Source organism: Falsihalocynthiibacter sp. BN13B15 (assembly GCF_041205415.1).
GTDB classification, from domain to species: domain Bacteria; phylum Pseudomonadota; class Alphaproteobacteria; order Rhodobacterales; family Rhodobacteraceae; genus Falsihalocynthiibacter; species Falsihalocynthiibacter arcticus.
This window is the reverse complement of the sequence record NZ_JBGFCE010000010.1, coordinates 114,115-154,862: the sequence shown is the minus strand read 5'-3', so window position 1 is coordinate 154,862 and position 40,748 is coordinate 114,115. Positions and strand designations below refer to the sequence as shown.

Here is a 40,748-nt window from a genome sequence, read left to right as displayed (position 1 = left end):
AACGAGCAAAGACCGGCGTGTGCGTCGTTGGGAAAAAGAAGATGTTCTTGAGCGGGTGCAAGCACGACTGGATGCAAACCCAGCTCAACTGGCGGTCCGCAGCATGACCGTCGAACATCCCCACGGCACGATCAAATCATGGATGGGGGCCACCCACTTCAAAATGCGAACCCTGAAAAACGTGGCAACTGAGATGGCGCTGCATGTGCTGGCCTACAATATGACCCGCGTCATGAACCTGATGGGCATTCCGGCGATGATAGCGGCCATGAAGGCGTAAAAGGTCCCGCTCGCCTTCAAATTAGAACACAAATGCTCGGATAGGCCGAAGACTGTCCTGAGCGCCACCATGATCCATCAGGGTAGCGGAATAACGATATCGTGCCAAAATGGACACGAACGTCAAAAACTCTTAAGGGCACCAAGATCAGCCGGGTTTCCACACAGCCTCTCCGCTGAGCAACGTGTTCTAAGTGAAGCAAACGGCACCTTTCCGCACGTCCTTCCACAGACACTTACGGCCCCTCGCAAACTTTGGCGGCCAGATATGGTTCTGCGATACAGTTTTCCCGAAGCGGGCATTGGGGTGAAACGCGGCGTTTGGACTGAGGTTTGCGACGCTTCGTCGGAGAGAGGTTAACTTCGGTTTGGTTGGTTTAAAGGTACTGTTCAATCCATCGCCAATCCCAGCGGTTATATCGCTAGTAGGCTTTCATTCAGCAACAATTATTTCGAGTATGGCTTTTTCAACCTCGGCCACGGGTGCAACCCATTCTATGTCGGCCATATCAAAATCAGGCCAATAGCTGTCGACAGAAACTCCCGTTCGAATTCTCAGTCTAATTCCAATGCCTTCCGCTTCTGAAAACAAAGCAGATATTTCGCATGCATCTTCGTCTTCTGATTTGCGGGAAGGGGGGCCAGCGAAGCAGGCTACAAATATTGCGTTTCCAAATAGAGTTAGCTTTTTTGATCGGTAGAGAATCGAACCTAGTTCTTTGCTTGACACATATAGAAAACCTGGTTTTTCACTGGGTGTCCCCGCATAGGCCGCATGTAATCCTCCGCCGAGATTAAGTGATAAAAATTGGACATGATATTGTTTTTGTATCCTGAAAGAGCATCTAAAATGGGCGGCTCTTTTTTTGGCCAGCTGAATGAAAACCCCTCAACGCTGTAGGGCGGGTTCCCATCAAATGTTCTGCCGAGATAGCGGCCATGCTGATAGTTTTTTTAGTTTTTGGCGCGAATGGGCCTGATAAACTGAGGTCGTGGGCGACAAAATTGAGCATGGCTGTGCGACTGGAATGCGAGTTTCCCGCAGGAGAAATACTGGATTTCATTCAAATTTCCCCTTAGGGCTGAAACAGCTTTCAATCAGTAATGCGTCAATCCTATGATGGAAACGGGTAACGTTAGAATTTGCGTTCTGGCTTGTGGGGCCAAACCAAACGCGTTTCTCATTTTGGGAAGGCGGACCACATCGAAGGCCGGATGTGCAAGGCAAGCCTTGTTGTATTTTCAATGCGCGGACGCCTCCGCCCGGCAGGTTTCTTTTTCCGCCCTGACGGCTGTGCACCGATAACGTCAGGCTCGCGCCTAATGCCGTCAGTGCGACAGTACCTTAACGCCGAAATAATTAAGCAAGGTCTCGCTCTGGTCGGCACTGATGGTCAGATCATCCAAACTGCGGGCTTGAGAAAAGTCCAACTCGTCAATATCCGCATGCGCCAAATTTGCGCTTGTCAGCGAAGCATTCCTCAGGAGGGTATTGTTCAGGTTTGAACCGGCGAAATTTGCAGAAGACAGGTTGCAGCCGCCGAGGTCTGCGCCGCGAAGGTCGCAGATTTCAAAGGTGCTTCCTTGTAGATATTGCCCCTTCATGCGGGCTTCAAAAAAGCTGGTACGGGAGCATGACATCCCGCCCATGTTGAAGCGCGCGTTGACGCGGCGATGAAGGTCAATGTCAATTTCTGCGGCGGACAGGGTACAATTTTCCAGCCGCAACATGAAACCCTTGCACGCCACCAGTTGATTGCTGGAAAGGTCACAATCCACGAGGTTGGCGTCGGAGAGGTCGCATCGGGACCAGACGCATCGTTGCTCGGTGTCCGCGTCGTAGAACTGGCAGGAAAGCAGCTTTACGTCGCGAAAAGAGCAATCGGTGAACCGACAGTTTTGCAACTTCGACAACCCGATTTTTCCGCCATCAAAAGTACAATCCACAAACGCACAGTCGTAGAATTCGGTCTCGAATATTGAGAAGTCATCAAGGCAATCGTTGCGAAATATTTCACCCGTGACCTGACGCAGGGCCGATGCGTCTTCAAGTGTTATGGCGACCATCTAGTGAACGCTTCGACCAAGTTGACCAAGCCGTTCATCTGCGGGCCTCATGGAAATGACGGCCCCTTTAAAGCGTTGAGCGTCAGTGAGTTTTATCTCGTGCAAATCTACGTTCCCAGCACTGCAGCCGCCTGACAGATCGATGTCCGATAGACCCCAACCGTCAAGATCGTGGTCAAAAACTGGGGAGTTTTGTGAAGCCATGTCCGTCTTTCACAGAGCAGCCCAAAGAACACAAGGTGCGCGCCAACCGATTAGATCTCGGGAATCCGCTCGCTCCGCGGAGCAAGCATCGCCCAATGATTAGCGGCAACGCCGTTAGCGCCCTTCTTTTTGACGCCTGACATTCAAGTTTTCGTGCGCATATTTACGCAGCATCCGTGCGGTTTTGCCTGCCATGCCATCGCTCTGGCTTTCGCTGAAAACAGCATAGGCTGCGTAGGCAAATCGCGGAGCGTCCTCAATTAAATGCAACCAGCCAGCCTGTATTTCTGGCTCGATTGAGCGTCGGGGGAAATATCCAGATGCAGGTACGGTCCGCAAATACTGCAAGCCCAAAGTCCCAATCCCAAGTTGCAGGCTTGGTGTTGTGAACTGTGGAAAGTTCAGCAGGTGATGTGTGCGAAATTCAAATCCCCAATCAATCAACACGTAGTTTTCGCCGAAGGGATCGGTTGACGAGTCGCTATCGCTGCTGACCAAAACGAACTCGTCCTCGAAAAGCTGTTCAACCGCGAGCCCCGACGTGTTTTGCGGCCTGTACATCACGGCGAGGTCGAGCGAGCCATCGTTAAGTTTCGGTCCTAAGATGTCTGAGGTCGCCAAGGATGCCTTAATTGCCATGTTGGGGATTTTGGCTTGAAGGGTAGGGATGGCATCAATCAGGAAGCCGTCCCACAGGCTTGGTGGCGCGCCAATTTCCAAGACCGATTCCAGTGTCGCAGGGAGTGCCGCGTCGAGCTTGGCCTGTGTCCACGTCCGCACAAGTGTTGTGGCATGCCTTTGAAAATTGCGTCCCGCAGCCGTCATCGTCGCACCGGATTTGCTACGTTCAAAGACCGGTTGTCCGAGCTGCTGCTCAAGCGAGCGGATGCGCATGCTGACGGTGGATTGTGTGACATTTACCTTGCCAGCAGCATTGAAAAAGCTGCCAGTTTCGACAACGGCCAGAAAGGTTCGTGCGAGTTCTACATCCATGTTTCACCTATTTGAATATCCGATATCATCATTGTTTTAAATTCACTATTCAAATCTCAACGGACGTGAGAAATAGAGCTACGGATCGAATCATTCGGTCCTTACGAGGAGTTCTCCCATGAAATCGACTTCAAAACCTTCTTCAAAACCAGCATCTCCTAAGCCCACCGGAAAGCCATCCGCACCTAAAGGCGTCTAGCGCCCTTAGCTTTGCGAATTGTACCTGCTGATAATTCTACGGCCCCCATATTTACGAGTAAAAGAGAGACGCGATAGACAAGCATATCTCCTAAAACAGCTCAATCTCGCGTTTCTAATTTCTCGGTAGGTCTAGGAATGGACTCCAATGAACCTCAACACCAACAAAACTTCGGAGAAGATGAAATCCGTCAAAGCCAGCTGTGACAAGGCACCTTTTGGCGAAAAAAGGGCTTCCGCAATGAAGCACTATTACGCCGCTGAGTCCGCGCACACAGCAAAGGACGACGCAAAAGCGAACAAAGAACTTGATGCCGCAAAGCACGCCCTTGCGTAACATCATCTCCCAAAACACCCAAAACGCGGTCCATTATGGAGCGCTTAATTCTGAATGGAAATAACATGAAAAACGTAATTCTCGTAGCTGCTCTCGCGACTTCTTTTGCTTTCTCTGCTAATGCAATGAACGCTGAGGTTGATACCGACGGCGATGGAATGGCATCTCTCGTTGAGCTTCAAGTGTCACAGCCTGATCTCACCGATGTTGTGTTCAACGAAATCGACACAGATGGCGATGGCTTCCTTAATGACGACGAAATGGCTGCTGCAATCGAGGCCGGCACTTTGATGGACCCAGAGGCTGATGCTTAAATCTTAAGTTGAAGAATAAATTCAGCTTTCGAACGGTTTAGATAACCAAGAACGGCACGGGGAGACCTGTGCCGTTTTTGCCGTCGTTTAAGGCATTACCCGTTGGAGAGATCCGTGATTGGCGCGAGGTTTTCGCTACCCTATCATGAAGACGTCATATCGAGTTGTTTTGCCGCGAATTTGGTGTGAACACGCCTGAACGCCTTCAATCGGATCGGCCTTGGCTGGCCATTTAAGAACCACCCGCTTACGCGCATGTTTTATCGCCAGTCGCACCAGATCAGCAGCGTCATCGTCTGTGCCAACGATTTCGCGGACTTGGCGCAAGTCTTGTTTTACAAGCGCTGAATTTTTCCGTTCGGGATGCATTGGATCGATCAAAATTGCTTCGCCGGACAGTTCAGGGATCAAATCCTTTGCGTCGCCTTTCATGAGGGTCATGCGGCCAATAATCTCGCGAAGCTGCCCACCCTCGCTCGCGGCGCGCTCCATGCCATCCGTTAACAACGCATGCATTTTCTCTGAACGCTCGATCATGGTCACTTGCGCACCTAAAGACGCTAAAAGAAATGAGTCCCGCCCCAATCCCGCCGTCGCATCAATAATAATTGGCGTTTTGCCCGCACGCAGCCCCATAGCCTTCGCTAAGTCTTGACCACGTCCGCCACCAAACCGAAGCCGATGCGCCACGGAACCATTGACAAAATCGACGCGCAACTCTGCTGCAACCCGCTTCAAACTCTACTCATTTTCTTTCCCAGATGGGCACCAATGCCCATAATACCCAACCAATACCGCTTTTCTAGATGTACCACAGCCCCATTTTTCAAAGGCGTGAACAAAACGCTTTGCTCCACAGAATTTTATGCTGCGCGGTGGGTGAAATGGTGCCGTTACCCATGAGACTGCTTTTGGACTGCGACAACTTGAGGTTCTTTTCGGAACAGGCAAAGGGTTGACTGCGCGAGTTAATTATCTCAAATCAGTTTCATAGCGAAGGGGCAGCAGATGGCGCTTGAGGTGCAGAATTTGCGTACGCTGAACGGAAGCTGCGTTTCATTTAGGGTTTCGGCGGGCCAATGCGCGGCGCTGACTGGTCCCTCGGGGTCGGGGAAGTCGCTTGTGTTGCGCGCGATTGCCGACCTCGATCAGGCCGAGGGTAGCGTTGTCTTGAACGGGCGGGCGCGCGAGGCATATCAACCGACCGTCTGGCGGCAACTTGTGCGCTACCTGCCGCCAGTGAGTCAGTTTTGGACGCCGCACCTCGCGGGGCATTTTGCTAAGGACATGACCTCCGAAGCTGAAAAACTAGGCCTCAGCGCCCATGACCTCACCGCGCCAATCGAGCGGCTTTCGACGGGGCAACGGCAACGGGGGGCCATAATGAGGGCCATGTCCAATCAACCGAAAGTGCTCCTACTTGATGAGCCAACGTCAGCCCTTGATGCTGTCTCCGTTGATCGTGTTGAAGGGGTGTTGCGAGAATTTATGGGGCAGGGTGGCGCGATAGTTTTGGTGACACATGACCAAGCGCAAGCACAACGCATGTCCGAGTCTATGATCAAATTGGTGGTGAAGGCATGACACCAGATATCGGTTTTGATAAAATCCTCATCGCCGCTTTGTTTCTGCTGATTAATGGCGGGATATCCTTGGCTCTTTCGCTTGGGATTGGCCGCAGCCTCCTGATCGCTGGGGTGCGAATGGTGGTGCAACTCGTTCTGCTGGCCTTCGTGTTGCGCTGGATTTTCGAGGTCGATAGCATTGCAATTACGCTTGTGGCCATGATCGTAATGGGGGGCTTTGCGGGGTATGAGGTCTTGCTTCGGCAAGCGCATCCTGCGGGGCGGCTTTGGACGGCCAGTTTGGGGACGACGGTTATGTTGTCTTGCGGATTTCTCATTACGTTGCCGACATTGGCTGTGATTGTGCAGGCCGAACCGTGGTTTTCCCCGCGCGTCGCCTTGCCAATGTTTGGGATGATCGCCGGAAGCGCCATGGGGAGTGTAGCGCTCACTTTGCATGTTTTAAGCCATGCGTTGATCCGAGATGCGTTGATTATCGAAGCGCGGCTTTCCATGGGAGAAAGCAAGTTTCAGGCGCTCGGACCGACGTTACGAACGGCAATTCGCTCTGGCCTATTGCCGACGGTTACAAATATGGCGTCCATCGGGGTTGTCTCAATACCGGGGATGATGACGGGGCAGATCCTCGCAAATGCCGATCCCTTAACGGCCGCGAAATACCAGATGGTCATCATGTTCCTGATTTCGGCAACCAGTGCGTTAGGGGCCGTGGCTGCCGCTTATGCCTTGGCGTGGCGGGTCACCGACCAGCGCCATCGGCTGCGGCTAGATCGTTTGCGCGGGGTGTAACACCCTTACGAACCTGCACCGCGGTCCACGCCTGCCGTTCCTTAAGGGGGAGGTCATCGCCTAAATCTGAACATGAATCGTGGCTTCTAGAAATCGTCGATTCACAACGCACAAAATATACTCCGTCATGGGTTTTGACGTGAAAATCGCGCGCACTATCCGTCGCCTGTAGGAGATCAATCTCAAGCGCGGGGAATTGCGTATGCCCGCCAATCGCTTGAAGCGCGGCGATCTCGGCCACTTGCGCCTCGGGCGACAGGTGCGATGTTCCGCGCAGACTCGGAAGCCATAGCTGGCCATTGCTTTCCGCCGCGAGTATTGCGGCGGCGTCTGTGGCTCCGATACGGCCATATTTACGCATCGACCGCGTGAATACCGCATTGCCAGAAAAGCGACAGCCGCCCAGATGCGTGCTCTCCCAAACGTCAAAACGGTCGCCATATTCCTGCGCGGCAGCCGCCAAGAGGCGATAGGCGGCGAAACCGAATTTCGCGCAGCAACGATCATGTTGACCGTGCGTGCAACACAAGACCACTTCTGTGGTTGCGTGCGTGGTCCGATATTCTGTGAGGGGATGATCGGCGGCCAAGCTCAAAAGGAAATCCGCCAGTTGATCAGGGGGGATGTCAAAGGATTGCCGTCTGGGCACGACAATCACGCGTCCAATTGGGCCTGCGTCATTTTTGCGATCAACGAGGTTCACCCGCCATCCCGCATTTGTAACGGTTTGGATGGCGTCGCGCAGGGGGCCGCCCATGTCCGCCGCTTCACGCATCGCATACGACCAGCGCGATTTTGGCCAGCGGATCAATATCATACGTTCGGGGTGCGCGCCGGTTCCCGCGAGGGCTTCTCCCGAATGCCGCCCGAAGGTTGCACAGAAATCATATGGCTGTGTCATCGGGGATTTAGGCGGTCGAGAGGGGGGCGAATGGGGCATTTTTTAAGATGTGACTTTCGGCGAGAAAAGTTGCGCGGCGGGGTTTGACAAGCTCGTTTATTATATCTAAGTAAAATAGTCAGCCATTATCATCAAGCCATTTTGATAAGAGCCAGAAATTTAAAATTATTTGGATCTCTTATGAAAATGACGCGTCGCGTTCTTCTTTCCGTCCTTGCGGTCGGCATCGCAACTCCCGTGTTTGCGGGCGAAATCTCTCACGAGCTTGGCACGACCATGGTGCCTGAAAACCCACAGCGGATTGTCGTTTTGGAGTTTAGCTATATTGACGCCTTGGTCTCGGTGGGTGTGGTGCCCGTGGGTATTGCCGACGACAATAAACCCGAGCGCATCATGCCGGTTTATGGCGCTGTGATTGGCGATACATGGACTTCCGTAGGTACACGCAAAACCCCGAGCCTTGAAGTGATTGCGTCGCTGCAACCTGATTTGATCCTCGCAGATAAAACCCGCCACACCGACGCCTATGCCACGCTTTCGCAAATCGCGCCGACGGTTGTGATGGATAGTTTGAGCGGCGATTACACAGCTTCTGTCGAGCAGATGCTCCTGATTGGCGAGGCGATTGGCAAAGCGGATGCAATGAATGCGCGTGTGGCCGACCATAGGGCGAAAATGGCCGACTACGCGGAAAAAATTCGGCCCTATGCCCAAAACGTGCGGGCACAATTTGGCGTCGCGAATGGCGAAGCGCTCTTTTTACATGCGCCGTCCTCCTACAACGGGTCTCTGTTGGCGCGCCTTGGATTTTCACCAGCGATGACCCCAAACGAGGGCAAAGGGTATGAATCCAACTATGTAACGACAACCCTAGAGCAGCTATCGGAAATCAATCCTGACGTGCTTATCATTGGCGAATATGCCGATCCCTCCGTCACCGATAATTGGGAGAATGACGCGTTGTGGAACGCGCTGAAAGCCGTGAAGGATGCGCGCGTCTACAACGTTGAGGCCAACACGTGGTCCCGTTTGCGCGGCATGGTGGCCGCCGAGCAAACCGCCCAAGACCTTTTGACCATTGTGGGCGCAGATGGCAGCGATAGCTGATATTCCGGCAAGCCTAAGAATGAGTAGCCACGTTTGGAAGATAGCGGCAATTGCCGTTGTCCTCCTGCTGGCCACTGTTGGGTCGCTGGTTACGGGGGGGCGCTCTGACGTTGGAGTAACCGATATTTTTACGCTTTTAACGGGGGCGGAGGATATTGCCGCGACAACGATGCGCGATATCCGTATGCCGCGTACGGCTGTGGCCGCGCTTGTGGGGGTGAATCTCGCGCTTGCGGGTGTGGTTCTACAGGCCCTTACGCGCAACCCGCTCGCGTCTCCTGCAATTCTGGGCATCAATCAAGGGGCCGCCCTTGGCCTTGTCGCCGCCCTCGTTTTTCCTAGCGCGACGGGGCTTGCGCTCAATAGCATGGCAGTGGCCGGAGCCTTGGCGGCAGGGGCGGCGACCTTCGCGATTGCGGGGGGATTTGGCGGGCGGATCGACCCGCTACGGCTTGTTCTTGGGGGCGTGGCCGTTGGCGCATTTTCCTTCGCGGCGGTGCGATTTGCCTATACGCTTGAAGATGATCTGGCCCATGCGGTGATCCGATGGACCATCGGCGATATTGGCGACATGCGCTGGCACGACGCGGCACCACTGGCAGTGTTTACCCTTGTTGGAACGCAGGGGGGCGTGGCCCTCGCGCAGCGTTTGAATATGATGGCGTTGGGGGATGCCTCGGCGCGCGGCTTGGGCGCTGATCCGCGCTGGACGTTGTTTCTTGGCGCTGTTCTCGCGGCCATTTTGGCAGGGGCAAGTGTGACTGTGGCAGGGCCGATTGCCTTTGTGGGCTTGGTCGTGCCCCACCTCGCGCGTGTGATGTTCGGGGGCGATCATCGCGTATCGGTTCCTGCCGCCGCCGCCCTTGGCGCAGCCTTGATGCTTGTCGCAGATACTTTGTCCAAACTTATAGCGGCCCCGAGTGAAATCCCTGTCGGATTGGTCGCGGCATTGATCGGCGCGCCGTGGTTTCTCTATCTCACTCTGACATCAGAGGCGCTAGAATGAGTCGTAGAGTATGGGTTCTAGTCGGCTTGTTGGGCGTGGTCGTGCTGGCGGTAATATGGTCGATTTCGGCGGGGGCTGTGCCAATCTCGGCTTCGGTTATCGTGAACACGTTGTTCGGTCTTGAGGGACCACACCAAGATTTTATCATCCTGCAATCGCGCCTCCCGCGCACCGTTTTGGCGCTAATTGCCGGAGCGGCTTTGGCGATCTCTGGAGCGATCATTCAGGCGCTCCTGCGCAACCCATTGGCCAGTCCAAAAGTTATCGGGATCAACTCGGGCGCGGCCCTCGCGGTTTGTCTGGGTGTCCTGTCAGGCGTGAGCCCCCTTTGGTCGCCCGTGTTGGCTGCGGTGGGCGGGTTTGCTGCGGCGTCTCTGGTTTGGATCGGGTCGCTCCGGCGCGGCGCAAGTCCAGCGCGGCTGGCGTTGATCGGCATTGCGGTCGGGTTCTTGGCCGACGCGGGGGTGGATTATATCCTCGTGACGGCGCCCACCTTTGAGTTTTCCGCGCCCCTCGTTTGGTTGACGGGATCGCTCTGGAGTAGGGGGTGGGAAGATGTGGCACGGACCGCTCCGCTGATTTTACCCCTGATCGGCGTGGCGTTGCTCCTTGCATTTAGGCTCGACTTGATCCGACTTGGGGATGCTCATGCGCGGGGTCTTGGGATGAACGTCAAGATCGAGCGTTTCCTTCTGTTGGCCTTGGCAACGGCTTTGGCATCCGTTTCTGTCGCAGCTGTCGCAGCTGTCGGCGCTTTGGGATTTGTTGGCCTCATGGCCCCCCATATGGCGCGGCAATTGGTCGGCGGAAATCATCGGGCGGTGTTGCCCGCATCAATGCTCGTGGGCATGGCCCTTGTTGTGTTGTCCGATGCCGCAGGGCGCACACTGGCTCCCCCCATTGAAATCTCGGCGGGCATTCTGACCGCGCTTTTTGGCGCTCCGTTTTTTGTATTCATCCTTCTGACAAGCCGACGCGAGGGCCTATGACCATAAAGTTGCAAAATCTACGTGCGGGCTATCGCGGCTTCATGTTGAAAGACATCAATCAAGACCTCCCGATGGGGTGTTTGACCGCATTAATTGGGCCCAATGGTTGTGGGAAATCCACACTTTTCGGGGCGATGGCGGGTAATCTCGCGGTGAAATCGGGACGGATTCTGATTGACGGTTTGGATGTGACCAAAACATCGCCGCGCAAAATTTCGCGCCATGTGGCCTTGCTCCCTCAAAGCCCAGTCGTGCCACCCGCAATTCGCGTGGAACAACTCGTGGCCTATGGCCGCGCGCCCTATCAAAATTTATTGGGACAGCGCCGCGCAGGGGATCAGGAAGCGATCGAGTCGGCGATGGTCAAAGCGGGCATTGATACCCTCAGACAAAGCAAGCTTTCCGATCTTTCGGGCGGTCAGCGACAGCGCGCGTTTCTAGCGATGTGTCTGGCACAGGACACCCCCGTGATGCTGTTTGATGAGCCGACGTCGTTTCTCGATATTCGCTATCAATACGAAACATTGGAGGTCCTTGCCGATCTCGCCAATGGGGGACGCACTGTGGTTGTGGTGTTGCATGACATCGGTCAGGCGGCAAGATTTGCGCATCATTTGGTCGTGATGAAAGCAGGAAAAGTGCTCAACAGTGGGCCACCGTCAGAAACCATCACGCCACAGACCTTGCGCGATGCCTATGAGGTCGAGGCGCAAGTTTATGCGGACCCCGTCACCCAAACCCCACAATTGTCGCCCTTGAGCAGCATTAGAGCAAGAAACTAGCGTTTGGTCATGATAAACCGAGCCGTTTTTCGCGCGTTTTGGCCCAAACTGGTACCAAAGCAGGACGGCGTTCCGTCTTGGCTGTATTTGGACAAGCCCGTTTTAAGCCTCAACATCGGACATCAACTCGAAAGTATGGTCCTTGCCAAAGGGCCCACCCAAAACGGTGATAACGGATGCGAGGTTTGGCGAGGACACCTTAAACGCGCCTTATCACTTAGCGGCGCGTTTAAGGCTGTTTCTTGGCGGGGTCGCGCTTTAATCAGCCAACCTGCCCATAATCAGAGCGTCGGCAAAACGGTAATCCTAATTTGCCGAGACATTGGAGGAGTGCCTGCTATTCCGCCACATCCGCGGAATCTGCATTCAACTGGCCATAGTTTTGGACCCCAATTTGATCCAGCAACCCAATCTGCGTTTCCAAGAAATCAACGTGGTTTTGTTCATCAAGGATCAGTTGCTCAAACAAATGCATGGAGGCGTAATCCGACGCGTCAGAACATACTTTGCGCGCTTCGGTGTAAAATTTAACGGCTTCCATCTCCGCTTCAAGATCGCATGTCAGCGTCTCGCGCAAATTCTCGCCGATGCGCAGTGGATCGAGGGTTTGGAGGTTTGGATGGCCCTCAAGAAACAGGATGCGGTCAATCAGCTTATCCGCATGCTCCATCTCTTCGATGCTTTCCTCGCGCATTTTTTTGGCAAGTTTGCCGTAACCCCAATCTTTTTGCAGACGGTAATGAAGTCAAAACTGGCTTACCGCCGTTAGCTCAATCCTCAGAGCCTTGTTCAGGACCTCGATGACTTTTTTATCACCCTTCATGGCGCGTTCTCCTTTTTTTGTCGCTGCGCAGTCCTTGCAACTCCACAGGTACGCCGAACTTAGTGTTGGTCCGCATGGTTGCAATGAAAAGTTTCATACAGCCGCCACATTGCGGAGTTTTGCCAAGAGCGCGATAAATTTTACCTGGGGTTATTATGACTTTATCGTCAGCGGCGCGCATCCACTCAATCGCGGCGTGGATGCTTTTGTCATTTATGGATTGGCAACTACAGATGATCATGTATAACGCCTCGTTTTTCGTGGCCCCAATATCGGATAAATCGAGGAAATGTCAATCCCGACAAAAACGATAAACTAATTGAGGGCGAGCGGTATCAGAGGGTCCTGACGAGAGCGGTTTATGTTCTGCGCTCGCAACATGGCGTTTTTCAACAAAACGGGCTGGAAGTGGCTGTTGGCTAAAATCGGCACTAAAATCTGCTGAGCGGACTTTGCAGATGTTTGCGATTTAGGTGAGCATATCCGCTCTCGGATATGCTCAAACGAATTCCGTCAGTCCAATACGAGTACGATTTTTCCGATATGTCCCTTTTCGCCAAAAGCGCTTTGTGCAGCTGCGATATCGCGAAGCGGATAGGTTTCAGCCACCAAAGGTGCGATCTCTTTGCGTTCGATCCGCCCAACAAGATTACTGAAAACTTGCGGCTCAAGAACCGTGCAGCCAAAGAAGCAGAGGTCTTTGAGATAGAGCGTACGGATATCAAGCTCAACAAGGGGGCCCCCGATGGCCCCAGCAACTGCATAGCGTCCGCCGGGGCGCAACACGTCAAGCAATGACGGCCACTTCGGGCCAGCCACCAAATCAATAACGACATCAACGCTATTCGCACCAAGCGCGGCAACAAGATCATCGCCACGATCAAGTGTTTTCATCGCACCAAGTTCTAAGAGAGTTTTGGCTTTTGAAGCGCTTGTGACAGCAATGACCTTTGCCCCACGCGCTTGCGCCAATTGAACCGTCGCCGAACCGACACCACCAGATGCACCCGTGACCAAAATGGTCTCGCCCTTGCGCACATTGGCGCGTGTCAGCATATTTTCGGCTGTAGAGTAGGAGCACGGAAAGGACGCCAGTTCTATATCTGTCAAATCGCAATTGATTGCGTGAGCGTGGCGTGCTGCAACCCGCGTGTACTGGGCAAATCCACCGTCACACTCAGACCCAAAATACTATGGCGTTTTGAGTGTGTCCCCATTCGCCTCGCGGATACACGGTTCGATCAGGACACGTTGGCCAATTCGATCCGCGTCGATTACCGCGCCGACAGCAACAATTTTGCCGCAAACATCTGCTCCCTGAATGCGTGGAAATGTAAGCGGTGTACCAGACCATGACGCTTCGTCTGCTTCTGCTTCGCCCTTGGAATACCAAGCCGTCCGGGTGTTGATATCCGTGTTGTTTACGCCTGTGGCACTGACCCGTACAAGGACATCGCTTTCCCGCAGCACGGGAACGGGGAGATCATCGCGCCACTCAAGCATTTCCGAACCGCCATGACCATTCAGAACAACTCCGGACATTTGTTCGGGGGGGCTCCTTGTGAAATAAAGCGCACCCTTAGAGAAACAACTGAAAATATCAATCTGGGCGCGGAACGGATATTGGCGGCACTGTGAACGAAAGTCGGCTATGGCCCGACAAAGCGCAACCTTGCTAAGCGCTGCTAGCCGCCGAGTTGCGTGCGCATGGCTTGATAGACGACGGCGGTGGCGACATTTGCCAAGTTAAGGGATCGGACTAGCGGATTGAGCATCGGCAAACTATGCACGCGATCGCCCATGCCGTCCAAAATTTCAGGTGGCAAGCCTTTGGATTCACATCCGAAAACCAAATAAGCGTCCTGTTGATAGTCAGGCGCATAAATGCTCTGTTCGCCATGTTCCTCAAAGAAATACATGCTATCGCGCGGCGGGTTTCGTTGATCCAAAAAGCTTTGCCACGTGTCATATTCGCTCAGATGAACATGTTTCCAGTAATCCGTTCCCGCGCGTCGTACGGCCTTCTCGTCAAGGGAAAACCCGTAGGGTTTGATCAGGATCAGCTCCAGATTTAGCGCCACACAGGTCCGCCCAATCGCGCCGGTATTGTAGGGAATTTCAGGGGTTACTAATACCAATTTCAGGCACGGATCAGACATAGGCTGTGCAGACTTTCTAAGTCACGGGCGCAGGATTGGCGCGTTGCTGGCCCCTGTTACCCCAACCAATGCGTCCTTAACAGCGCCAAATCTGCTGTCATAAGGGCTGGTGGGAGGTGGAGATTGCGGTTCCCTTCCGAAAGCTACGCTGTGCGCGGCTAAGTTACGCTTGCCCAAAAGGAGGCGCTGTGGTCCTTATTGTGGAACATCATGCGTGACGGCAATTGGGTGTGAGCGCAAATCGGAATTAAATCCGTTGGGGGACGTAATATTGAAAAAGTCTAGGGCGCGCGGATTTTGGGTTTGGGCTTCAGTGGTGTCGCTGGCGTTGAGCGCCTGTGTGCCAAGCGAAGACACATCGTCAGAAGAGGCGAAGAAGTTGGCCAATATTGATGCTTACGAATCCAGCACTCAAGAACGACTGAGCCACGATATGCCATATTTTCCATTTGGTATCCAAAAAACCTGCGGAAATACGTACCCACGCCTCAAATTGGCGGATGTTAGGCAGAGCCCTCAGCAGGGGAATATATCTCTATGGGAAACCCCTTCGAAAAAAGCCAACGTAGCCCGCTATGTGCTTTGGAACGAAGCCCGTGCGTGTGGCTTTCTGTTTGAAACGCCTGCCGCCGATGGCGAAGGGCCATTTAGCCGTGGGGCCTATGTCACCCTGTACGGCATGCAGTCTGGCGTAACAGAGTCACCTCGGGACATGATTGTCGATGGAATGGCCTTTCCGTCGGTAGTCTACAGGGATGGGACACGTCAAGATGCTGAAGTATTAAGAGCTACTTATTCAAAGAAATTTCGTGAGTGCCGAGAGCAAACCGGCAGCTCCAAGGAAACATGCCAAGGGGTCATTCGAAAATGGGTGAGCGATAATACCGCGACCCTTGGGATTACATACAGTGGCCAAGAAAAGAATGAAACCGTGGGACTGTTTATGCTCGATGATCGTATGTTGTGGGCTGGCCGCGAAATTAAATAGGGCGAGGGGGGGGCTAGAAATGTACGCCTGTTGCAAAGCCCTCGGCGCATCATCGGTTTAAGGAACGACGAGTTTATCACGGCCATTCGATACGTTGTCTATGGTTGTTGAGCCGCTAGGCACTGCCGCTCCCATTCCGTTAGAAATGCCATTATTTCGAGGGAGTCCGTGAGGCGGGGCGAGGGGCGCTGCGCCTCTTTTTGACCGGCGGCAAGGGAGGCCTCGACCATTTTAACTTGGGTGTAGAATGCATCATGGTCTGCATCGACATAAATGTCTTCGACTTCGCCCTCATAGGGGGTCCAACGAAGGTGATTGCGGCCCGCCACGGGGAGCCACGGATTAGTCACGAACGCAAGCGTGCCCTTGTCGCCCGCAATCGTAAACCCGTGCTCCATGCCGTAGCTGTCGGTTGATTGCAGCGTTGCCAGCACACCATTTGCGAATTTCGCGGTCACGGCGGCGTCACAGATGGTGCCGTCATGCGTCGATACATTCCCCAGTCCCGCGAGTTGACCCGTGGCAAACATGTCTTGGCCACAGAGAGTCTGGACGACCAAATGCAGCAGCGACACGGGGTAGCAACCCAGATTATAGAGCGTGCCGCGCCCAAGGGGGTTGGTGACGTTCCAAATATCCGCCGAATAAAAGCCGGTGATCGCGCGCAGACGGCCCAAGCGACCATCCGACAGAATTTCCATCAAACGAGCGTAGAGCGGGTGGGAAAGATACATAAACCCTTCGACAAAAAAGGTGTCGTGGGTACGGACGGCAGTAGCCAGAGCCTGCGCTTCCTCCATTGTTGTGGTCAGCGATTTCTCGGACAAAACCGCCTTGCCAGCCTTGGCGGCGGCAATGGTCAGCGTGTGATGGACGTGGTTTGGCAAGCCGATATAAACGACGTCAATCTCTGGGTCCGCCAGAATTTCGTCATACCCGTAAGAGACCGTAGGAATGCTGTATTCCTTTTGAAAGGCGTCCACGGCGTCGGAATTGCGTCCTGCAATGGTGCGGATGGTCGAGCCGTTTGAAGCGGCAATCGCCTTTGCAGTTTTGTGAGTGATAAACCCAGTTCCAAGCAATCCCCAGCGCAGCATATGGTTGTCCTTTGAGTGATCCGAAAAAGCGAACCTATGCGGGCCGCGATAGTTTGCGAAGCCTTGAGGCGAAAGGCCGCTTCAATGGATCGACGCCTTGCCTTAGTGCTTTAGTGGCGCGGCAACTTATCTGTTTTCTAGGAAATGATAGGCTTCAAGAATAGTCGTACTTAGCCCGTCAAAAAAGCCCGGAACAGTGACGTCAATAAGGCCTACAGCGGGGAGTGTTTCGTCGGCGACGGTGTCTTCGGCGGGCCGCACGACAATAAGCGTGCTTGGGTCGTTGAGCAACTCGCGATAACTCGCGCCTTTGCCGTGCTTCAGAACGTTGATGGCCAAATAATACAGGTGGAACCGCTCGGCAAGATCCGCTTGCTCCGCCGCGACCAGCATTGTTTTTAATTTACGTGCAAAGGGACCCCGTTTAAAGGTATTCTGCATCCGCGCTTCGAAAACCGAGAAGATATCAACCGAGGTCAATTCGAGCGCCACAGTCGCCGCGCGCAGTTCTTCGACTTGGGCGTCAGACCCGTTCTGGCCGTCCAAAAGTTTCAAAATCTCCGAAATGCGATTTTCGGACGTTTTGGCATTGGTTTGCGCCGCCGCAACCAGTTCAGGTACGCTTGGTAAAGCTCCCATCAATCAATCTCCTTAAGATACCAACTCCCTAATGCTATGCGGAGCGGAATGATAGTGGCGGGATGCGTTAATTCGGATTCTGGGGTGAGGGCGACGGTTTTTGGGCAAGCTGAACCGCGCTCAAATATATGCCCAAGGCCACACGGATGTTGCGAACCTTGCTTGTTTTTAAACGCTAAATGAAGTCAGTCCGTTCGTTTTGGCCGCAATTTCCACCGTCCTATCCGCGACTAATGGGTCATTTCTGGGCGGGACTCAGTGATTCCATGATGAAATTCCGAAGGGTTACAATCCGGTAAATGCGTCTGTTTCCACGGAATTCTTCAGAAAACACAACCACGGCGCGAATAATTCAGCCGCAGAGATGAAGCGCGCGCCCCCATGCAAAAGCTAGAATGGAACATGGCCACCAGAGGGCGGGCCGTTTATTTATCTGGGCACCTTGGGTGCGTAAAATGGAGAGAATACTATGAAAAGAATTTTTGCAAAAACTTGGTCACGTTTTAAGTCCGACGAGCGTGGTGTCACGCTGGTTGAATACGGCATTGCGCTGATTTTGGCTGTGACCCTTGGTGGAGCCGCACTCGCTACTCTGGGTACGGCTGTTGGTGGTAAAATGGGTGCAGCTGAAACCTGTTTAAGCACGACTGGATGTTAATCTAATAATTGAACTCTCCGGCGGCCCAAATGTCGCCGGAAGTATACGCTTTGTGAAGCATTGAGACACAAATTTTCCAAAACGCGCTGCTTCCTTATTTAGTTTGCACATGGGCCAAATGGCCAAAGACAAATAGCTGATTTCTAAAATCAATGAACGACCGTATCGGGGCCCTTGGGCCGCGGAAGGGTCGTCCTGTAAAAGGACCTAATCACATGCGATTGTCATCCCTTCTTCTCGTCGTCACGGGCCTTGGCGTTGCTGCTGGGTCTGTCTATCTTGCACAGGATGTTTTGACGGCACAGATGCTGAGCAAACAGGCCTCGCAAGAAGAAAGCGAGACCGTGGGGGTTTTGGTCGCGGGCCGCGATATCGCCTTTGGCCAAGCCATTGAATCGCAACTCATTACCACGATCTATTGGCCGCGCGATGCGTTGCCAGTGGGCGTCTTGACGGACCGCGACTTCCTCCTTCCGAGTGATGGCGTCGAGCCACGTCGGGCGCGAAAAGCCATGTCACAGGGAGAGTTGTTTTTTGCCAATCGGGTCTCGGGATGGGGCGAAAAAGTGACAATCGTTCAGTCGCTCTCGGCCAACCACCGCGCCATGGCCATCAAAGTGAACGCCGAGACCGCCGTGGGCGGTTTTGTGACGCCTGGGGATTCCGTTGACGTGCTTTTGACCGAGGGACGGAGTTCCGGATTGCGCACGGTCACGATCCTGCAAAATATCAAGGTTATTGGTGTCGATCAGGACTCCGACATCGGCAATGACTCGCCAGAAGTGGCGCGTACCGTGACCGTCGAAGTGACGCCAGATCAAGGGCAGCGTCTTGCGCTCGCCCAGCAAGCGGGCATCCTGAGCCTAACATTGCGCAACAATGTCGGCGCGGAGGACCAACCGCTCGATTCCCTTAAGCTTAGCGACCTGATGCAGGATGTTTCGCCCGTTCCGGAAATGATTTCCACCCCGAGAATTACAGTGCGGCGTGGAGTCGTAATCGCCGACGAAGGTCTGTAGAAACCATGTCAAACCGCAGGTCACATATCGCCACCTTTGGGCAGGACCAGAAGGGCACCATCCTTGTTTTTTGGGGGATGGCCCTTGCTGTGATGCTCGGACTGGTGGCGATGTCGTTTGATTTGGGGCAGGTCTCGATCACACAGACCGATATGCAGAGCTTCACCGACAATGTGGCCCTCGCGGCAGCAGGAGAGTTGGATGGGAGCCCAGATTCCATAACGCGTGCGACAACTGCGGCCGCAAATCTGATCGTCGACAGTCGCAAGTTTGGCAGCGGCGACCATACGCTATCGGGGGCGGATGACTTTACCCTGACGTTTTTCTCGACGTTGCCTGCCAGTGACACGGCGGCCCCTACGGCGATAACGACAAACCCAGCCCTTGCCAGATTTGTCCGCGTGGCCGCCACGGAAGCCGAGGTGCCCGTCGCGTTTTATCGGGCCTTAATGGTTCTGCGCGGCGAGACCCTTCAGGATATTAACGTGCAAGCCCAGTCGATTGCGGGCATGACCCAATTCGCCTGTGACGTGACGCCGATGATGTTTTGCCAGCCAAGTGGGTGGACGTCGGCGGCCAACAAAGGGACGATGGTTAACCTTCGTTCCGGTGGCAATGGCGCGGCTTGGGCACCAGGGAATTTCGGGTTTTTGGACCCGTCCAAGGCGCTGGTCGATTCCGAAGGCCCTTGCGCGGGGGAAAACGGCGTAAAGCTGGATGCGTGTTTACTTGCGGCGGTGGGATCGATCACACAGTGCTACGCGCTCAATGGGGTCGATACGGAACCCGGCCAAAAGAACGGCATCGAAAACGCAATTTTTAACGTGCGGTTTGACATTTTCCAGACGATCCTAAAGAGCGAGAAAAATAACCCGAACTATGCGCCTGCACCGAACGTTATAAAGGGGGTGGTGCCCTCAAACGGCAACGCCTGTCCAAACAACTACGACCCATCCCCCGATACAGTGGGCTTGCCGCGCGACGATTGTTTTAACGCGGGGGGCTGTGCTGGGGGGCGCTTTGGCGATGGGGACTGGTCAGCGGGCTATGCCAATTACATCGCGACCAATTATGGCGGTGCCGACCCGTTTTTCATCAATCCTGCGCTCGACACGCGCTATGATCTTTACAAGGCCGAAATTGCCAACCCACAAGGGACGAGCGGCAATGCGGGTATCCTTCCGAATGGGCTGGCGGAAAGCGGATTGCCGCAATGTAATACCGCAGGCGGTGCTTCAATTGGACCTGAACGCCGCGTCATTGTGGCGGCTGCGATCGACTGTGCCGCCAACAATATTCAGGGTTCCGCCGTAAACGTACCAGTGGCCGAATTCGTCGAAATTTTCCTGACAGAGCCCGTGGCGGCCGTCAGCTCAAACACTGTGGATATTTGGGGCGAAGTGATTGGCCCCGCGGATCAAGGCAGCGGCGCGGGGGCGACCGGAATTTTCCGCGACGTCGTGCAGTTGTACCGGTGAGGGGGGTGGCATGTTGAAACATTGGATCAAACGCGCCTTTGGTGGTTTTCGTTGCGATGAGCGCGGGACGGCCCTCGTTGAACTGGCAATTTCGCTGCCGTTTGCGTTGCTGGTTTTTGGCATGATCATTGAGGGATCGCGGATGCTATGGGCCTATCAGTCGGCAGCGGCGGGGGTGCGGGATGCGACGCGGTATCTGGCGCGGATTGTGCCGCGCGATATTTGCACCTCGGGGGGGTCTGTCGCGGGCTATACCACGCAACTCACCGGAATCGTGCGCAACAGTTCCAGCGGCACCACGCTGTTTCCCAACGGCATTACCGTCAATTCGGTGATCCCCACCTATAGCTGTATCGCGGGGGATTATCGCAAAGGCATCGCGCCTATTGCCCAAGTTTCCGCAGAGATTACGATCACAATGCCTTTCTCGGGCTTCTTTGCCGTCGCGGGCTATACGCTCAACGATGTGACGACCACCGTCACCGATCAAAGCCGGATTTTCGGGTCATGAGGGCGCATCGCACATATTTGGCGCGGACCGTTGAATTTTGGCGCAATGAGCGCGGGGCAACTCTTGTGGAATTCGCCATCGCCTTGGCTCTTTTCCTATTGTTGTTGTTCGGGATGATCGATTTTGGCCGTCTTGCCTTTCACCGGATTGCCGCCGAAAAGGCGATGCATATTGCGGCCCGTTTGGCGGCGGTGCGCCCTGCGGCCTGTGCGGGTTTGCCCAGTATCAACGCGCGCGGATCAACATCCGTTGTGCCCAAGCCGCGGTTTGGAACCAGTTGCGGCGCGGGGGCGAATATTTGTGCCACGCAAGCGGCGCTCGTCTGCACAGGGTCAGCGACGAACGCGACCGCCAGTGAAATATGGGCGCGTATCAACGCGATCCTTCCGCCCGGTGTGGCGATCGACGATTTGCAAATTTCCTACACGTTCGACCCCAATCTTGGGTTTCTGGGGGGCCCCTATGTTCCTTTGGTCACGGCGGAACTTGTGGGGGCCACGTTTACCTTCATTTCCCCGCTCGGACAGCTTGCCAGCCTTGCTGGGGGATCGGCCCCAAGTGGCCTTGGTGGAACAATAAATTTTCCTTCAATGAGTGTCTCCCTTCCGGGAGAGGACTTGGCGAGTGGGACGAATGGATAACATTAGGAGGTTAAGTCAATGACAGAGCCAGTTCAGAAAATCACGGTTTTTGCCGCAAATGGCCCAGACTCAGACGCGATTTCCGCAGTTGTCTGTACGCTTGACAACGTCAAGTTGAACCGCCGCGATATGACCCTTTCAAAAGCCAACGGCACCGCGCATGCACTGGCGGCCTCGGGCGAGATGATCCTGTTTCGAACCTCGGGGGAGAGCGAACAGGACGAGGTGGCGGTGCGGGAATTGTGCCGCACTGCAGGGCCGGATGTGCGGGTGGTTGCCATCAGCGACCCCGACTTGCAATTGGCGGCGGCGCGTAAACTTTTGCAAGCTGGCGTGGCAGATGTCTTGCCGATGCCGGTGACCAAAAAGGACCTGACGGAGTGTTTGGAGCGCTTGAGGGCACCGATTGCCGCCGTTGCGCCGCTTGCTTTACAGCGTGGCAAAATCATCACCGTCGCCCAAGCGCGCGGCGGGATTGGCGGCACCACGGTCGCCGTCAACCTAGCGGATGCCTTGCGCGGCGAGGCGGGACTTCTGCGCCGAAATGTCGTCAAAAAGGTTGCTTTGGTCGATCTGGATTTGCAGTTTGGCGGGATCGCAAGCTTTTTGGATATCGAGGCCAACGACTCGCTGTGTCGGATGGCCAAAGACGAAATTATCCCCGACGCTACGTTTTTGTCGCAAGCCATGTTGACCACCAAAGGCGGGTTGTCGGTGATCACAGCGCCAACTGAATTTGTGCCCATGGAGTCGCTCACTGGCGAGCAGGTTGAAGCGCTTTTGGAGCAGTTGACGCTTCAATTTGATTACGTGGTGGTGGACCTGCCGCGCACCTTGGTGCAGTGGGTGCAATCGGTGCTGAACATGAGTGATCGGCTGTATTTGATTACCGATAGTTCGGTACCTGCGATCCGCCAGTCAAAACGTCTGATTGATGCCTATTCCGAAGAAAGTCCGAGACTACCGATTGATATTATTGTGAATTTTGAGGCCAAGCCGATTTTTAAGGGCCGTCACCATGTGCAGGCTGCGAAGCTGTTGGAGCGGGAGTTGCGACATTGGCTTCCCCTTGATCCAAAAGCCACACGCGAGGCCCTTGATCGCGGGGTGCCGCTGTCCGTGGCGGCAAGCCGATCCGCGTTGACCAAAGCGATTAAGAAGCTTGCTGTCGAGGTCATTGGCGAGAAAACGACCGCAAAGACAGACCCGATGAAGCGCGAAGCCACCCAGGGTTCCGATGCCATTTTTAAATCAATTCAGTCGAGCTAAGGAGAGCCAAAATGTTCAAGAATTTTACACGAAACGGTAAAGAAAATTCAGCCAAAAGCATCGACCTCCCCGGAGCGGTGGTTGTTAAAGCGCTGAAGACCCCGTTGCAACTCGTCGATCCTCAACAAAGTGCCACGGAACACACGTTGATTAAGCGGCTGGAACTCAAAAGCCGCCTGCATGACGCTTTGCTGGATCGGTTGAATTTCTCGGTGATCGACAAGGTGGAAGATGAAGCACTGCGCAAGGAAGTAACCTCCTTGGTGAGCGAAGTCTTGAGCAAGGAAGGCACGCCGTTACGCGGCGAAGAATTCAAGAAGATCGTGGACGAGTTGATGGATGAGGTGCTTGGATTAGGGCCGCTTGAGCCGCTCCTCGCCGATCCCACCATCAACGACATTCTGGTGAATGGCCATAAAAGCGTGTTCGTGGAACGCTTTGGTGTGCTGGAGCGCACCAACGCCCGCTTTCGCGACGAGAAGCATCTTTTGCGGGTGATCGACAAGATCGTCACACGGATTGGACGCCGTGTGGACGAAAGCCAGCCTTGGGTGGATGCGCGCCTTGAGGACGGCAGCCGCGTGAATGCGATCATCCGGCCCTGTGCCATCGATGGCCCTTCGATTTCGATCCGTAAGTTTTCGCGCCAACCCTATAGTCTGGCGCGACTGGTCGCGAGTGGCGCCCTTACGGGGCCAGCCGCGAAGTTTCTGGAAGGGCTGGTGGATGCGCGGATGAATGTGTTGATTTCCGGCGGCACGGGCTCGGGTAAGACCACCATGCTCAATGCTATGTCGGCATTTATTTCTGAAAAAGAGCGGATTGTGACCATCGAAGATGCCGCCGAATTGCAACTACAGCAAGGCCATGTTGTGCGCCTTGAAACACGGCCCTCCAACCCGTCGGGGGGCGGGGCGGTGGCGCAGCGGGACCTGTTGCGCAACGCGCTTCGGATGCGGCCTGATCGGATCATCGTGGGCGAGGTGCGGGGTGCTGAGACCTTCGATATGTTGCAGGCGATGAACACGGGCCACGACGGATCGATGACCACGGTGCACGCCAATACCGCGCGCGACGCGCTGTCGCGGTTGGAGCAAATGGTGACGATGATGGGCGTAGATTTTCCGATGGCGGCCATCCGTGGCCAAATCGCCAGCGGATTGCAATTCGTGCTGCAACTGTCCCGCCTAAGCGACGGTCGCCGCCGCGTGATGTCGATTTCCGAAATTACTGGCATGGAGGGCGATGTGATTACGATGCAGGACATCTTTGTGTTCCGCAAAACGGGTCGCAGCGAAAATGGCGATATTCTAGGGGAATTCATTCCGACGGGCATCCGCCCCAAGGCCGCCGAGGCGCTGATTGCTGCGGGGATTAGCATCGATGCGTCTATGTTTATACGGGAGAAAGCGCAATGAAACAGCTTATGTCCCACCCCTATGCTTTGTATTTTGTCTATACGTTTTTGGCGGTGGGCGTGTTTTTCCTTCTCTCTGGCGTTTGGCAACTTCTGCGCCGCTCCGAGAACAAACATGAAGCACGCAATCGTCGGATGAAAATGATCGCGGGCGGGGCGACGGCGGCGGAAATACTTGCTGTCCTCAAACCGGTGGAACGCGGGGGGTGGATAACGCGCCTGCCGTTTGTTGGCGACCTTCCAAAGGCGATGCGGCAAGCGGGGATGACCAGCTCGCCAACGCTGCTCATCCTGATTTGTCTGAGCATTTCGGCCGTTATTTCTGCAATGGCAGCTATGAAGGTGACGCTTTGGATGGCCATTGCGATAGGTGTTACGGTTGGCTTTCTCCTGCCTATCGGGATTATTCGCCGCCGTCGGGCGGCGCGCATTGAGGCGATAACCAAACTCTTGCCTGAGGCGCTGGATTTAATGTCGCGCGGCTTGCGTGTGGGGCATCCGTTGAACACCTCGATTGCCTCGGTCGCGGAGCAAATGCCGGATCCGATTGGCTCCGAATTTGGTCTGATCGCAGACCAAGTAAGTTTTGGCGACGATTTGGTCGACGCTTTTGCGGAATTTGCAGATCGTATCGACATTGAGGACGTCCACTATCTCTCGGCCAGTTTGGGCATTCAACACGGGACGGGGGGCGACTTGGCGCGGGTGCTCGATGTCTTGTCCAAAGTGGTTAAAAACCGGATCGCCATGCGGCGACGGATTCAGGCGATTTCAGCGGAGGGCCGTTTGTCGTCGTATTTCCTCTCGGCGATCCCCGTGTTTATTTTCGTTACCACGTCAATTTTCAATCCGCGATACTATCAGGATGTCTATGACGATCCGCTTTTCATTCCCATGGCCATCGCGGTTGTGACGTTCACGGTGGTGAACGCCGTTATTCTCGCCAAACTCGTTAGATTTAGAATATGAAAGGTTGCGACCATGTTTGAAACACTCACAACACTGACGAGTGCGTGGAATATCACGCCGCAAATGGTCCTTATCATTGGGATGGGATTGGGCGCGTTGACCATCCTTGGGGGCGTCGCGGTTTTGGTCGGGGAGCGCAACCCCGCCGCAGATCGCATCGCGGCTGGCTCCACAAAACGCCGTGAACAGCGGCGGGATTTCGGGCTTTTGCAAGCACCCAATCACGACCCCAAAGGCATTTGGAAAGCGTTTCTACCGGGGGATATGAAAGAGCGCAGCGATCTTGCCCGCAAATTGTCACAAGCTGGATATAACGGCCCCCACAACCTGCGAAATTTCACCTTGGTCCGTGTTGTTTTGGGCCTCGGCTTGCCCGGGGTTCTGTTGGCGGTTTTGCTCATTAGTCGCGTGCCGGATATTCAATTGCCGTTTGATATTTCCAGCCGTCTCTCAGGGTTGTCAAATGGCACCATTGTGCGCACGCTTTCAGTCTTGATATTTCTGGGGTATTTTGTGCCGATCAAATGGCTCAATGATCGCGCTGAAGAACGGCGGATGCGGATCGAGGAATCTTTTCCCAACGCCTTGGACCTCATGCAAATTTCTGTTGAAGCGGGGCTTGGGTTTGACGCCGCGATGACGCGGGTTGGAAATGAATTGGCCGAAATTGCCCCCGAGATGGCCTATGAGTTCCTCACGGTTCAGCGGCAAATTCAAGCCGGTCGTGATCGGGACGCCGCAATGCAAGACATGGCCCAGCGAACAAATGTGGATGTCATCCGCTCGTTTTCCGCTGTGGTCAGCCAATCGGTTCAATTCGGGACATCCATGTCAGAGGCTCTGACGGCCTACGCCAAAGAGATGCGAGAGTTCCGGGAAATTAAGGCCCAAGAAATGGCCAATAAACTGCCCGTGAAAATGTCCGTCGCGCTCGCGTCCCTCATGCTTCCCGCGCTGATTTTAATTTCCATTGGCCCGGTTGTTATTCGCTATACACGGTTTTTTGCCGAGTAAGAGGGCAGGGTTTTTGCCCTAATTTGGACACAATTCATCTAAAAATACATGCTAGGATTGAAAATGCAGTGAAAAAGCCGCCAAATGTGGCAATTTGTTGACAGAATTAAGAATTCAGGCCTAAAATTAAGACATAGGCTGGAAGAACCAGCATTGAGATTTTTTGAGGCACCCGAGTATGATTTAAAGGGGTGCATAAAGTGGGTACTAAGGGACATTATGGGGATAATACCCTAGGGAATACTTTGAGCGTTGTAAGTCTGGTCGAAGGCATTGCTGGCTGGTGCCAAGCGGTGCAGGGCGTCGCGTCCTTTCGGCAAGGCCTTAAGGCGATCTCAATGGGATTTGGGGCAAAAGCCGCGACGCTGGTGAAGGCCGCGAAAACGCAAGACGGGAAAATTCGATCTATTTCCGTGGACTTACAGCGAGAGGCGCAGTGCGGCGCGTTGGATCGCTCGTTTGCTGACCTTATTTTAGGATCCTATATAGCGCACGCCAAAGTTGGCTCGGTTTGGTACGCCAGCATGGCCGCCTATGGGGATGCGCCAGAATTGTTGGAGTTGAGAAATCAACGCGCTCTGGCCGAAACTGTGGTGATCGTTTTGGGGCAGGACGGGAAGTGGGTTTACCTTCTGGAACTGCATTTCGCCAACCGCCTGTCATCAGGGGCCGGCGCGATGCTGACGTCCCTGTGCGACACGCTGTGTCAAACGTGGTCGTGCCGCTCGCCGGGGGTGTTTTCAGAATCCCTCTTGGATCGTCAGCCAGAAACCTTGAATGTAACCCTCGCAGCACCGCTTTTGTCGGACCTTAATCCGGCGGGGTTAAGTCGCGCAGAATTTCGCGTGTGTTTGCTGTTGAGCCATGGGTTAAACCGCGACGTTTTGGCCAAGGAGTTGAAAATTTCGTCCTCCACCCTGCGCAGTCACCTCAGACAGATTTATGACAAGGCCGAATGCCGAAATCTGAGCGACTTATTACGTCGGTTACTTCTGGTTGGGCCAAGCCCCGCGCAGGAAACCCCCTTGGTCACAGCGATCGAGCGAAGGGCGATATCCCATCAATCTGTGGCTTGACGGCCCTGAAATGATGCTTTTGCCGCTTTTGCTTTTTACGCCGGTTCTGCTTTATGTCGCGCAAAGCGATCTGCGGTGGATGCGGATTCCAAATACGGCCTCGCTCCTTGGGATTGGCTTGTTTGTGGTCACCATTCCATTGATTGGACTTGAGGAGGCCATTTCGCGCATCCTCCCCGCCTTGATCGTGTTTTGTATCGGGTTTGCCCTGTTTCTCCTGCGGATTTTTGCGGGTGGGGATGTGAAAATTCTTGCGGTGCTCATGCTTTTTATTCCGTCGGGAACGCTCTCGCTCTTTGCGCTGGTTTTCTCGGGGGCGATGCTTTTGGGAATTGTCGCCGTAACCGCCACCCGTGCGTTGGCCCTCCCGCAATTGCGCGGCTGGGTTTCGATGCGTGCCCGTGGCATGATGCCGATGGGACTATCCATCAGCCTCGCTGGCATTGGCCATTTAGCGGTGCTTTATGCGCTTCAAACGTCTTCCCTGATGCCCTGATCCGTGTCCGTCGCAAACGCGGTTTAGGTTCCGATGATTTGGTGCGTTTCAAACACGGTTGGTTCTATGGGAGCCCCATCCTGCGTGGTCGCGTGTTCAATGAAGGTGTTCACATGGGGCGGAATGCACGTGCCGCGTTGTGCCACACCTAGGAAAATTTGCTTTGAGTTTTCCGGTGTCAGATCGAACCAATTCGGATCATCAAACGTTCCGCCATAGACCCCGACAATGTTGGCGAAACGCTCAAAGGTCAGGAACAACTTTGTGCCGCATGTGTCGCAGAAATGAACGAAAACCTCTTTTCCGCTGCCCGCCGACGTATGCACGTATTTTTTCGGTGTTCCTTTGAGGAGGCGAAAATCCTGCGCGTCAAAGATCGGTTCGACCATATAGGCGCCGCCCGTGGCGCGTTGGCAAAACTTGCAATGGCATATCGTCACGCGGCTGGGTTGATTTTCCACAGCGTAGCGAAGGTTTCCGCACAGGCATCCGCCTTGGGCATTTTCCATCATCGTGCCTTCCTCGATTTTTTGTGAACCTCTCGTTTTATAGCATGATTTGGGGCGCAAGTCGCACAACAATCCTCGGGGAAGGGCGATCTTCGCGGGCGGTTTTCCTCAAAAAGAAGCTGGATATTGCCGCTCGTGGCCTTTGTGTGCCGATGACGGTGCGATTGCGGCCTTTCTCCTTGCATCATGGCGCTCATCCCCATAGAAGAACCGAGATTTAACTCATTGCCGCGTCCGCGCGGCCATTTTGCTATAAGGACCCCCCATGCAGGTTACTGAGACCCTGAACGAAGGCCTAAAACGCGGTTACACGCTTGTTATTCCCGCTGCCGATTTGGACGCAAAAGTTAACGAAAAGCTTAAAGAAGCGCAGCCAGATGTTGAAATGAAGGGCTTCCGTAAAGGCAAAGTGCCTATGGCGTTGCTCAAAAAGCAATTCGGCCAGAAAGTTATCGGCGAAGCCATTCAAGAGACCATCGATGGCGGCCTTGGCAAGCATTTTGAAGATTCCGGCGACCGCCCTGCGTTGCAGCCAGACATTCAAATGACCAACCAAGACTGGAAAGAGGGCGATGACGTTGAAGTTACCGTCGCTTATGAAGCTCTTCCCGAGATCCCAGAAGTTGACCTAAAAGCTCTGGCACTTGAAAAACTCATCGCAAAAGCGGATGACGCTTCTGTGGACGAAGCTTTGACCAACCTTGCTGGAACCGTCAAAAATTACGAAGATCGTAAAGCTGGCAGCAAAGCCAAAAAAGACGATCAAATCACCATCGATTTCGCAGGCAAAGTTGATGGCGAATTGTTTGATGGCGGCACAGCCGAAGATTTCCCATTGGTTCTCGGTTCCGGTTCGTTCATCCCCGGTTTTGAAGACCAATTGATTGGTGCTAAAGTTGGCGACGATGTTGCCGTTACAGTGACGTTCCCTGCGGAATATCAAGCGGCAAACCTTGCGGGCAAAGAAGCTATTTTTGATTGCACAGTGAAAGCTGTAAAATCGGAAATCGCCGCTGTGGTTGACGATGAATTGGCGAAAAAATTTGGCGCCGAGGACCTTGCTGGTCTTAAAGGTCAAATCGCTGAACGTCTTGAAGCGGAATATGCGGGCGCTGCTCGTGCGGTTCAAAAACGCGCATTGCTTGATGCGCTTGACGGTTTGGTAAGCTTCGAGCTTCCCCCATCGTTGCTTGAAGCCGAAGCTGGTCAAATCGCGCATCAACTATGGCACGAAGACAACCCAGATGTTGAAGGCCATGATCACCCCGAAATCGAAACAACAGACGAGCACAAGAAGCTTGCGGAACGCCGCGTGCGTTTGGGTCTGTTGTTGGCAGATATCGGTCAGAAAGCGAAACTCGAAGTTTCCGATGCTGAAATGACCCAAGCGATCATGACGCAAGCGCGCCAGTATCCAGGTCAAGAGCGTCAGTTCTTTGAATTTGTTCAACAAAACCAACAAATGCAACAGCAACTTCGCGCTCCATTGTTCGAAGATAAAGTTGTAGACTATGTTTTTGAATTGGCCACGGTCAGCGAAAAAACAGTCACCAAAGAAGACCTTGAGAAAGCTGTGGAAGCTCTCGAAGAAATGTAAGGCCTAACCCGCTTTAAAGATCGAGGGCCGTCGTGGGGGATAAACCAGCGGCGGCCCTTTTTTTGTTATTAAAATTGATAGATCAGCGTCGAGGAGTTTGAAATATGGATTGGTCAGTCGTCCTTAGAGATTTCTTAACGATATTTGCTGTCATCGATCCGATTGGGTCGGTTCCCGTTTTCCTCTTTGCGACGGCCAAAGTGCCCCCCCATTTGCACAAACGATTTGCGCTTCGAGCGGTTCTGATTGCAACGTTGGTGTTGTTTGGATTTTTGGTCGGAGGTCAATTCGTTTTGGAAGGCCTTGGTGTTCGGCTGGGTGCCTTTCAGGTCGCTGGGGGGATTATCCTTTTCCTCTTTGCCCTGACGATGATTTTTGGGGAATCTAAACCCGAAGCAGAAATTCACGAAGCGGAAAAAGACTATCTGTCGGGCGCGGTTTTCCCACTGGCGATGCCGTCAATTGCCTCCCCAGGGGCGATGTTAGGGGTGGTTATCTTGACGGATAATCATCGCTTTTCCGTTGCTGAACAATCGGTTACCGCAGTGCTTTTGCTGGCTGTCCTCGCTGTGACGCTTGTTTTTCTCCTCATGGCGCAGAAAATTCATCGGGTTATTGGCACGACAGGGGCGAGTGTGATCAGCCGTGTAATGGGCATCATTCTTGCGACAATCGCGATTGATTCCATCCTGCAAGGCCTTGAGGTTGTCGGCGCTATAAGCCTCAATCCATAGATATTCTCTTAAGGAGCGCGACATACAAAAGTGGTCGTTTCAAGGGGGATCGTAATGGGACTAGGGCCGAAAACGCTGTGGAAGGCCTCCAAGATTGCTTCCGCAACCACAGTCGGTTCCACCTCGCCGCGTTGCCGGATTTCGTCGATAATCGGATTGCCGAAAACCAACGCCGTTGCAAAAGCTTCTAGATTTGTAATGGTCTTTTGCAGTTGAATGGTCTCGTGCTCAACATCGTGCCAGCCCGCTTGGGCAAGGTCGGCGCGTACTTGGACGGGATCACCATAGTGGAAGGGGACCCTATAAAACGCGGGAGGATCGTTGGGAAAGAATTTTGCGGCGGCGTCATAGGCGATTTGCGCGAACGGGTTCTTGGACATCGCGCTCCACACATTGAAAAGATAGTACCCGTTTTTTTTGAGAACCCGCGCAGCTTCCCGATAGGACGCGGGCTTGTCAGGAAAAAACATCACCCCAAATTGACAAACCATCATGTCGAACTCGGAATCCTCAAAGGGTAAATCCATGGCGTTGGCGACGGTAAAATCGACTACGTCTTTGTTTGTAAACTTGTTTTTGGCCACCTGAAGCATGGGAAGGTTTAGATCCGTAACCTCAAGGCGCGTTTCTGGGGACAAGCGGTCGCGTAGGCGGCGACTTAGAATACCGGTCCCTGCTGCAAGTTCGACGACATTGGTGGCCGGTAAGCTGGCGCAACGCGTTGCGAGCAAATCGGCATAGTCAAAAAAGATATTGGGGCCAAGACCGCTGTCATAGTAGCTTGGAATGTCCCCGACGAAATTGGCTGAGGTATTAGACATAGTCATAACTCCCAATAATTTCTGAACAGTGCTTAGGTGTAAGCATTATAGAGCAAAACGGGTGGAAAAACGAGGTTGAAAATGTCGAGACCCTCGGCTCAAGCCGCTGCATGTTTGGGGCATGGAAAAGGGGGCGAGCATGGCTCTTTTGACGGAGCATGTAAGCGCGTCCCCCTCCTATTTTAGTCCAAATCGAACGTATAATTTGGTTGGCATTTTTTTGCGTTAGGCTTCTTGATACAGGCCTCTACCAGAGCTGCATATTTGGTGAGGCGTGGATCACCGGGTGTTTTGTATTTTGCCGCCGCATCAAGCAACTCTTGTGCTGTCTCGGGCTCCCCGCTGCGAATGCGTGCGAAAGCAGCGGTCAAATAGATGTACCGTTTTTCCTCATTCGTTGCGACTTTTCGGAAGGCGTTGGCGGCTTCGCGATATGCGGCGTAATATTTGGCATTGCCATAGGAACGGGCGGAATCATACATGTGGCCTTGCTGTAGGAGCGTGAACATTTCTGCTTCGGATAGAGTGCCAAGCTCCTTTTCTACAAGGTAGGCCCGTAAATACCGAGAGTCCTTTTGCGATTTTTTGTACCAATCGGTTTTAACCATTGCCTTGAGCTTCGGTATTTCCGAGAGAAGAAAATCTTTATAGATCGGGAAGTCAGCAGTTTTGCAAACAGGCAGATGGGTGATGAAATCGCATGTCGATAATTGAGACAAACTCATCGTAAACTCTTGCTCATAGGAACAAGAAAATGTGCTGACGATTTCGGTCTTAATGCCGCCAATTGGGCAATCTACTCTTTCTTCAAATGCCGTACCCGCCCAAGCTGTTTGGCTTGATACGAGGGCGGCGAAAAGGGCGATGGCCGTAAATTTATGTCTCATAAGGGCTCCTAGAAAATTGCGCGTTTTCAATATGATCTAGGGGAAGTCTGGGGGGGGGGAGCGTTTATTTTCAAGAAAAAAATAATTTAAACTGGGCGCATGAAAAAAAGGCCGCGCAGAATGAACTGCGCGGCCTTTAAATTGCTGGGGAAGGGAAGCTTAAGCTTCGTCTTCGTCCGCAACTGCTTCTTCTTTAGCAGCAGGTGTATAGTCGTCGTCGCCAAATTCATCCGCAGCAGCGCCGATTTCGTCGAAGAGCTCGGCGATTTCGAATTCAGCTTCAGCTTCAGCTTGCGCTGCGAGCTCTTGGATGGATTTACCAGAGGCCTGTAGTTCAGCTTCTTCGTTGGAGCGTGCAACGTTCAATTCGATCGTCACAATAACTTCAGGGTGAAGTTTAACAGACATGTTGTGCAAGCCGAGTTCTTTGATCGGGGAGACCACAGAAATTTGCTTACGGTCGATTTCGAATCCACCAGCGGAAGCAACTTCGGAAGCGTCACGTGGTGTGACGGAACCGTAGAGCGAACCGGAGTCGGACGCGGAACGAATCACAACGAACTGTTGACCGTCAAGCTTGGCGCCGAGCGCTTCTGCTTCAGTTTTGGTCTCAAGGTTTGTGGCTTCGAGCTGGATTTTGCGCGCTTCAAAGGACTCGATGTTCGCTTTGGAAGCGGACAGTGCTTTGTGCTGTGGCAACAAATAGTTGCGCGCATAACCGGATTTTACATCTACAACATCGCCCATTTGGCCGAGTTTTGTAATGCGTTCAAGAAGGATAACTTTCATGATGTGCGCTCCTTACTTAACAGCGTAAGGAAGCAGAGCGAGAAAGCGTGCGCGTTTGATTGCACGGGCCAACTCACGCTGTTTCTTAGCCGAAACTGCGGTGATACGGGAAGGAACGATTTTGCCACGCTCAGAGATGTAGCGCTGCAGAAGACGTGTGTCTTTGTAATCGATCTTCGGAGCATCGTCGCCAGAGAATGGGCAAACTTTGCGGCGGCGGAAAAATGGTTTAGTAGCCATGGTTTAGCCTTCCTTACGTGCGCTCGCGACGACGGTCGCTGCGCTCTTCACGTTTTTGCATTTGAACCGAAGGACCTTCGGCGTGCTCGTCGACTTTGATAGTCAAAACGCGCATTACATCTTCGTGTAGACGCATCAGACGTTCCATCTCTTGGACGGCTGGGGAAGGGGCATCAGAGCGCAAAAAGGCATAGTGGCCTTTGCGGTTCTTGTTCACTTTGTATGCCATGGTTTTAACACCCCAATACTCGTGCTCAACGACTTTGCCGCCGTTGTCCGAGAGGATGGTGCTGAAATGTTCGATAAGGCCTTCGGCCTGCGTGTTGGACAAGTCCTGACGCGCAATAAAGACATGCTCGTATAGTGGCATGCGATCTCCGTTCATATGGGGCGCACTTCAAAGATCGGTCATTCCTTCTGCACCCGATCACGAGAGGTTGCGCTGTTAAAAATGCCGCAGAAGAAGGTGGCCTTATAGCAGGGTAATGAGGGGATGCAAGCCTGCAGGGTAAAGAGGAGCGCTATACAACTATCGCGGTATTAACCAACTGCTGACACAGTTCTGCCGTGTTTGGATTCGAGAATATTAAGCAAGCCTTAATACAAGACAGGAATGTACAATGATCAATCACATGTCAGACAAGAGCAAGTTAATTGCCGCTGCGGCGCGGTCCAAGAAATTTGCGATCCAAGCGACCTCGTGGGGATATGCCGTGCGGATGCCGGGCAATACCGGATTTTGGGCGCGGTTTGCGCAGGCATTGGCGGGGGGCGTCGCCCTTGTTTCCATCGGAATCGCCGTTGGAATGTGGGTTATGCCGGGGTCCGAAATGGGGGCCGATATCGCGTTGTTTAAAGCGGCGCTCTCTGGGGTGCTTGTGCTGACGGGTCTCTTGGCGCTTTGGTTTGCGGTGCAAGGCACCACCTACGAGTTACAGGTGGACAGTGTGAAGCGCGAGTTGCGCGAAGTTTTGCGCAACAAAAAGGGGCAAAACCTCGTTTTGCGGCGGATGCCTTTTAACGATATTCGCAGCGTGATCCTGTCGCGCGATCCACAGCGCAATTTGCCCGGTTATGCGCGCCTTATGTTGCGCCACAAAACGCAGGGGCATTGCATTGATCTGGTGACAGATAAGGACGACCGCCTTGAAGCGCTGCGCGAGGTTTTGGCGCGCGATATCCTCATGGGCGAGGCTGAAATGGCGAAAGCATCGGTCGTTACGCCGCGACGTGGTGCGATAGTGCGTCATGAACGCGAAATGCCGATCCCAGCACAATAGGGGCGCGTCAAACTCTGTGCAATCGGTTTTCCGCCGCAAAACTGTGCGCAAGTGCACAGACCCTGTGGAGGGAACGTGGGTTGAGAAATATGCCATCAATGAACATCTAAGCTCCATCAGACATTCAATCTTTTGGAGCTTTAATAATGTTTACCACTACCCTGAAGTCCGCCGTCGTTGCCCTTGCTTTTGCAGGCGTTTCCTCCGCAGCAGTTGCCGCACCTGTTGCTTATAAATTCGACCCTAGCCACAGCCAGATCGTTTTCAAAATCAACCATCTCGGCCTTTCTACAACCACGGCCATGTTCTCGGGTTTTGACGGAAACATCCAGTTCGACCAAGAAGACCCCGCAGCAAGTTCGGTTGAGGTGTCCTTCCCTGTAACGACTTTGTTGACAGGCTGGGAAGCGCGCTATGACCATTTCATGTCGCCAGATATGTTCAACGCATCGGAAAATTCGGATGTGACGTTTGTGTCCACAAACATTGAAGTTACAGACGACACCAACGCGAAAATTTCGGGTGACTTGACGATCAATGGCATTACCAAACCCGTCGTTTTGGATGCGGTTTTGAACGCGGCAATGGAAGAGCACCCTATGGCTAAAACGCCTTGGGCTGGATTTGATGCGACAGCAACGGTTCTGCGCAGCGAATTCGGACTTGGCGCCTTTGTTCCCTTCGTGGGCGACGAAGTTGAAATCGCGATCTCTGTTGAGGCGATGCAAGCCGAATAAGTTTTCTACACCTCACAGAAAAGGGGCCTCGCAGCGATGCGAGGCCCCTTTTTTGTTGTTGCTTTTGTTGTCGCTACTTGAAGGCGACCAAATCTACCTTGAGGTCGACGTCAAAGCCGAGGCTGCTTTCGTCGGGCATGGCCGCTCCGATGCTATAATCCAGACGCGCCAGCGAGGCCGCACCCGCCATTGTCGCAACATCATCCTCGATGCTGAGGGTGAACGGCAGGGTTAATGGCAAGGTTGTGCCTTTAAGAGTGAGGGTCCCGCGCGCCTCATACGTGTCGCCCGTTGCGAATATATCGGCGGCGTAAACGGCGGTCGGGTGGGTGGATACGTCAAAGAAGTCTGGCCCCATGGCTTGATCTGTGACGGAGCCAAGGGTGAAGGAGGCGATGGCGACGGTTACTTCGACGTGGCCCTTCTTGTCGCCCTCCAAAGTGGGATCGAAGGCAATATCGGCAGTCCAATCGGCGAAGCTGCCAGTGACGGCGCTGCCCAATTGTTGCACGGTGACGGCCATGGTGCCGCTTTCCACGGTCCAGTCGCTTTGCACGTCTGCGAGGTTGGTTTGCGCGGCGGCAGGGGTTTGCAGACCCAAAAATGTGCCCACCCCTATGGCGACACCATAGAGAGCCACTGCAATCACCAGCGGGGTTTTGCTGTGGCGTTGCTGTGGCAGGGTCGGGGTGCTCATTTTTCCGGGAAGCATGCGTTTGAGCGTGGAGTCGCGATCAATAAAGGCGTGTTTCAGGGCTCCTGCGACGTGCAGAATAAGGGAGGCGAGAAGTAGCTTAGTGAACACTCCGTGCCAGCCAGACGTAATATGCGAGAACAATTCAGATTTGGGGAGTTCGGGGAGGATCGCGCTAAAGGGCCACAGGATCGGCGCGCTAAAGGCCGCGGTGGAGTGGTGAAGCCAGCCCGACAGGGGCACAAGAACGAGGGAGAAATACAGCAGCCAATGCACGGCCTCAGCGGCCGTGGCCTCGGCGGGTTTGTCGGTATTCAGCAGGCCGGGTTTGGGTTGGGTCGTTGCCCAAAGAATGCGCAGGACGGCCACAAAAAACAGAGTGATGCCGACGGTTTTATGCACACTAAAGAGCCACGCTTTTTGCGCGACCTCGTCGCTCGTTGCCATTGGGAAGTCGTTTGCGATCATGCCAAGGGGGAACGCGGTGAAAATAAGAAGGGCGGTGAGCCAGTGAAAGGTTTTGGTGACGCTGCCATAAAGGGCGGGCGAATTGGTGAGGGCCATGTTTTGCTCCGAAATTGGTTGCGCAAACTATAGGTGCGTGGGGGTGGCAAGCAAAGGCGTGAATACGTGCAGGTACACACAAGTATTGCGCGCGGTTGCAAAGGCGAACATTGCGAAAAGCTGCGCAGCGTTGTATTTGAAAAGAAAACTATAAAAAGGAAGCGGTATCATGCGCGCATTTGTATTTCCGGGGCAGGGCGCCCAAACAATTGGCATGGGGAAGGCTCTTGCAGAAGCTTATCCTGCGTCCAAGGCAGTATTTGACGAGGTCAACGAGGCGCTTGGCGAGAATTTGAGCGGGATGATTTGGGACGGTGATATTGCCGATCTGACCCTGACGCAAAACGCACAGCCCGCGTTGATGGCCACCTCGATTGCCGCGTTGCGCGCGCTTGAGGCCGAAGGTGTTTTGGTGACGGATGCGGCATTTGTCGCGGGGCACAGCCTTGGCGAATATTCAGCACTGACGGCGGTGGGTGCGTTGTCACTCGCGGACACTGCGCGCCTTTTGCGTATCCGTGGTGCGGCCATGCAAAAGGCGGTTCCGGTAGGTATTGGCGCGATGGCGGCCTTGTTGGGGCTTGATTTTGCTACTGCAAAAGAGGTTGCCGAGGAGGCTGCACAGGGGCAGATTTGTCAGGCGGCCAATGATAATGATCCTTCGCAAGTTGTGGTTTCAGGCAACAAAGAGGCCGTTGAACGCGCGATTGAGATTGCGAAAGCCCGTGGCGCAAAACGTGCGATTTTGCTCCCTGTAAGTGCGCCGTTCCATTGCGCGTTGATGGAGCCTGCCGCGCAAATCATGGCGCAGGCTTTGGCAGATGTGGAGATCAAGGCGCCGTCTGTTGCACTGATTTCCAATGTGCGCGCCGAAGCGACAACGTCGCCGAGTGAGATCCGCGACTTGCTGGTTGCTCAGGTCACGGGCTCAGTGCGGTGGCGCGAATCTGTGGAGTATATGGCAGGCCAAGGGGTGACTGAGGTCTGGGAAATTGGCGCGGGAAAAGCCCTCGCGGGGATGATCCGCCGAATTAACAAAGACGTGGTTTGTCGCGCTGTGGGCACGCCCGAGGACGTCCTTGCGGCAGTTGAAAGCACGAAATAAGGAATGCAAATGTTTGATCTTACAGGGAAATGCGCGCTGATTACGGGTGCGTCTGGTGGTATTGGCGGCGAAATTGCGCGGGCCTTGCATGGTGCGGGCGCAACGGTGGCCCTTTCGGGAACACGGGTTGAGCCGCTTGAGGCACTGGCGGCAGAATTGGGCGAGCGGACGCATGTTTTGCCTTGTAACTTGAGTGACGCGGCGGCCGTGGATGCGCTTCCTAAAGAAGCGATTGCCGCTATGGGCACCGTTGATATTTTGGTGAACAATGCAGGGATCACCCGCGATCAGCTGTTTATGCGGATGTCGGATGAGGAATGGTCCTCGGTGATTGACGTGAACCTGACGTCAACAATGCGCCTGTGTCGTGGCGTGATGCGCCCGATGATGAAGGCGCGTTGGGGGCGGATTATTAATATATCAAGCATCGTTGGCGCGACGGGCAATCCCGGCCAAGCCAATTATGCCGCGTCCAAAGCAGGGATGGTCGGGATGACCAAATCGATTGCCTATGAAGTTGCGTCGCGCGGAATCACCGCCAATGCTGTGGCTCCCGGTTTTATTGCGACGCCGATGACGGACAAGCTAACGGATGATCAAAAAGATAAGATCAACGTGCAGATTCCTGCCGGTCGGATGGGAACACCCGCCGAAATCGCCGCAGCCGTTGTATATCTGGCCAGCCCAGAGGCCGCATATGTGACGGGAACCACGTTACATGTGAATGGCGGCATGGCGATGCTCTAGGGCTTAAAAGTGTGGGCATGCCTTAATTTAGGGGATGCCCCGCAACTATTTTTAGAATAGGGTCCGAGTGAGAAAATAATTTGCGCTCTTGATCCTTAAGAATGTATATCTATCTTCTGGAAAGCGTTTGCCTTGGCGGATTGATATGCTAAAGGAAGCGCAGAAGAACCGACAGCGGAATAAGCGTTTGCCGGATTTCCTGCGTTAGCAGGGCTTAAGTCGCCCACTCTGGGCAGGAAAGAAACGGGTGGTAGCACCCTACACTAGAATGAGGAAATAATATGAGCGACATCGCAAATCGCGTTAAAAAGATCGTCGTAGAGCACCTTGGTGTAGAAGAAGAGAAAGTCGTTGAAAACGCTTCCTTCATCGACGATTTGGGCGCAGACAGCCTTGATACAGTTGAATTGGTTATGGCGTTTGAAGAAGAGTTCGGCATCGAGATCCCTGACGACGCTGCAGAAACTATTCAAACTTTCGGCGACGCGACGAAGTTCATCACAGAAGCTTCCTAAGCCTCTCACAGAATTTTTAGCTATAACGGCGCTCCCTTAATGGGGGGCGCCGTTTTTCGTTATTATGCTTTCTCAGCAGTCGGTTGGGGGTTTTTCCCCTTGGTTTGAGCCAGCCAGACGGCCCAGAGGGTTATAATCGCGCCGCCGATTTGGAGGGGGGAGAGCGTCTCACCTGCAAAGGTCCAGCCAACAAGTACCGCAGTGATAGGGCTAAGGAGGCCGAGGGCCGAGATGATTTCCGTGTCCTGTGTTGCAAGCCCGCGAAACCAAAGGAAGACCGCGCCTGCCGTGCCGAATCCGGCTAGATAGGCGAGGGCGAGCCAGTTTTGCGCGGTAAAACTGGGCATTGGTGGCTCGAAAACAGCAGCGAGAGCCGCGATCATGAGGCCTCCGGCGATAAGTTGCCAACTGACGAACCCCACAAGCGAGACTGGCGGCGTCCAGCGGCGGGTGAGGACATTGCCCAAAGCCATGGAAGCGGCGGCTACGATCCCCGCCAGAATGCCGAGGGGATCAAGCGTTGCGGCGGGGGTGAGAACCAAGACCGCGATGCCGAACGCGCCAAGGCTGGCAGCAAAAAAGGAACGCGGGCGAATGCGGCGATGCAGGACGATTCTGACGAGGAAGACGACCATAAGAGGCTGAAGCGCACCCAATGTTGCGGCGACACCGCCGGGGAGGGCATAGGCGGCATAGAATAAAAACGTCCAGAAAATGGCGAAATTTAGCGCACCTAGAATGGTCGCGCGCAGCCACCAGATGCCGTGGGGGATTTCGCGCGAAAAGAGCCATAGCACAAGGCCCGCAGGTAGGGCCCGCCACGCCGCCATACCCATCGGATGGTCGGGCGGCAGAAAATCTTTGAGCACGATATAGGTCGTGCCCCATAGGATGGGCGCAAGGGCGGCGAGATAGAGGGTCGATTTGGAAGACATGGGGTTTGTCCTTTCGTCTTGACGTCAAGATAAATGGTTGACCAGTTATTGCAAGGTGTATTTCCTTTATTCTTGACGTGAAGATAAAAACCAGCATCCTGTGTGTATGGATCATGTTGACAAAATTGTTGCGCAGTGGACGCAGGAGCGGCCCGAACTTGATGTCGGGCCGATGGAGGTTATTGGCCGCATTGTGCGTTTGGCCAATGTGTTGAACCAAGAGATGGAACGGGTTTTTGAACGTCATGATTTAACGGCTGCGAGCTTTGATGTACTCGCCACGTTGCGCCGCTCGGGCGCGCCGTTTTCGCTCTCGCCGGGGGCGTTGATTGGCAGCACGATGGTGACGTCTGGCACGATGACCAATCGGATTGATCGGTTGGTGACGGCGGGGCTGGTGGAACGGCGGGGCAATCCAAAGGACAAGCGTGGTTTTTTGATTTGCCTGACGGCGGCGGGGCACGCGCTGATTGATCGCGTGGTGGAGGATCATGTGGCGCGTCAGGCCGAGTTGGTTGGGGCACTGAGCGAAGAGGAACGCGAGGTTTTGGTCAAAATTACGCGAAATCTGACGGACGCGATTGCCGCTTTGCCTTAATAAATATTGACGCGAAAATAGGGGGTAAGCCGGTTTGGAGGACGAAAACGGGGGGATTTTATCCCCTAGGGTTGTTTCTTTACCTTGCTCCTTAGGGGGAGAGCACGATATCAAGCAAGGAACAAAAGTTTAAGGCGGGAGAAACGCTATGCGTCGAGTAGTTGTCACAGGTTTGGGAATGGTCACACCA

52 protein-coding genes and 1 pseudogene (1 of these 53 running past the window's edge) are annotated in these 40,748 nt (G+C 54.0%); 31 read left to right on the top strand and 22 right to left on the bottom strand.

Annotation, left to right across the window (positions count from 1 at the left end; translation table 11 throughout):
* The coding region (locus AB9F26_RS16305) for a transposase (RefSeq protein WP_369768496.1) at positions 1-280 on the top strand (280 nt) is incomplete at its 5' end.
* A 432-nt stretch (positions 281-712) separates the two neighbouring features.
* Here AB9F26_RS16305 and AB9F26_RS16300 read toward each other — a convergent pair.
* The 5 genes from AB9F26_RS16300 to AB9F26_RS16280 all read right to left on the bottom strand — a co-directional run bounded on the left by AB9F26_RS16300 (position 713) and on the right by AB9F26_RS16280 (position 3,543).
* Positions 713-1,009: a hypothetical protein gene (locus AB9F26_RS16300; protein ID WP_369768495.1), complete on the bottom strand. Its 297-nt coding sequence runs from the start codon at positions 1,007-1,009 to the stop codon at positions 713-715.
* 115 nt (positions 1,010-1,124) lie between these two features.
* Positions 1,125-1,343 (bottom strand): hypothetical protein, encoded by a 219-nt coding sequence (locus tag AB9F26_RS16295; protein ID WP_369757891.1) that lies wholly within the window; start codon positions 1,341-1,343, stop codon positions 1,125-1,127.
* A 265-nt stretch (positions 1,344-1,608) separates the two neighbouring features.
* Complete coding sequence (locus tag AB9F26_RS16290; RefSeq protein WP_369768494.1) at positions 1,609-2,346, bottom strand: pentapeptide repeat-containing protein; 738 nt, start codon at positions 2,344-2,346, stop codon at positions 1,609-1,611.
* Positions 2,347-2,550 carry a hypothetical protein gene (locus tag AB9F26_RS16285; RefSeq protein ID WP_335584306.1) on the bottom strand — a complete coding sequence of 68 codons (204 nt, stop codon included), beginning with the start codon at positions 2,548-2,550 and terminating at the stop codon, positions 2,347-2,349. It lies immediately after the preceding gene.
* Positions 2,551-2,664: 114 nt separating this feature from the next.
* Positions 2,665-3,543: a LysR family transcriptional regulator gene (locus tag AB9F26_RS16280; protein WP_335584305.1), complete on the bottom strand. Its 879-nt coding sequence runs from the start codon at positions 3,541-3,543 to the stop codon at positions 2,665-2,667.
* A 346-nt stretch (positions 3,544-3,889) separates the two neighbouring features.
* Between AB9F26_RS16280 and AB9F26_RS16275 the strand changes: the two genes are divergently transcribed.
* On the top strand, positions 3,890-4,078 hold the full coding sequence (locus AB9F26_RS16275; protein WP_038999862.1) for a hypothetical protein: 189 nt from the start codon (positions 3,890-3,892) through the stop codon (positions 4,076-4,078).
* 65 nt (positions 4,079-4,143) lie between these two features.
* Positions 4,144-4,392, top strand: a complete 249-nt coding sequence (locus tag AB9F26_RS16270; protein ID WP_038999863.1) for a hypothetical protein — start codon at positions 4,144-4,146, stop codon at positions 4,390-4,392.
* A 135-nt stretch (positions 4,393-4,527) separates the two neighbouring features.
* Here AB9F26_RS16270 and AB9F26_RS16265 read toward each other — a convergent pair whose 3' ends face one another.
* Positions 4,528-5,130 (bottom strand): class I SAM-dependent methyltransferase, encoded by a 603-nt coding sequence (locus tag AB9F26_RS16265; RefSeq protein ID WP_369768493.1) that lies wholly within the window; start codon positions 5,128-5,130, stop codon positions 4,528-4,530.
* Positions 5,131-5,400: 270 nt separating this feature from the next.
* Between AB9F26_RS16265 and AB9F26_RS16260 the strand changes: the two genes are divergently transcribed.
* A complete protein-coding gene (locus AB9F26_RS16260; protein ID WP_369768492.1) occupies positions 5,401-5,976 on the top strand; it encodes an ATP-binding cassette domain-containing protein in 576 nt (191 codons plus the stop codon).
* Positions 5,973-6,767 carry an ABC transporter permease gene (locus AB9F26_RS16255; protein WP_369768491.1) on the top strand — a complete coding sequence of 265 codons (795 nt, stop codon included), beginning with the start codon at positions 5,973-5,975 and terminating at the stop codon, positions 6,765-6,767. Before AB9F26_RS16260 ends, AB9F26_RS16255 begins: the two co-directional genes overlap by 4 nt.
* Here AB9F26_RS16255 and AB9F26_RS16250 read toward each other — a convergent pair.
* A complete protein-coding gene (locus tag AB9F26_RS16250; protein WP_369768490.1) occupies positions 6,718-7,668 on the bottom strand; it encodes a sucrase ferredoxin in 951 nt (316 codons plus the stop codon). The two genes, AB9F26_RS16255 and AB9F26_RS16250, sit on opposite strands and share 50 nt — an antisense overlap.
* A gap of 180 nt (positions 7,669-7,848) precedes the next feature.
* On the opposite strand from AB9F26_RS16250, the gene AB9F26_RS16245 reads away from it, so the two are divergent.
* The 4 genes from AB9F26_RS16245 to AB9F26_RS16230 are packed head-to-tail and all read left to right on the top strand — an operon-like array spanning position 7,849 to position 11,552.
* Positions 7,849-8,775, top strand: coding sequence for a Fe(3+) dicitrate ABC transporter substrate-binding protein (locus AB9F26_RS16245; RefSeq protein WP_369768489.1), 927 nt, complete (start codon positions 7,849-7,851; stop codon positions 8,773-8,775).
* A 19-nt stretch (positions 8,776-8,794) separates the two neighbouring features.
* A complete protein-coding gene (locus AB9F26_RS16240; protein ID WP_369768488.1) occupies positions 8,795-9,781 on the top strand; it encodes a FecCD family ABC transporter permease in 987 nt (328 codons plus the stop codon).
* Entirely contained in the window at positions 9,778-10,770 is a 993-nt protein-coding gene (locus AB9F26_RS16235; RefSeq protein WP_369768487.1) for a FecCD family ABC transporter permease, read from the top strand. The genes AB9F26_RS16240 and AB9F26_RS16235 overlap by 4 nt, the downstream gene beginning before the upstream one ends.
* Positions 10,767-11,552 carry an ABC transporter ATP-binding protein gene (locus AB9F26_RS16230; protein WP_369768486.1) on the top strand — a complete coding sequence of 262 codons (786 nt, stop codon included), beginning with the start codon at positions 10,767-10,769 and terminating at the stop codon, positions 11,550-11,552. Before AB9F26_RS16235 ends, AB9F26_RS16230 begins: the two co-directional genes overlap by 4 nt.
* A 337-nt stretch (positions 11,553-11,889) precedes the next feature.
* Here AB9F26_RS16230 and bfr read toward each other — a convergent pair.
* Positions 11,890-12,375, bottom strand: a pseudogene (gene bfr / locus AB9F26_RS16225) (bacterioferritin).
* Between bfr and AB9F26_RS16220 the strand changes: the two are divergent.
* Positions 12,353-12,622, top strand: a complete 270-nt coding sequence (locus tag AB9F26_RS16220; RefSeq protein WP_369768485.1) for a hypothetical protein — start codon at positions 12,353-12,355, stop codon at positions 12,620-12,622. The pseudogene bfr and the gene AB9F26_RS16220 sit on opposite strands and share 23 nt — an antisense overlap.
* A 266-nt stretch (positions 12,623-12,888) precedes the next feature.
* On the opposite strand, the gene AB9F26_RS16215 is transcribed toward AB9F26_RS16220, so the two are convergent.
* The 4 genes from AB9F26_RS16215 to AB9F26_RS16200 form a co-directional block, all read right to left on the bottom strand.
* Complete coding sequence (locus tag AB9F26_RS16215; protein WP_369768484.1) at positions 12,889-13,431, bottom strand: zinc-binding dehydrogenase; 543 nt, start codon at positions 13,429-13,431, stop codon at positions 12,889-12,891.
* A gap of 135 nt (positions 13,432-13,566) precedes the next feature.
* Positions 13,567-13,917, bottom strand: a complete 351-nt coding sequence (locus AB9F26_RS16210; RefSeq protein WP_369768483.1) for an alcohol dehydrogenase catalytic domain-containing protein — start codon at positions 13,915-13,917, stop codon at positions 13,567-13,569.
* A 143-nt stretch (positions 13,918-14,060) separates the two neighbouring features.
* On the bottom strand, positions 14,061-14,534 hold the full coding sequence (locus AB9F26_RS16205; RefSeq protein WP_335584294.1) for a tRNA (cytidine(34)-2'-O)-methyltransferase: 474 nt from the start codon (positions 14,532-14,534) through the stop codon (positions 14,061-14,063).
* Positions 14,535-14,729: 195 nt separating this feature from the next.
* Positions 14,730-14,921, bottom strand: a complete 192-nt coding sequence (locus AB9F26_RS16200; RefSeq protein WP_369768482.1) for a hypothetical protein — start codon at positions 14,919-14,921, stop codon at positions 14,730-14,732.
* On the opposite strand from AB9F26_RS16200, the gene AB9F26_RS16195 reads away from it, so the two are divergent.
* On the top strand, positions 14,914-15,522 hold the full coding sequence (locus AB9F26_RS16195; RefSeq protein WP_369768481.1) for a hypothetical protein: 609 nt from the start codon (positions 14,914-14,916) through the stop codon (positions 15,520-15,522). The genes AB9F26_RS16200 and AB9F26_RS16195 overlap by 8 nt on opposite strands.
* A gap of 98 nt (positions 15,523-15,620) precedes the next feature.
* Here the strand turns inward: AB9F26_RS16195 and AB9F26_RS16190 are convergent, their stop codons facing one another.
* Both AB9F26_RS16190 and AB9F26_RS16185 read right to left on the bottom strand, forming a co-directional pair.
* A complete protein-coding gene (locus tag AB9F26_RS16190) occupies positions 15,621-16,619 on the bottom strand; it encodes a Gfo/Idh/MocA family protein (RefSeq protein WP_369768480.1) in 999 nt (332 codons plus the stop codon).
* Positions 16,620-16,745: 126 nt separating this feature from the next.
* Complete coding sequence (locus AB9F26_RS16185) at positions 16,746-17,258, bottom strand: hypothetical protein (protein ID WP_369768479.1); 513 nt, start codon at positions 17,256-17,258, stop codon at positions 16,746-16,748.
* Positions 17,259-17,727: 469 nt separating this feature from the next.
* Here AB9F26_RS16185 and AB9F26_RS16180 point away from each other — a divergent pair, with 469 nt between their 5' ends.
* The 11 genes from AB9F26_RS16180 to AB9F26_RS16130 all read left to right on the top strand — a co-directional run bounded on the left by AB9F26_RS16180 (position 17,728) and on the right by AB9F26_RS16130 (position 27,806).
* Positions 17,728-17,916, top strand: coding sequence for a Flp family type IVb pilin (locus tag AB9F26_RS16180; protein WP_369768478.1), 189 nt, complete (start codon positions 17,728-17,730; stop codon positions 17,914-17,916).
* Positions 17,917-18,131: 215 nt separating this feature from the next.
* The gene (gene cpaB / locus AB9F26_RS16175; protein ID WP_369768477.1) at positions 18,132-18,935 is read left to right on the top strand and encodes a Flp pilus assembly protein CpaB; all 804 of its coding nucleotides are present in this window, start codon (positions 18,132-18,134) and stop codon (positions 18,933-18,935) included.
* Positions 18,936-18,940: 5 nt separating this feature from the next.
* Positions 18,941-20,413 (top strand): pilus assembly protein TadG-related protein, encoded by a 1,473-nt coding sequence (locus AB9F26_RS16170; protein ID WP_369757894.1) that lies wholly within the window; start codon positions 18,941-18,943, stop codon positions 20,411-20,413.
* A gap of 10 nt (positions 20,414-20,423) precedes the next feature.
* Positions 20,424-20,924, top strand: a complete 501-nt coding sequence (locus AB9F26_RS16165) for a TadE/TadG family type IV pilus assembly protein (protein ID WP_369768476.1) — start codon at positions 20,424-20,426, stop codon at positions 20,922-20,924.
* On the top strand, positions 20,921-21,565 hold the full coding sequence (locus AB9F26_RS16160) for a TadE/TadG family type IV pilus assembly protein (protein ID WP_369768475.1): 645 nt from the start codon (positions 20,921-20,923) through the stop codon (positions 21,563-21,565). The genes AB9F26_RS16165 and AB9F26_RS16160 overlap by 4 nt, the downstream gene beginning before the upstream one ends.
* Before the next feature lie 18 nt (positions 21,566-21,583).
* On the top strand, positions 21,584-22,834 hold the full coding sequence (locus tag AB9F26_RS16155) for an AAA family ATPase (protein ID WP_335584284.1): 1,251 nt from the start codon (positions 21,584-21,586) through the stop codon (positions 22,832-22,834).
* An 11-nt stretch (positions 22,835-22,845) separates the two neighbouring features.
* Positions 22,846-24,252, top strand: a complete 1,407-nt coding sequence (locus AB9F26_RS16150) for a CpaF family protein (protein WP_335584283.1) — start codon at positions 22,846-22,848, stop codon at positions 24,250-24,252.
* The gene (locus AB9F26_RS16145; protein ID WP_335584282.1) at positions 24,249-25,220 is read left to right on the top strand and encodes a type II secretion system F family protein; all 972 of its coding nucleotides are present in this window, start codon (positions 24,249-24,251) and stop codon (positions 25,218-25,220) included. Before AB9F26_RS16150 ends, AB9F26_RS16145 begins: the two co-directional genes overlap by 4 nt.
* Before the next feature lie 12 nt (positions 25,221-25,232).
* On the top strand, positions 25,233-26,234 hold the full coding sequence (locus AB9F26_RS16140) for a type II secretion system F family protein (RefSeq protein ID WP_335584281.1): 1,002 nt from the start codon (positions 25,233-25,235) through the stop codon (positions 26,232-26,234).
* A gap of 245 nt (positions 26,235-26,479) precedes the next feature.
* Positions 26,480-27,310 carry a helix-turn-helix transcriptional regulator gene (locus tag AB9F26_RS16135; protein WP_369768474.1) on the top strand — a complete coding sequence of 277 codons (831 nt, stop codon included), beginning with the start codon at positions 26,480-26,482 and terminating at the stop codon, positions 27,308-27,310.
* 10 nt (positions 27,311-27,320) lie between these two features.
* A complete protein-coding gene (locus AB9F26_RS16130; RefSeq protein ID WP_335584279.1) occupies positions 27,321-27,806 on the top strand; it encodes a prepilin peptidase in 486 nt (161 codons plus the stop codon).
* Positions 27,807-27,829: 23 nt separating this feature from the next.
* On the opposite strand, the gene AB9F26_RS16125 is transcribed toward AB9F26_RS16130, so the two are convergent.
* Complete coding sequence (locus AB9F26_RS16125; protein ID WP_369757896.1) at positions 27,830-28,318, bottom strand: GFA family protein; 489 nt, start codon at positions 28,316-28,318, stop codon at positions 27,830-27,832.
* Between the two features lie 262 nt (positions 28,319-28,580).
* Here AB9F26_RS16125 and tig point away from each other — a divergent pair, with 262 nt between their 5' ends.
* Entirely contained in the window at positions 28,581-29,912 is a 1,332-nt protein-coding gene (gene tig / locus AB9F26_RS16120; RefSeq protein WP_335584277.1) for a trigger factor, read from the top strand.
* A gap of 104 nt (positions 29,913-30,016) precedes the next feature.
* Complete coding sequence (locus AB9F26_RS16115) at positions 30,017-30,646, top strand: MarC family protein (protein WP_335584276.1); 630 nt, start codon at positions 30,017-30,019, stop codon at positions 30,644-30,646.
* 8 nt (positions 30,647-30,654) lie between these two features.
* Here the strand turns inward: AB9F26_RS16115 and AB9F26_RS16110 are convergent, their stop codons facing one another.
* The 5 genes from AB9F26_RS16110 to rpsF form a co-directional block, all read right to left on the bottom strand.
* Complete coding sequence (locus AB9F26_RS16110; protein WP_369768473.1) at positions 30,655-31,467, bottom strand: class I SAM-dependent methyltransferase; 813 nt, start codon at positions 31,465-31,467, stop codon at positions 30,655-30,657.
* A gap of 182 nt (positions 31,468-31,649) precedes the next feature.
* The gene (locus AB9F26_RS16105) at positions 31,650-32,354 is read right to left on the bottom strand and encodes a hypothetical protein (protein WP_369768472.1); all 705 of its coding nucleotides are present in this window, start codon (positions 32,352-32,354) and stop codon (positions 31,650-31,652) included.
* Positions 32,355-32,513: 159 nt separating this feature from the next.
* A complete protein-coding gene (rplI, locus tag AB9F26_RS16100; protein WP_335584273.1) occupies positions 32,514-33,143 on the bottom strand; it encodes a 50S ribosomal protein L9 in 630 nt (209 codons plus the stop codon).
* Between the two features lie 12 nt (positions 33,144-33,155).
* Positions 33,156-33,383, bottom strand: a complete 228-nt coding sequence (rpsR, locus tag AB9F26_RS16095; protein ID WP_039002053.1) for a 30S ribosomal protein S18 — start codon at positions 33,381-33,383, stop codon at positions 33,156-33,158.
* A 13-nt stretch (positions 33,384-33,396) separates the two neighbouring features.
* Positions 33,397-33,753: a 30S ribosomal protein S6 gene (gene rpsF / locus AB9F26_RS16090; protein ID WP_039002054.1), complete on the bottom strand. Its 357-nt coding sequence runs from the start codon at positions 33,751-33,753 to the stop codon at positions 33,397-33,399.
* A 250-nt stretch (positions 33,754-34,003) separates the two neighbouring features.
* On the opposite strand from rpsF, the gene AB9F26_RS16085 reads away from it, so the two are divergent.
* Together AB9F26_RS16085 and AB9F26_RS16080 are read left to right on the top strand one after the other, a co-directional pair.
* Positions 34,004-34,663 (top strand): hypothetical protein, encoded by a 660-nt coding sequence (locus AB9F26_RS16085; RefSeq protein WP_369768471.1) that lies wholly within the window; start codon positions 34,004-34,006, stop codon positions 34,661-34,663.
* Positions 34,664-34,809: 146 nt separating this feature from the next.
* Positions 34,810-35,400: a YceI family protein gene (locus tag AB9F26_RS16080; RefSeq protein WP_369768470.1), complete on the top strand. Its 591-nt coding sequence runs from the start codon at positions 34,810-34,812 to the stop codon at positions 35,398-35,400.
* Positions 35,401-35,473: 73 nt separating this feature from the next.
* Here the strand turns inward: AB9F26_RS16080 and AB9F26_RS16075 are convergent, their stop codons facing one another.
* On the bottom strand, positions 35,474-36,658 hold the full coding sequence (locus tag AB9F26_RS16075; protein WP_369768469.1) for a cytochrome b/b6 domain-containing protein: 1,185 nt from the start codon (positions 36,656-36,658) through the stop codon (positions 35,474-35,476).
* Between the two features lie 166 nt (positions 36,659-36,824).
* Here AB9F26_RS16075 and fabD point away from each other — a divergent pair, with 166 nt between their 5' ends.
* The 3 genes from fabD (at position 36,825) to AB9F26_RS16060 (ending at position 39,025) form a co-directional block, all read left to right on the top strand.
* Positions 36,825-37,763 (top strand): ACP S-malonyltransferase, encoded by a 939-nt coding sequence (gene fabD, locus AB9F26_RS16070; protein WP_369768498.1) that lies wholly within the window; start codon positions 36,825-36,827, stop codon positions 37,761-37,763.
* 9 nt (positions 37,764-37,772) lie between these two features.
* The gene (fabG, locus tag AB9F26_RS16065) at positions 37,773-38,510 is read left to right on the top strand and encodes a 3-oxoacyl-[acyl-carrier-protein] reductase (protein WP_369768468.1); all 738 of its coding nucleotides are present in this window, start codon (positions 37,773-37,775) and stop codon (positions 38,508-38,510) included.
* A gap of 281 nt (positions 38,511-38,791) precedes the next feature.
* Entirely contained in the window at positions 38,792-39,025 is a 234-nt protein-coding gene (locus AB9F26_RS16060; protein WP_039002057.1) for an acyl carrier protein, read from the top strand.
* Positions 39,026-39,087: 62 nt separating this feature from the next.
* Here the strand turns inward: AB9F26_RS16060 and AB9F26_RS16055 are convergent, their stop codons facing one another.
* Positions 39,088-39,960, bottom strand: coding sequence for an EamA family transporter (locus tag AB9F26_RS16055; protein WP_369768467.1), 873 nt, complete (start codon positions 39,958-39,960; stop codon positions 39,088-39,090).
* A gap of 106 nt (positions 39,961-40,066) precedes the next feature.
* On the opposite strand from AB9F26_RS16055, the gene AB9F26_RS16050 reads away from it, so the two are divergent.
* Together AB9F26_RS16050 and fabF are read left to right on the top strand one after the other, a co-directional pair.
* Positions 40,067-40,558: a MarR family winged helix-turn-helix transcriptional regulator gene (locus AB9F26_RS16050; RefSeq protein ID WP_369768466.1), complete on the top strand. Its 492-nt coding sequence runs from the start codon at positions 40,067-40,069 to the stop codon at positions 40,556-40,558.
* A 148-nt stretch (positions 40,559-40,706) separates the two neighbouring features.
* On the top strand, positions 40,707-40,748 hold the 5' portion of the coding sequence (fabF, locus tag AB9F26_RS16045; protein ID WP_369768465.1) for a beta-ketoacyl-ACP synthase II. 1,221 nt of this gene lie beyond the right edge of the window; 42 of the gene's 1,263 nt are visible here — the first part of the coding sequence; its start codon is at positions 40,707-40,709; its stop codon lies off the right edge, out of view.

Bases quoted from the DNA above. Each gene is read 5' to 3' on its own strand.
- AB9F26_RS16085 (WP_369768471.1), top strand. From the start codon at position 34,004: ATGATCAATCACATGTCAGACAAGAGCAAGTTAATTGCCGCTGCGGCG.
- AB9F26_RS16275 (WP_038999862.1), top strand. From the start codon at position 3,890: ATGAACCTCAACACCAACAAAACTTCGGAGAAGATGAAATCCGTCAAA.
- AB9F26_RS16255 (WP_369768491.1), top strand. From the start codon at position 5,973: ATGACACCAGATATCGGTTTTGATAAAATCCTCATCGCCGCTTTGTTT.
- AB9F26_RS16220 (WP_369768485.1), top strand. From the start codon at position 12,353: ATGACTTTTTTATCACCCTTCATGGCGCGTTCTCCTTTTTTTGTCGCT.
- AB9F26_RS16190 (WP_369768480.1), bottom strand. From the start codon at position 16,619: ATGCTGCGCTGGGGATTGCTTGGAACTGGGTTTATCACTCACAAAACT.
- AB9F26_RS16155 (WP_335584284.1), top strand. From the start codon at position 21,584: ATGACAGAGCCAGTTCAGAAAATCACGGTTTTTGCCGCAAATGGCCCA.
- rpsF (WP_039002054.1), bottom strand. From the start codon at position 33,753: ATGCCACTATACGAGCATGTCTTTATTGCGCGTCAGGACTTGTCCAAC.
- AB9F26_RS16250 (WP_369768490.1), bottom strand. From the start codon at position 7,668: ATGACACAGCCATATGATTTCTGTGCAACCTTCGGGCGGCATTCGGGA.
- AB9F26_RS16165 (WP_369768476.1), top strand. From the start codon at position 20,424: ATGTTGAAACATTGGATCAAACGCGCCTTTGGTGGTTTTCGTTGCGAT.
- AB9F26_RS16290 (WP_369768494.1), bottom strand. From the start codon at position 2,346: ATGGTCGCCATAACACTTGAAGACGCATCGGCCCTGCGTCAGGTCACG.
- AB9F26_RS16185 (WP_369768479.1), bottom strand. From the start codon at position 17,258: ATGGGAGCTTTACCAAGCGTACCTGAACTGGTTGCGGCGGCGCAAACC.
- AB9F26_RS16270 (WP_038999863.1), top strand. From the start codon at position 4,144: ATGAAAAACGTAATTCTCGTAGCTGCTCTCGCGACTTCTTTTGCTTTC.
- AB9F26_RS16145 (WP_335584282.1), top strand. From the start codon at position 24,249: ATGAAACAGCTTATGTCCCACCCCTATGCTTTGTATTTTGTCTATACG.
- tig (WP_335584277.1), top strand. From the start codon at position 28,581: ATGCAGGTTACTGAGACCCTGAACGAAGGCCTAAAACGCGGTTACACG.
- AB9F26_RS16110 (WP_369768473.1), bottom strand. From the start codon at position 31,467: ATGTCTAATACCTCAGCCAATTTCGTCGGGGACATTCCAAGCTACTAT.
- AB9F26_RS16260 (WP_369768492.1), top strand. From the start codon at position 5,401: ATGGCGCTTGAGGTGCAGAATTTGCGTACGCTGAACGGAAGCTGCGTT.
- AB9F26_RS16125 (WP_369757896.1), bottom strand. From the start codon at position 28,318: ATGATGGAAAATGCCCAAGGCGGATGCCTGTGCGGAAACCTTCGCTAC.
- AB9F26_RS16235 (WP_369768487.1), top strand. From the start codon at position 9,778: ATGAGTCGTAGAGTATGGGTTCTAGTCGGCTTGTTGGGCGTGGTCGTG.
- AB9F26_RS16105 (WP_369768472.1), bottom strand. From the start codon at position 32,354: ATGAGACATAAATTTACGGCCATCGCCCTTTTCGCCGCCCTCGTATCA.
- AB9F26_RS16130 (WP_335584279.1), top strand. From the start codon at position 27,321: ATGATGCTTTTGCCGCTTTTGCTTTTTACGCCGGTTCTGCTTTATGTC.
- rplI (WP_335584273.1), bottom strand. From the start codon at position 33,143: ATGAAAGTTATCCTTCTTGAACGCATTACAAAACTCGGCCAAATGGGC.
- AB9F26_RS16285 (WP_335584306.1), bottom strand. From the start codon at position 2,550: ATGGCTTCACAAAACTCCCCAGTTTTTGACCACGATCTTGACGGTTGG.
- AB9F26_RS16080 (WP_369768470.1), top strand. From the start codon at position 34,810: ATGTTTACCACTACCCTGAAGTCCGCCGTCGTTGCCCTTGCTTTTGCA.
- AB9F26_RS16215 (WP_369768484.1), bottom strand. From the start codon at position 13,431: ATGCTGACACGCGCCAATGTGCGCAAGGGCGAGACCATTTTGGTCACG.
- AB9F26_RS16180 (WP_369768478.1), top strand. From the start codon at position 17,728: ATGAAAAGAATTTTTGCAAAAACTTGGTCACGTTTTAAGTCCGACGAG.
- AB9F26_RS16140 (WP_335584281.1), top strand. From the start codon at position 25,233: ATGTTTGAAACACTCACAACACTGACGAGTGCGTGGAATATCACGCCG.
- AB9F26_RS16050 (WP_369768466.1), top strand. From the start codon at position 40,067: ATGGATCATGTTGACAAAATTGTTGCGCAGTGGACGCAGGAGCGGCCC.
- AB9F26_RS16055 (WP_369768467.1), bottom strand. From the start codon at position 39,960: ATGTCTTCCAAATCGACCCTCTATCTCGCCGCCCTTGCGCCCATCCTA.
- fabG (WP_369768468.1), top strand. From the start codon at position 37,773: ATGTTTGATCTTACAGGGAAATGCGCGCTGATTACGGGTGCGTCTGGT.
- AB9F26_RS16245 (WP_369768489.1), top strand. From the start codon at position 7,849: ATGAAAATGACGCGTCGCGTTCTTCTTTCCGTCCTTGCGGTCGGCATC.
- AB9F26_RS16230 (WP_369768486.1), top strand. From the start codon at position 10,767: ATGACCATAAAGTTGCAAAATCTACGTGCGGGCTATCGCGGCTTCATG.
- AB9F26_RS16115 (WP_335584276.1), top strand. From the start codon at position 30,017: ATGGATTGGTCAGTCGTCCTTAGAGATTTCTTAACGATATTTGCTGTC.
- AB9F26_RS16205 (WP_335584294.1), bottom strand. From the start codon at position 14,534: ATGTCTGATCCGTGCCTGAAATTGGTATTAGTAACCCCTGAAATTCCC.
- cpaB (WP_369768477.1), top strand. From the start codon at position 18,132: ATGCGATTGTCATCCCTTCTTCTCGTCGTCACGGGCCTTGGCGTTGCT.
- AB9F26_RS16060 (WP_039002057.1), top strand. From the start codon at position 38,792: ATGAGCGACATCGCAAATCGCGTTAAAAAGATCGTCGTAGAGCACCTT.
- AB9F26_RS16150 (WP_335584283.1), top strand. From the start codon at position 22,846: ATGTTCAAGAATTTTACACGAAACGGTAAAGAAAATTCAGCCAAAAGC.
- AB9F26_RS16295 (WP_369757891.1), bottom strand. From the start codon at position 1,343: ATGAAATCCAGTATTTCTCCTGCGGGAAACTCGCATTCCAGTCGCACA.
- AB9F26_RS16240 (WP_369768488.1), top strand. From the start codon at position 8,795: ATGAGTAGCCACGTTTGGAAGATAGCGGCAATTGCCGTTGTCCTCCTG.
- AB9F26_RS16075 (WP_369768469.1), bottom strand. From the start codon at position 36,658: ATGGCCCTCACCAATTCGCCCGCCCTTTATGGCAGCGTCACCAAAACC.
- AB9F26_RS16160 (WP_369768475.1), top strand. From the start codon at position 20,921: ATGAGGGCGCATCGCACATATTTGGCGCGGACCGTTGAATTTTGGCGC.
- AB9F26_RS16280 (WP_335584305.1), bottom strand. From the start codon at position 3,543: ATGGATGTAGAACTCGCACGAACCTTTCTGGCCGTTGTCGAAACTGGC.
- AB9F26_RS16210 (WP_369768483.1), bottom strand. From the start codon at position 13,917: ATGTCCGGAGTTGTTCTGAATGGTCATGGCGGTTCGGAAATGCTTGAG.
- AB9F26_RS16170 (WP_369757894.1), top strand. From the start codon at position 18,941: ATGTCAAACCGCAGGTCACATATCGCCACCTTTGGGCAGGACCAGAAG.
- rpsR (WP_039002053.1), bottom strand. From the start codon at position 33,383: ATGGCTACTAAACCATTTTTCCGCCGCCGCAAAGTTTGCCCATTCTCT.